Annotated in this window: 60 protein-coding genes and 2 pseudogenes (2 of these 62 cut by a window edge); 42 read left to right on the top strand and 20 right to left on the bottom strand. The window is 64.2% G+C overall.

Translation table 11 applies throughout. From position 1 onward, the window contains the following. The 4 genes in view from mhpA to B4400_RS13545 are tightly spaced (at most 32 nt apart) and all read right to left on the bottom strand, a layout consistent with a single transcriptional unit that may run on beyond the window. Nucleotides 1-463, bottom strand: the start of a protein-coding gene (gene mhpA, locus B4400_RS13560) for a bifunctional 3-(3-hydroxy-phenyl)propionate/3-hydroxycinnamic acid hydroxylase MhpA (RefSeq protein WP_078310890.1). Its footprint begins 1,118 nt before the window's first position; only the first 463 of its 1,581 coding nucleotides appear in the window; its start codon is at nt 461-463; its stop codon lies off the left edge, out of view. Nucleotides 464-495: 32 nt separating this feature from the next. Next, nucleotides 496-2,382: an acyl-CoA synthetase gene (locus B4400_RS13555; RefSeq protein WP_078310833.1), complete on the bottom strand. Its 1,887-nt coding sequence runs from the start codon at nt 2,380-2,382 to the stop codon at nt 496-498. Next, on the bottom strand, nt 2,379-3,317 hold the full coding sequence (locus B4400_RS13550) for a fumarylacetoacetate hydrolase family protein (RefSeq protein WP_078310832.1): 939 nt from the start codon (nt 3,315-3,317) through the stop codon (nt 2,379-2,381). The genes B4400_RS13555 and B4400_RS13550 overlap by 4 nt, the downstream gene beginning before the upstream one ends. Further along, a complete protein-coding gene (locus tag B4400_RS13545) occupies nt 3,314-4,465 on the bottom strand; it encodes a VOC family protein (protein WP_139361410.1) in 1,152 nt (383 codons plus the stop codon). The genes B4400_RS13550 and B4400_RS13545 overlap by 4 nt, the downstream gene beginning before the upstream one ends. A 321-nt stretch (nt 4,466-4,786) precedes the next feature. Between B4400_RS13545 and B4400_RS13540 the strand changes: the two genes are divergently transcribed. Continuing rightward, a complete protein-coding gene (locus tag B4400_RS13540; protein WP_078310830.1) occupies nt 4,787-5,404 on the top strand; it encodes a TetR/AcrR family transcriptional regulator in 618 nt (205 codons plus the stop codon). A 628-nt stretch (nt 5,405-6,032) separates the two neighbouring features. On the opposite strand, the gene B4400_RS13535 is transcribed toward B4400_RS13540, so the two are convergent. Next, the gene (locus B4400_RS13535) at nt 6,033-6,515 is read right to left on the bottom strand and encodes a MarR family winged helix-turn-helix transcriptional regulator (RefSeq protein ID WP_078310829.1); all 483 of its coding nucleotides are present in this window, start codon (nt 6,513-6,515) and stop codon (nt 6,033-6,035) included. A gap of 249 nt (nt 6,516-6,764) precedes the next feature. On the opposite strand from B4400_RS13535, the gene B4400_RS13530 reads away from it, so the two are divergent. From B4400_RS13530 to B4400_RS13520, 3 genes are all read left to right on the top strand, one after another. Next, the gene (locus tag B4400_RS13530) at nt 6,765-7,700 is read left to right on the top strand and encodes an SDR family oxidoreductase (RefSeq protein ID WP_078310828.1); all 936 of its coding nucleotides are present in this window, start codon (nt 6,765-6,767) and stop codon (nt 7,698-7,700) included. 46 nt (nt 7,701-7,746) lie between these two features. Beyond that, nucleotides 7,747-8,172: a nuclear transport factor 2 family protein gene (locus tag B4400_RS13525; RefSeq protein ID WP_078310827.1), complete on the top strand. Its 426-nt coding sequence runs from the start codon at nt 7,747-7,749 to the stop codon at nt 8,170-8,172. Nucleotides 8,173-8,411: 239 nt separating this feature from the next. Further along, entirely contained in the window at nt 8,412-9,038 is a 627-nt protein-coding gene (locus tag B4400_RS13520; protein WP_078310826.1) for an NADPH-dependent F420 reductase, read from the top strand. 302 nt (nt 9,039-9,340) lie between these two features. On the opposite strand, the gene B4400_RS13515 is transcribed toward B4400_RS13520, so the two are convergent. Then, complete coding sequence (locus B4400_RS13515; protein ID WP_078310825.1) at nt 9,341-9,685, bottom strand: histone-like nucleoid-structuring protein Lsr2; 345 nt, start codon at nt 9,683-9,685, stop codon at nt 9,341-9,343. Between the two features lie 264 nt (nt 9,686-9,949). On the opposite strand from B4400_RS13515, the pseudogene B4400_RS13510 reads away from it, so the two are divergent. Continuing rightward, nucleotides 9,950-10,351: pseudogene (locus B4400_RS13510) on the top strand (MspA family porin); the annotation flags it as partial. Nucleotides 10,352-10,669: 318 nt separating this feature from the next. On the opposite strand, the gene B4400_RS13505 reads toward B4400_RS13510, so the two are convergent. After that, nucleotides 10,670-11,347 carry a TetR/AcrR family transcriptional regulator gene (locus B4400_RS13505; protein ID WP_170914999.1) on the bottom strand — a complete coding sequence of 226 codons (678 nt, stop codon included), beginning with the start codon at nt 11,345-11,347 and terminating at the stop codon, nt 10,670-10,672. Nucleotides 11,348-11,798: 451 nt separating this feature from the next. Between B4400_RS13505 and B4400_RS13500 the strand changes: the two genes are divergently transcribed. The 3 genes from B4400_RS13500 to B4400_RS24670 all read left to right on the top strand — a co-directional run bounded on the left by B4400_RS13500 (nt 11,799) and on the right by B4400_RS24670 (nt 13,755). Beyond that, entirely contained in the window at nt 11,799-12,653 is an 855-nt protein-coding gene (locus tag B4400_RS13500) for an oxygenase MpaB family protein (protein WP_078310823.1), read from the top strand. Nucleotides 12,654-12,831: 178 nt separating this feature from the next. Beyond that, the gene (locus B4400_RS13495) at nt 12,832-13,542 is read left to right on the top strand and encodes a hypothetical protein (protein WP_078310822.1); all 711 of its coding nucleotides are present in this window, start codon (nt 12,832-12,834) and stop codon (nt 13,540-13,542) included. A 48-nt stretch (nt 13,543-13,590) separates the two neighbouring features. After that, nucleotides 13,591-13,755: a hypothetical protein gene (locus tag B4400_RS24670; protein ID WP_170914998.1), complete on the top strand. Its 165-nt coding sequence runs from the start codon at nt 13,591-13,593 to the stop codon at nt 13,753-13,755. A 77-nt stretch (nt 13,756-13,832) separates the two neighbouring features. Here B4400_RS24670 and B4400_RS13490 read toward each other — a convergent pair whose 3' ends face one another. After that, the gene (locus B4400_RS13490; protein WP_078310821.1) at nt 13,833-14,462 is read right to left on the bottom strand and encodes a TetR/AcrR family transcriptional regulator; all 630 of its coding nucleotides are present in this window, start codon (nt 14,460-14,462) and stop codon (nt 13,833-13,835) included. A gap of 254 nt (nt 14,463-14,716) precedes the next feature. Here B4400_RS13490 and B4400_RS13485 point away from each other — a divergent pair, with 254 nt between their 5' ends. The 6 genes from B4400_RS13485 (at nt 14,717) to B4400_RS13460 (ending at nt 20,688) form a co-directional block, all read left to right on the top strand. Next, complete coding sequence (locus tag B4400_RS13485) at nt 14,717-15,532, top strand: class II aldolase/adducin family protein (protein ID WP_078310820.1); 816 nt, start codon at nt 14,717-14,719, stop codon at nt 15,530-15,532. Nucleotides 15,533-15,566: 34 nt separating this feature from the next. Next, nucleotides 15,567-16,610, top strand: a complete 1,044-nt coding sequence (locus B4400_RS13480; RefSeq protein ID WP_078310819.1) for a dipeptidase — start codon at nt 15,567-15,569, stop codon at nt 16,608-16,610. Between the two features lie 33 nt (nt 16,611-16,643). After that, nucleotides 16,644-17,036, top strand: a complete 393-nt coding sequence (locus tag B4400_RS13475; protein ID WP_078310818.1) for a RidA family protein — start codon at nt 16,644-16,646, stop codon at nt 17,034-17,036. Between the two features lie 52 nt (nt 17,037-17,088). Next, nucleotides 17,089-18,108: a 2-dehydropantoate 2-reductase gene (locus B4400_RS13470; protein ID WP_078310817.1), complete on the top strand. Its 1,020-nt coding sequence runs from the start codon at nt 17,089-17,091 to the stop codon at nt 18,106-18,108. 121 nt (nt 18,109-18,229) lie between these two features. Then, the gene (locus tag B4400_RS13465) at nt 18,230-19,321 is read left to right on the top strand and encodes a phenylacetate--CoA ligase family protein (RefSeq protein ID WP_078310816.1); all 1,092 of its coding nucleotides are present in this window, start codon (nt 18,230-18,232) and stop codon (nt 19,319-19,321) included. 2 nt (nt 19,322-19,323) lie between these two features. Continuing rightward, complete coding sequence (locus B4400_RS13460) at nt 19,324-20,688, top strand: aldehyde dehydrogenase family protein (protein WP_078310815.1); 1,365 nt, start codon at nt 19,324-19,326, stop codon at nt 20,686-20,688. A 2-nt stretch (nt 20,689-20,690) separates the two neighbouring features. Here the strand turns inward: B4400_RS13460 and B4400_RS13455 are convergent, their stop codons facing one another. The 3 genes from B4400_RS13455 to B4400_RS13445 form a co-directional block, all read right to left on the bottom strand. Beyond that, the gene (locus tag B4400_RS13455) at nt 20,691-21,122 is read right to left on the bottom strand and encodes a PPOX class F420-dependent oxidoreductase (protein ID WP_078310814.1); all 432 of its coding nucleotides are present in this window, start codon (nt 21,120-21,122) and stop codon (nt 20,691-20,693) included. A 133-nt stretch (nt 21,123-21,255) separates the two neighbouring features. After that, nucleotides 21,256-21,567, bottom strand: coding sequence for a hypothetical protein (locus B4400_RS13450; protein ID WP_078310812.1), 312 nt, complete (start codon nt 21,565-21,567; stop codon nt 21,256-21,258). Between the two features lie 232 nt (nt 21,568-21,799). Then, complete coding sequence (locus B4400_RS13445) at nt 21,800-22,297, bottom strand: DUF1990 domain-containing protein (RefSeq protein ID WP_078310889.1); 498 nt, start codon at nt 22,295-22,297, stop codon at nt 21,800-21,802. A 19-nt stretch (nt 22,298-22,316) separates the two neighbouring features. Here B4400_RS13445 and B4400_RS13440 point away from each other — a divergent pair, with 19 nt between their 5' ends. Together B4400_RS13440 and B4400_RS13435 are read left to right on the top strand one after the other, a co-directional pair. After that, nucleotides 22,317-22,946: a PaaI family thioesterase gene (locus B4400_RS13440; RefSeq protein WP_078310810.1), complete on the top strand. Its 630-nt coding sequence runs from the start codon at nt 22,317-22,319 to the stop codon at nt 22,944-22,946. Next, complete coding sequence (locus tag B4400_RS13435) at nt 22,943-23,356, top strand: TIGR02611 family protein (protein WP_078310808.1); 414 nt, start codon at nt 22,943-22,945, stop codon at nt 23,354-23,356. Before B4400_RS13440 ends, B4400_RS13435 begins: the two co-directional genes overlap by 4 nt. Here the strand turns inward: B4400_RS13435 and B4400_RS13430 are convergent. Next, nucleotides 23,339-24,073: a DJ-1/PfpI family protein gene (locus B4400_RS13430; protein ID WP_078310888.1), complete on the bottom strand. Its 735-nt coding sequence runs from the start codon at nt 24,071-24,073 to the stop codon at nt 23,339-23,341. The two genes, B4400_RS13435 and B4400_RS13430, sit on opposite strands and share 18 nt — an antisense overlap. Nucleotides 24,074-24,165: 92 nt before the next feature. Here B4400_RS13430 and B4400_RS13425 point away from each other — a divergent pair, with 92 nt between their 5' ends. From B4400_RS13425 to pdxT, 10 genes are all read left to right on the top strand, one after another. Then, the gene (locus tag B4400_RS13425; protein ID WP_139360231.1) at nt 24,166-25,176 is read left to right on the top strand and encodes a GlxA family transcriptional regulator; all 1,011 of its coding nucleotides are present in this window, start codon (nt 24,166-24,168) and stop codon (nt 25,174-25,176) included. A 92-nt stretch (nt 25,177-25,268) separates the two neighbouring features. Then, nucleotides 25,269-27,323 (top strand): threonine--tRNA ligase, encoded by a 2,055-nt coding sequence (gene thrS / locus B4400_RS13420; protein ID WP_078310806.1) that lies wholly within the window; start codon nt 25,269-25,271, stop codon nt 27,321-27,323. Then, a complete protein-coding gene (locus B4400_RS13415; RefSeq protein ID WP_078310803.1) occupies nt 27,316-27,864 on the top strand; it encodes an ATP adenylyltransferase in 549 nt (182 codons plus the stop codon). Before thrS ends, B4400_RS13415 begins: the two co-directional genes overlap by 8 nt. Further along, nucleotides 27,861-28,523: a phosphatidylinositol phosphate synthase gene (gene pgsA / locus B4400_RS13410; RefSeq protein ID WP_078310800.1), complete on the top strand. Its 663-nt coding sequence runs from the start codon at nt 27,861-27,863 to the stop codon at nt 28,521-28,523. Before B4400_RS13415 ends, pgsA begins: the two co-directional genes overlap by 4 nt. Then, nucleotides 28,520-29,533, top strand: a complete 1,014-nt coding sequence (locus B4400_RS13405) for a phosphatidylinositol mannoside acyltransferase (protein WP_078310798.1) — start codon at nt 28,520-28,522, stop codon at nt 29,531-29,533. The genes pgsA and B4400_RS13405 overlap by 4 nt, the downstream gene beginning before the upstream one ends. Continuing rightward, nucleotides 29,533-30,660 (top strand): glycosyltransferase family 4 protein, encoded by a 1,128-nt coding sequence (locus B4400_RS13400; RefSeq protein ID WP_078310796.1) that lies wholly within the window; start codon nt 29,533-29,535, stop codon nt 30,658-30,660. The genes B4400_RS13405 and B4400_RS13400 overlap by 1 nt, the downstream gene beginning before the upstream one ends. Further along, a complete protein-coding gene (locus B4400_RS13395) occupies nt 30,657-31,679 on the top strand; it encodes an NUDIX hydrolase (RefSeq protein ID WP_078310794.1) in 1,023 nt (340 codons plus the stop codon). Before B4400_RS13400 ends, B4400_RS13395 begins: the two co-directional genes overlap by 4 nt. Nucleotides 31,680-31,765: 86 nt before the next feature. Next, nucleotides 31,766-32,680, top strand: coding sequence for a pyridoxal 5'-phosphate synthase lyase subunit PdxS (pdxS, locus tag B4400_RS13390; protein WP_078310791.1), 915 nt, complete (start codon nt 31,766-31,768; stop codon nt 32,678-32,680). A 9-nt stretch (nt 32,681-32,689) separates the two neighbouring features. Beyond that, on the top strand, nt 32,690-33,544 hold the full coding sequence (locus B4400_RS13385) for an acyl-CoA thioesterase (RefSeq protein ID WP_078310788.1): 855 nt from the start codon (nt 32,690-32,692) through the stop codon (nt 33,542-33,544). Next, nucleotides 33,541-34,122, top strand: a complete 582-nt coding sequence (gene pdxT / locus B4400_RS13380; RefSeq protein WP_078310785.1) for a pyridoxal 5'-phosphate synthase glutaminase subunit PdxT — start codon at nt 33,541-33,543, stop codon at nt 34,120-34,122. The genes B4400_RS13385 and pdxT overlap by 4 nt, the downstream gene beginning before the upstream one ends. Before the next feature lie 131 nt (nt 34,123-34,253). On the opposite strand, the gene B4400_RS13375 is transcribed toward pdxT, so the two are convergent. Then, nucleotides 34,254-34,781, bottom strand: coding sequence for a hypothetical protein (locus B4400_RS13375; protein ID WP_078310781.1), 528 nt, complete (start codon nt 34,779-34,781; stop codon nt 34,254-34,256). Between the two features lie 79 nt (nt 34,782-34,860). Between B4400_RS13375 and B4400_RS13370 the strand changes: the two genes are divergently transcribed. Continuing rightward, a complete protein-coding gene (locus tag B4400_RS13370) occupies nt 34,861-35,616 on the top strand; it encodes a YebC/PmpR family DNA-binding transcriptional regulator (protein ID WP_078310775.1) in 756 nt (251 codons plus the stop codon). On the opposite strand, the gene B4400_RS13365 is transcribed toward B4400_RS13370, so the two are convergent. Beyond that, on the bottom strand, nt 35,562-36,173 hold the full coding sequence (locus B4400_RS13365; RefSeq protein ID WP_139360232.1) for a phosphatase PAP2 family protein: 612 nt from the start codon (nt 36,171-36,173) through the stop codon (nt 35,562-35,564). The two genes, B4400_RS13370 and B4400_RS13365, sit on opposite strands and share 55 nt — an antisense overlap. A gap of 172 nt (nt 36,174-36,345) precedes the next feature. Between B4400_RS13365 and B4400_RS13360 the strand changes: the two are divergent. Next, nucleotides 36,346-36,807, top strand: a pseudogene (locus B4400_RS13360) (methyltransferase family protein); the annotation flags it as partial. A gap of 89 nt (nt 36,808-36,896) precedes the next feature. On the opposite strand, the gene B4400_RS13355 reads toward B4400_RS13360, so the two are convergent. Further along, nucleotides 36,897-37,469, bottom strand: coding sequence for a TetR/AcrR family transcriptional regulator (locus B4400_RS13355; RefSeq protein WP_078310768.1), 573 nt, complete (start codon nt 37,467-37,469; stop codon nt 36,897-36,899). A gap of 121 nt (nt 37,470-37,590) precedes the next feature. On the opposite strand from B4400_RS13355, the gene ruvC reads away from it, so the two are divergent. The 9 genes from ruvC (at nt 37,591) to B4400_RS13310 (ending at nt 47,962) form a co-directional block, all read left to right on the top strand. Next, entirely contained in the window at nt 37,591-38,148 is a 558-nt protein-coding gene (ruvC, locus tag B4400_RS13350) for a crossover junction endodeoxyribonuclease RuvC (RefSeq protein WP_078310766.1), read from the top strand. Further along, nucleotides 38,145-38,744, top strand: a complete 600-nt coding sequence (gene ruvA, locus B4400_RS13345; protein WP_078310764.1) for a Holliday junction branch migration protein RuvA — start codon at nt 38,145-38,147, stop codon at nt 38,742-38,744. Before ruvC ends, ruvA begins: the two co-directional genes overlap by 4 nt. Before the next feature lie 53 nt (nt 38,745-38,797). After that, nucleotides 38,798-39,811: a Holliday junction branch migration DNA helicase RuvB gene (gene ruvB, locus B4400_RS13340; protein ID WP_078310886.1), complete on the top strand. Its 1,014-nt coding sequence runs from the start codon at nt 38,798-38,800 to the stop codon at nt 39,809-39,811. Between the two features lie 149 nt (nt 39,812-39,960). Then, a complete protein-coding gene (gene yajC, locus B4400_RS13335) occupies nt 39,961-40,299 on the top strand; it encodes a preprotein translocase subunit YajC (protein WP_078310761.1) in 339 nt (112 codons plus the stop codon). 68 nt (nt 40,300-40,367) lie between these two features. Then, on the top strand, nt 40,368-42,125 hold the full coding sequence (gene secD / locus B4400_RS13330; protein ID WP_078310759.1) for a protein translocase subunit SecD: 1,758 nt from the start codon (nt 40,368-40,370) through the stop codon (nt 42,123-42,125). A 17-nt stretch (nt 42,126-42,142) separates the two neighbouring features. Then, nucleotides 42,143-43,360 carry a protein translocase subunit SecF gene (gene secF, locus B4400_RS13325; RefSeq protein WP_078310885.1) on the top strand — a complete coding sequence of 406 codons (1,218 nt, stop codon included), beginning with the start codon at nt 42,143-42,145 and terminating at the stop codon, nt 43,358-43,360. Further along, nucleotides 43,360-45,036 (top strand): ABC transporter substrate-binding protein, encoded by a 1,677-nt coding sequence (locus B4400_RS13320; protein WP_078310757.1) that lies wholly within the window; start codon nt 43,360-43,362, stop codon nt 45,034-45,036. Before secF ends, B4400_RS13320 begins: the two co-directional genes overlap by 1 nt. Beyond that, nucleotides 45,033-45,566 carry an adenine phosphoribosyltransferase gene (locus B4400_RS13315; RefSeq protein ID WP_078310884.1) on the top strand — a complete coding sequence of 178 codons (534 nt, stop codon included), beginning with the start codon at nt 45,033-45,035 and terminating at the stop codon, nt 45,564-45,566. The genes B4400_RS13320 and B4400_RS13315 overlap by 4 nt, the downstream gene beginning before the upstream one ends. Before the next feature lie 29 nt (nt 45,567-45,595). Then, nucleotides 45,596-47,962, top strand: a complete 2,367-nt coding sequence (locus B4400_RS13310) for a RelA/SpoT family protein (protein ID WP_078310755.1) — start codon at nt 45,596-45,598, stop codon at nt 47,960-47,962. Between the two features lie 25 nt (nt 47,963-47,987). Here B4400_RS13310 and blaMAB read toward each other — a convergent pair whose 3' ends face one another. Both blaMAB and B4400_RS13300 read right to left on the bottom strand, forming a co-directional pair. Further along, nucleotides 47,988-48,857, bottom strand: coding sequence for an MAB family class A beta-lactamase (gene blaMAB, locus B4400_RS13305; protein WP_078310753.1), 870 nt, complete (start codon nt 48,855-48,857; stop codon nt 47,988-47,990). Nucleotide 48,858: 1 nt separating this feature from the next. Further along, complete coding sequence (locus tag B4400_RS13300; protein ID WP_078310751.1) at nt 48,859-49,779, bottom strand: peptidylprolyl isomerase; 921 nt, start codon at nt 49,777-49,779, stop codon at nt 48,859-48,861. A 102-nt stretch (nt 49,780-49,881) separates the two neighbouring features. Here B4400_RS13300 and B4400_RS13295 point away from each other — a divergent pair, with 102 nt between their 5' ends. Genes B4400_RS13295 through B4400_RS13285 form a run of 3 tightly spaced genes read left to right on the top strand, consistent with a single transcriptional unit; the run spans nt 49,882 to nt 52,243 of the window. Then, a complete protein-coding gene (locus B4400_RS13295; protein ID WP_078310749.1) occupies nt 49,882-50,553 on the top strand; it encodes an MBL fold metallo-hydrolase in 672 nt (223 codons plus the stop codon). After that, nucleotides 50,550-51,824, top strand: a complete 1,275-nt coding sequence (gene hisS, locus B4400_RS13290) for a histidine--tRNA ligase (protein ID WP_078310747.1) — start codon at nt 50,550-50,552, stop codon at nt 51,822-51,824. The genes B4400_RS13295 and hisS overlap by 4 nt, the downstream gene beginning before the upstream one ends. A 5-nt stretch (nt 51,825-51,829) precedes the next feature. After that, the gene (locus tag B4400_RS13285) at nt 51,830-52,243 is read left to right on the top strand and encodes an Rv2576c family protein (RefSeq protein ID WP_078310744.1); all 414 of its coding nucleotides are present in this window, start codon (nt 51,830-51,832) and stop codon (nt 52,241-52,243) included. A 4-nt stretch (nt 52,244-52,247) separates the two neighbouring features. Here the strand turns inward: B4400_RS13285 and B4400_RS13280 are convergent, their stop codons facing one another. Continuing rightward, complete coding sequence (locus tag B4400_RS13280) at nt 52,248-52,598, bottom strand: gamma-glutamylcyclotransferase family protein (RefSeq protein ID WP_078310742.1); 351 nt, start codon at nt 52,596-52,598, stop codon at nt 52,248-52,250. 43 nt (nt 52,599-52,641) lie between these two features. Next, the gene (locus tag B4400_RS13275; RefSeq protein WP_078310736.1) at nt 52,642-53,073 is read right to left on the bottom strand and encodes a VOC family protein; all 432 of its coding nucleotides are present in this window, start codon (nt 53,071-53,073) and stop codon (nt 52,642-52,644) included. A gap of 78 nt (nt 53,074-53,151) precedes the next feature. Between B4400_RS13275 and B4400_RS13270 the strand changes: the two genes are divergently transcribed. Continuing rightward, on the top strand, nt 53,152-54,159 hold the full coding sequence (locus B4400_RS13270) for an Rv2578c family radical SAM protein (RefSeq protein WP_078310734.1): 1,008 nt from the start codon (nt 53,152-53,154) through the stop codon (nt 54,157-54,159). A 24-nt stretch (nt 54,160-54,183) separates the two neighbouring features. Here the strand turns inward: B4400_RS13270 and ypfJ are convergent, their stop codons facing one another. Then, nucleotides 54,184-55,071, bottom strand: a complete 888-nt coding sequence (ypfJ, locus tag B4400_RS13265; RefSeq protein ID WP_078310731.1) for a KPN_02809 family neutral zinc metallopeptidase — start codon at nt 55,069-55,071, stop codon at nt 54,184-54,186. 111 nt (nt 55,072-55,182) lie between these two features. Between ypfJ and B4400_RS13260 the strand changes: the two genes are divergently transcribed. Next, nucleotides 55,183-55,649, top strand: the start of a protein-coding gene (locus B4400_RS13260; protein ID WP_286142093.1) for a carboxylesterase/lipase family protein. The gene runs 1,084 nt beyond the window's last position; 467 of the gene's 1,551 nt are visible here — the first part of the coding sequence; its start codon is at nt 55,183-55,185; its stop codon lies beyond the right edge, outside the window.

Raw genomic sequence — 55,649 nt, 5'->3', positions numbered from 1 at the left:
TATCGCGGTCGGTGAACCTCACCCACACCTGGCTGTTGCCAAGCTGTCTGACCGCAGTGACTTCGACACCGCTTCGCACTGTGACTTGCCGATACCGCGCCAGGTTGGCACGCAGCAGCTCTTCCAATTCGGGCTGATCGAACATATTGGCCTGCGGGTATCCATGGATACCGATCCGAACGCGGTCTATCTGGCTCAGCACCCGTCGATGGTGATCGAGCAGCCGCATACCCGCGCCGGGACAGGAGATGGCGGCGAACTGTTCGCCGACACCTAACTGCACCAAGATGCGGTAGATCTCGTCGTCGAGATGTACGGCCCGTGGCTGCGGATACACCGTGGGCCACCGATCAAGCAGCAGGCACGGTACGCCGTGCTGAGCTAACAGCGTGGCAGCAGTCAGGCCGGTCGGCCCAGCCCCCACGATGACAACCGGAAACGGCTGCTGTGCTGAGGTATTCACGACAGGTGCCGGATCTGATCGGAGCATGGCGTTCAGTGCTCCTCGATCAGACGCCATGTGATGGTGTACCGGTCCAGAATCGCCTCGACCATCGCGTGGCTGCTCCCCGCAGCGAGGTTGACGGTGACGACCGTTGCTCCGTCTTCGGTGTCGGCGGTCACGGCGTGTATGCCGTCGATGCCGGTCACGGCGTCGGTGACGGCGCGGCGGGCGGCATCGGCCCGTAGCGGCAGTTTGTACGGTTTGCCGATGGCGGTAATCGGGATGGTGTCGATCACGATGACCGCTTTGGGTGCGGCGGCCGCCTCGGCGACGTGGTCAGCGGCCCACTGCCGTAAGGACTCTGCGGTAGCGGTGGCGTGCTGTCGTACGGTCACGTAGGCGACCGGTACTTCGCCAGCATGTATATCGGGGCGGCCCACCGCAGCGGCGCCGATAACGTCGGGATGAGCGAGCAGGGCATCTTCGATCATTGCCGGGTCGATATTGTGCCCGCCGCGGATGATGAGGTCTTTGGCACGGCCGGACAGATGGACAAAATCGTCGTCATCGATCCAGGCCAGGTCGCCGGTGTCGAGCCAGCCGTCGACCAGTTTGCCGTCGCCGTCAAGTACGAAACCATCGGCGTTACGGCCCATGACGTACCCGGGGAACACGGTGGGCCCGTGGATGGCCAAGGTGCCAACGGAGCCGCGCGGCAGGTCATGCCACGCACCGTCATCGTCGATATGGACGGCTTTGATCTGTTGGTAAGGCAGTCTTTGGCCCGCCGCACCGGGCCGCGGATGATCGGGAAAGCTGCGGGCGCTTGCGCAGGTCGCTTCGGTCAGGCCGTATCCCTCAACGAGGGGAATCCCGGTGTGTGTCTGAAAGTCGTTGCGGACCGCGGCGGGCAATGCTGCGGCGCCCACCACGGCGAGCTTCATGTCGGAGATGTCCGCATCGACCGGGATGTGCGCGAGGACGGCGTACACCGTGGGGACGGCGCTCATCGCGGTTATCCGATAGCGCTCAACGATTTTCCAGAAGTTGCTGTACAGCGCCATGTCTCGGTAGCCCCGTGGTCCTGCCCACAGGACGTGTTGCCCACGCAGCAGCGGAGCCAGGGTGGTTACCACGAGTGCGTTGACATGGAATAGCGGCAACGCGGCGAACAGCCCGGCGGTCTCGTCAAGCACGGTGTTGGCCGCGATCATCCAGGCGTTGATGACTTCGTTGGCGTGGGTGTGGGCGGCCAGCTTGGGGGCGCCGGTGGTTCCGCCGGTGTGAAATAGTGCCGCCAGATCGTCGGGTTGTGGTGCAGCGCCATGGAATTGGTCGCTGTCGTAGTCGGCGGCCCGACCCATGAGGTAGTCCACTTTTGCGCCTGGCAGGAAATGCGCACGTGTGGCCGCGGGGGTGCCTGTCGCGGTGGTAAGGAGGACGGTGTCGATGAGACCATCCGCGACGAGGCCTTCGGCGATGGTCCACGCGGTGGCATCGAGATCAGGGTCGGCGGTGATCAGGACGCGGGCGCCGGAGCGGCGGATGAGTTCACCAATGTGGTCGGGTGAGAGTGCACCGTTGATCGGGGCTGCGATCCCAGCCAGCTGTGCCGCCAGTGTCGCGGTGATCAGGTCGGCGCAGTTCGGTGCGATCAGAGCGACGGTATCGGTGCGCTGAACACCGATGTCGCGCAAGAGGTTTGCCACTTGGTGGACATCATGTAGCAGGTGCCCAAAGGTGCGGCGGGCAGGCTGCTGCCAACGTTCACCATCAGGCAGTACGCTGACCGCCATCCGGTCGGGCCAGATCTGCCCGGCACGGGCGAGCAGCGCGTAGGTAGAAGCGGGCAGGCCGCGATGGGACAAAGGTATCGATTCGATGATGCGAAGATCATCCGGGCGGGCATAGTTGGGCCACAACTGGTTCGGGCTCATGCGTAGCGCACCGTGTTAGTCTGCGTGCCCAGCTTGATGCTGCCATCGTCGAGAGCCGCGGTTGCTTCGATGACGTCTCCGTCATGCAGGTACCTCGGGTTGCCGGCTTGACGTTTGAAGAAGGCCTTCCATTTCACCGCGGGCGGCAACAGGGACGCGATGATCTGGATCGGCTTGGGCGGTGCGCTCAGTGCGGTACCCACCGGCGTCCCGGTCAGTAGGAGATCGCCGGCGCTGAGGTCCTGGAAGCGGGTCAGTGCTTGCAGAGCCTGCCGTGGCGTGTAGATCATGTCATCACCAACAAGCATGTTCTGGCGCAGTTGGCCATTGACGCGCAGCTGCAGGCGAAGATCGCCGAAGCGCTTGAGTTCAGAGGCGGTCAACAAGACCAAGGCCGGGCCGACCGGGGTGAAGGTCGGGTACGACTTAGCTTCGTAGAACTGGGTTTGGGACAGCTGAATGTCGCGGGCGGACACATCGTTGGTGACCACCAGCCCGCCCACGTAGCGGGCGAGGTCATCCTCGTCAATGCGGGTGCCTACCGGGATGTCGGTCCCGATGACCAGACCGATTTCGACTTCGTAGTCCAGCAGCTTGACGTGGCCGGGTTTGACGATGTTGGCGAAGGGGCCGGTGATCGATGCCGAGGATTTGCGGAAGAAGGTCAACGGGATCGTGTCCGGGTCCATGCCGGAGTCTTTGACGTGCGAGGCGAAGTTGGTCATCTGGGCCACGACCCGGCACGGCGCGGTAACCGGTGAGATCAGTGCGAGGGTGTCGACCGGCACCGTCTCGGTGTCGTTCGTCGCGGCCTCGATGGCGGCACGGTCGGTCAGCAGGCCGCCGGTGGTGGTGGCGTCGGTGACTATCTTTGCTGCCCCGTTTGGGGTGTGCACCCACCAGGCGTCAGCGGTGCGCAGAACGGAAATGGTCATGACTTGGCCGCTTTCAGTAAGCCGATGAGGCGGTGGACGTCGAATTCGTTATTGCTACGCACAGCGGTCAGCAGTTCGAGTACGTCGCGCCGCATGTGGCGGGCACTGGTGCCGAGGAAATCGGCCGTGGCGGGCGGCCCCCACTGCGCCAGGCCCGAGGCGCCGAACTGGGCCCATCCGGGTTCGAGGGTGTTGTCGAACATGTCGCCGTCGGTGAAATGTTCGACCATGAACCCGTCGGGGTCACGCCAGTAGTCGAAGATCTGGCTGCCCTGGACGTGCCGCCCGATACCCCAGGAACGTTGGTAGCCGCGCTCTTTGAGGTATTCGCCGCCGGCGGCGAGGGCGTCGAGATCGCTGACCTGGTAGGCCGAGTGCACATAGCGGTTGGCTGGCCCCAGCGCCAACGCGAGGGTGTGATGGTCGCTCGGGATCGAGCCGCGGTCACAGCGTATAAAGCTCATGATCGGGCCTCGGTCGCGCTGGCCGGGGAAGTGCAGGAAGTCGCTGACGATCATGCCGAGGGTGTCGAGGTACCAATTCAGTGCCGCACGGTATTTCGTGCTTTGCAGAACGACGTGACCCAGACGTTGGACCGTGGAGGGTACTCGCGGCGGCCGCTGCGTCACATTGATCCGCTCAAGGCGGTCGCCAACGTTGAGGAGGTGGGGTACCTGCCTCGGCAGCGGGCGCACCGGCCGTGTCGTGGCCACGACACGGACCGGGATGCCGCTGGGATCGGTCAATTGCACGCCCAGGCCGCCCATCGATTCCGGTAGCGGCGTCACCCGGGAGCCGGTCGCGTTGGCCAGGCGCACCAGGTCGGCGTCGTCGCCGGCGGCGAATGCCATTCCGCGGAAGCGGGTTTGCGTGCCGCGCCGGATGAGTACGCAGGGAGCGTTGCGATCGCTGCCACGCAAGTGCAATTCGGTGTCAGTGCGCATCGCGGTGGCCAAGCCGAACGCGTGAGCAAAAGCTTCAGCACGGGCCAGATCAGGTTTGTCGAATTCCAGCCAAGCGACGTCGGTGACCTTGATCAGTGGGTTACGCGATCGGCCCGGATGCTCACCGCTGCGGGCGCCCTCAGAGCTGTGCAGGTCGGCGTGTGCACCGGCGGTGCTGCTGCTCACGGGGACCCGGTCAGACATCGGGTCGCCGGCTACTGCCGATTCTGAGCTCATTGCCGAGCCTTTCCATCCGCCACCGTGGGCCACGCCTCAACAACAACGTAACTGATTGAACAGTATTGTTCAATTCAGGTCAAGACTGTCCTTACGTCTAGCGCAGTTGACGCCGCCAGGCGTCGCGCCAACCAGTCCTCATCTATGGCACTGGCCAGCAGAAATAACGAAGCGTATTCAGCCCGTGGAACACATCTGTTCACCCGGTCAGGGATCTGTGCAATCTGCGCTGGTAGAGTTCGTCATTGAACGGCGGTGTAAACCCGCACGGCGGTGAGGAGCGGCTCAATGACGACGACCGACGACCGCATCTACACGGCTGCCATGCGGCTCTTCGTCGAGAAGGGCACCACGCAGATCACCATCAGCGAGCTCGCGCAAGAGGCTAACCTGGCACGCGGCACCCTGTACCGGAACCTGGGCTCGATCGACGGCCTGTTTGACCGTGTAGTCGGCGCCATCAGTACGGATCTGCATCAGCGAGTGGCGGCGACGTTCGCCGGGATCGACGATTCGGCGACACGACTGGCCATCGGGGTACGCATGTGGGTGCGGTACGCGCACGAGAACCCCCTGATGGGCCGGTTCGCCGTCAAGTTCGGCCTCAGCCAGCAAACCTTACGCACGTGGATGACCGGCCAGCCGCAGCGTGACATCGATTCCGGCATCGCTTCAGGCCGCTATTCACTGGGCGATCTCACCGTTGACAGCGTGGCATCACTGGTCCAGGGGGCCACGATCAGCTCAATGTGGATGGTGCTGGAAGGCCACCAGACGTGGCGCGAAGCCGGGTCAGCGGCGGCCGAACTTGTGTTACGCGCCTTAGGGATTACCCCGGATGAAGCCCGCGACATCGCGGCAATGCCCTTACCCGCGATGCCATCTCACGTCTTGACGACGACTTAACAGACTTCCGAGTCGGCTTTGACTGCATCGAGATCTGCTGCCGTCGTGACCGTCGAATACACCTACTCGCGAACTGTAGATAACGTGTGCCAGTTTGTTCGACGTACCCGTTCGGAAGCACACGCGGACTTCCGATTTCAGGTCCGAGGCGTTGGTTTCGGGGATACCCTGCTCCGGTGAAGCTGGGGATTGGCGGGGGTGCTTCCGGCTTCCGGGGTGGTATTTCGACTCGGGGTGTCGGGGTAGGGGTGGCGCCGCGGACGGTCACGTGGTGGGGGAGGCGGCGGCGTTGCTGTCTGGGTGATCGCCATTGGTTTGGTCTTGTTCGTGGCGTTGTGGCCCTACCTGCTCGGTACCTTTATCGCGGGTACTAGGTGCGAATGCGCTCTCACTGGTCGCCAGCCGATCCGGTGAGGTTGCCACTGGACTTGAACTTCTGTCTTGGGGTCAACGTTGGCTGAGACTCGGGACTAGTCGGCCGGGGCGGGGCCGTGCCGAATCCGGCGACAAGGGGCATGGCAGCAATGTCACTGCAGGACAGCACATATCACGAGAAGCGTCAAGTTCGACGAACGCACTCTGAGCGTCGGATGTCAGCGACCTTGGGTGTCATTGGTGGAGGGCTCGGCTATGAGCGCTCGTCTTCGGTGGAAGAGTCGTGGTCCTTGGCGAGGTGGTGCAGTATTCGCTCGTGGAGGGCGGCAAGCATGTCGAGTTCAGCGGGGGTCATCAGCTCGATGAAGTTCCGGCGGACGTCCTCCACGTGCCCAGGCGCCGCCTTCTCGACGGCGGCGCGGCCGGCCGATAACAAGCAGACCATGGTGCTGCGAGCGTCGTCGGGATTGGGTTCACGGGTGATCAGACCGTCGGTATGCATGCGCCGAACCTGGTGGGAGACACGGCTTTTCTCCCAGCCTAGTGCGTTTCCCAAGTCGCGAGCGGGCATGCGACCTTCGTCGAGAGCCGAGAGTAACGCCAGGACCTGGTAGTCGGCACCGGACAGGCCTGATTCCTGCAAGCGTCGGGATAGGTGGACCTCGAGTCCGTGATGCGCGTCGACGAAAGCGCGCCAGGCGCGGGCTTCACGAGCATTCAGCCAGTTCGGTTCCATCAGTCTCCACCCTCGTCATTTTGTTGACAAGTCTACCAATTTCATTATGGTTGAGGTGTCAACCTGATTGCCGGGGAGTCTGGACGAGATGCGTCACGAGCAGCATCGGCATCACGACCAGCACCCCGGCCGGTCGGGCATTCGCCGCCGACAACGCAGTCGCGCACCGCCACTCTCGCGTCACATCAGGCCAGTCTTCCTACGGCACAAGAAGAACACCCACTCCATCAATCTCAGAAGGGCAGTCACATGCGCGTTTTAGTCACTGGCGGAACCGGCCACGCCGGCTCGCACATCATCCCCGAGCTGATTGCCGCCGGGCACGAGGTCACCGGCCTGGCCCGGTCGGAGGCATCCGCGGCGGCCCTGTCCGCGCTCGGCGCGACGGTGCGTCGCGGCGACCTCGAGGACCTTGACGGGCTCAAGGAGGCGGCCGCGGACGCCGAGGGCGTCATCCACGTTGCGCACAGGCAAGACCTGCTTCCATACGGCGGGATAGACGCCGTGGCTGCCGCGGAGCTACCGATCATGCTTGCCTACGGCGAGGCCCTGGAAGGGACCGGAAAGCCGCTGGTCGCAGCGGGCAGCATCGGCTCGCCTGGAAACCTGGGCCGACCGGCCGCCGAGGAAGACCCGGCCCTTCCCGCCAGGGCGGGGGACAAGGGCACGCTGCGTGTTCGTAACGTCGTGGAACGCGCCGTAGTCGGCCTTGCCGAGCGGGGAGTGCGGTCTTCGATCGTGCGGCTTCCGCTCATCGCGCACAGCACGACCGATAGTGTCGGCTTTCTCCCGGGGCTCATCGCGCTCGCGAAGGAGAAGGGTGTCGCCGGCTACCCCGGAGACGGCATGAATGCGTGGAACGCCGTACACATCCGCGATGCAGCTTCGTTGTTCCGCTTGGCGTTGGAGAAGGGTCCGGCCGGTAGATATTGGCACGCGGTTCAGGATGGGGGCATCCCGTTCCGCGAGATCGCCGAGGCCATCGGCAGCCGTCTGGGCCTGCCCGCCGTGAGCGTTCCTGTGGATGTCCTAATGCTGCCGGGATACTTCGGCATGTTCACGAATCTGGTCACGCTGGACCTTCCGGCCTCCAGTCTGATCACGCGTCAGACCTTGGGCTGGGCACCTACTCAGCCCGCACTGATGGCTGATCTGGACAACGGTCACTACTTCGCCGCCAGCTGACGGCCTCGGCGCGCCAACCGAATTCCCCACCCTAGGAGGAGTAACCATGACCACGTTCGCCTTGCACCGTGCCACCTTGGAATCCTTCGTCGACTGCATCCACGGCGGTGTAGACGAGAACACCCTCACCCTTCTGCTCGCCGAGAACGTGGTGCTGTATGGCCCGTTTGGCGATGAGCCAGTCAGCGGACGCGAGGCCGTCGTGGAGGCCATCAAGACCGTCAACAAACGGTCGTCCGACGACACCTACATGGAGGTCCTCAGCGGTGAGACCCCCCACGCCGCGCACTTCCGGCTGCAGGTCGGAGACGCCACGGTCAACGGCATCTTCTTCGTCCTGCTCGACGCAGACGGCAAGATCGCCGAGGTGAGCATCTTCTACCGAACTCTGCCGGCCGGCGTTGCGCTGCAACGCAATCTCGCCGCCGCAATCGGCATGCTGCCCTGGGAATTACGCACGTACGAGGAGTGATGCCTCACCCCGGAGCGCCCGGCCAGGATTCCGGTAGTCGGCCCAGGACGGGTCCTGGACGTACGTGCGCGCCAAAGGCGATGCCGGGCGTGCGAGCAGGCTCACCGGGACTTTGTGTCCGGAGGGCTCGCCCGGTTCGCTTCCGTCCACCGCGACCTTCCCGGATTGGTTGACATGGCCACCAATTCGCATATGGTGGAGTAGTCAACCTTTTGTCCAGTAGGAAAGACAGGCACCTCATGAGCAGCATCAGCATCATCGGCACCGGCAACATGGCCCACGCCATCGGCGCGCTGGCGGTAGCGGGAGGCAGCACCGTCGAGGTCATCGGCCGGGACCGGTCCAAGGCGGCTGACCTAGCCGCGACTCTCGGCTGCAGCACCACGACGGGAGAGTTCGGCGCCGCCCCGGCCGGGGACATTGTGATCGTGGCCCTGAGGTATGCCGATGTCGTGCCGGTCGTCACCCAATATGGAAACGCGTTGGCAGACAAGGTCATCGTTGACATCAGCAACCCCTTCAATGCCAAGGCCGACGGGCTCGCTATCCCCGCTGACACCTCGATCGCCCAGGAAATAGCCAAGGCGGCTCCGGCCGGCGCCCGTGTGGTGAAGGCCTTCAACACCGTCTTCGGTCACGCCCTGGAGAAGGGTCGGACGTTGGATGTGTTCATGGCAGGCGACGATGCGCAGGCCAAGGCGCGCGTGTCGGAGTTCATCGCCAGTCTCGGGCTGCGCCCGTTGGACGTCGGCGGCTTAACTATGGCGCACTGGCTGGAGGGAACGGGGCTGGTTCTTATGGGCCTCGCCCGTTATGGACTGGACAACTTTGACGTAGCCCTCGGCGCCACCGAATTCTCGGGCTGAGCCGCCTTGCACGCCAGTCCGAGCGGTCAAAGAACGAGGTGCCGCTGCGCACCCGCGATTGCTGATGGATCACTCGATTGCGCTGCTCGAATGCGTGGGTTAGCAGAAATATGAGTTCGGGGCTAGTGCTAACACGTACACGACCACCGCGAGAGTCATGGCAGGCACAGCGGAAACCGGATGCATGTGTTACTCACGAGCAACTCAACGGGCTTCGTGCACTTGTGGCGATCGATGCATGCGGACTGAGTATCTCCCGCATCATTAGAGATAAGCCGTTCGGCTCCCGGCCAGATTCGGCCTCAGTTCGCTGCGTTGAATGCGTCAATAACCTCAGAGGGAATGCGGCCACGCAATGACACCGAATGTCCATTCTTGCTGGCCCACTTGCGGATGGCTGCACTCTGCGCGCGGTCGATGCTTGGTCGCTTCCGGCCTGAACCCAGGCTGGGACGGCCGCGGCGACGACCGTTGACACGACGAGCATGCTCAACCCAAATAGACAGCTGGTTGCGGAGCTTCTCGGCATTCTTTGACGAAAGATCTATTTCGTAAGTGATTCCGTCGATACCGAATTCAACGGATTCGTCGGCAGCTACCTCGCCATCGACATCATCAACGAGCGTTACAGTGACCTTTTTGGCCATTCCGGACGTCCTTCTGAAGGAGAGTTACTTACCAGTAACAGCATGCCAGATGCGACGGAATAGCAACGGCATATCCGCGCAGGCGGGTACGGATATGTGGTTATGCACCGTGATTGGCGCCACGTCGGTCTGGGGTGGTTAGGGCGGCGGATCTTTCTGTTTGGCGTCCTGGGACACGTGGATTCGGCCCCGCGAGGGTCGGCGGGTTGGTAGGTTGCGCTCTGAGCCGCCTGACGTCGAGAGCTTTATACATTCAACCCGGATTCTGAAGCATTCGAGGGCACTCTGGAACTTGGCTATCAGGTTGGGTACCCGTGGTCACTTGGTGTGGGCTTGAACTTCAACTACACGACCCCGAACACCTCAATCCTCTATAGCATTCCGAGTGTTTTCCCCAATGGAGGTCCGGAGGCCTCCTACGTTCAGACCACCAACCTGCTGCCTAGCGCGGGAATCAACGTCGATCTGGGCAACGGCCCCGGCATCGAAGAAGTTGCCACCTTCTCCGTCGCGGTCACCGGAGCGAAAGGTGCTGTGGCGGTGAGTAATGCGCACGGCACGGTCACCGGCGCGGCGGGCGGTGTGTTGCTGCGCCCTTACGCTCGGCTGATCAGCGCTGCCGGTGACAGCGTGACGACCTACGGCGAAACCTGGGACATGAAGTAGTTTGGGCGCAACAGATCTGATTGCTTTCGGACGTGCGTATCACACTGGGCCGCAAGAAATTTGAAAGTCTCCCAGTGAATTTGAAAGCCCGGAAGCGGGTTCGACCGAGCCGGACAGCAGGCACTTAGGGTTGAAATGGATGCGATTGAAGATCCTTGTGCACCCAGCGGCCAGTCATTAGCGTCAGTGGTTGCTTATGAGGTGAGCCGTAATGCTTTTCAGGTTTTATCGCGTAGCCGACGGACATCGCGCTCAACGCAGCCTACGCGGTTGGCGGCCACCGCGGCCGGTATCGACAGATCCAGTAGCACCGCCAACTCATCGGACGAGAACGCCGCCGAATTTGCTGGTTTCTGTCGGCTCGTGTGGTGATGGCGGCAGGACGGTTGACAGGATTGCCAGGAATAGCCCGGTGCAGTCGTTGAGCAGTTCGTCGCGGGTGGCACTGGTGGGGTTGGTGATCCAGTTAGTGAGGATTTCGGCGAACCCGCCAACGACGAATCGGGTGGCGGTCAGTAGCTGCTGTCGGTTGGTGCTGGGGTGAAGGTAGTCGCTGCCGAGGTCCGCGATCATGGTGGCGATGCGTTCGGCAACGTGGCTTCGGCGCTGAGCCAACGGTGGGCTGGCGAGGGCGAGGCTCAGCGCGACGCGGCCTTTCCGGGGATCGTCGGCGGCGAGGTCGATGGCGCATTTGAGGTTGGCGCGGACTTGCGTGGCGATGTCGGGCGGTGTGTGCGCCAGCGTGTCACGGCCGAGATCGATCAGTTCATCCATGATGCGGTCGTAAACGGCCACCGTGAATGCGTCGATATCGGAGAAGTTCTCGTAGAAGTATCGCGAGGGTAGGTCGGCGGATTCGCAGACCTTACGGACGGTGGTGGCCGCCAGCCCGTGGTTGCCGAGCAACTCAAGGCCGGCGTCGAGTAGCCGGGTGCGTCGTTCGGCGCGACGTTGGTCACCGGTTTTGCCGCCGTACACCCGGGCTTCGGTTGTCACCCGAATATCTTGACACACTTGTGCGCAGATAGTATATCTGTCTACAGTCGTGATCAGATGAAGGAGGCTCGAATGACCGACCTCATCAATGGAGGGTTCTGCCGAAGTTGGAACCAGCCGCCACCGAAGCAAACGCCATTAAGCTGTCACATCTGCTCTGCCGAACAGTGATGTCCGCGTTGCTATTTGAACAAGCCGCCCACGCGGAAGCGTCAGCCAGGCCGACTCTCATCGCAGTTCGACATGCCCGCCGCCACCATGTCGTTGACACGTCCTGGACCGACGGACGCATCGATTTCGAGGTGATGGCCACCATGCGGACTATGCGTTGACTGCCACGAATTTCGCATTGTAATCCGCCGGGACCGCTCGTGGCCTGCGACATCGCAACAGCCACAAACGAATCGAAACACCGACCATATTCGGCACAGCGCTCAAGGAGAGATGAAATATGACCGTTGCACAACAGGAAATTCAGCCCGGGTTCAATCCGGCGGCTGACTTCAATCCTGAGGACTACACCACGGGGATCGCCGCCTTCGTCAATGGAACGGCCAATGTGATCATGCAGTTAAGCCAGGCGCCTATCGGTTACGGGGTGATCGAAAGCCCCGTGCACAGCGGGAGCGTCATGTTGCACCCGATCAAACGGTTGCGGACGACGCTGAGTTACATAGCGGTTGCCATACTGGGCACCGACGAGGAACGGCGCGCATACCGCGACGCGGTCAACGTCTCACACCGACAGGTGAGGTCCGGGCCCCACAGCCCGGTGAAGTACAACGCATTCGACAAAAATCTGCAGCTGTGGGTCGCGGCGTGTCTCTACAAGGGCGTCGCCGACACCACCGCACTGCTATCTGGGCCGATTCGCGATGCGGACGCCGACGCTCTTTATCGACACTGCGCGCGACTGGGTACAACACTGCAGCTTCCGCCGGCCATGTGGCCGGCAGATCGTGCCGCCTTCGCGAGGTATTGGGACGAGAATCTCGCTCTCGCCTCAATCGATGACACAGTGCGCGCCTACTTCAACGCATTGATCGACCTAAAGATGCTGCCCCTGCCGTTGCGCTGGGTATTCGCGGGCAGCCACCGCTTCTTCGTCGCCGGGTTCCTGCCGCCGCAGCTGCGCGAGCAGATGCGAATGTCATGGACCGATTCTCAACAACGCCGATTTGAGAAGGTTATGCGCACCGCCGGCACGATACTCGGACGGTCACCCGCGATGATCCGGATGTTCCCGTTCAACTACTACCTATGGGACCTTCGCCGCAGGATCGCTCAAGGTAAACAACTTGTCTGATCACCAAGCCCATCTACCGCCGTCAGGCAAACGCAGGGCCGAGATAGGCTCTCCACAAAGGACTTTCATTCGGTAGGTCCACTGCTAATTCAGCGCGTTCATTAGCGGTAGCACCCTCATTGAAAGAGGTAGTACCTTGGGAAACATTGCACCATCCAGGAAAGCGTCGGAACCGCACATGCAATATCGCATACAGCTGTGGTGCGGAGCCGCGTTGAATATCTGCGGAGCACTCTACGCAGTCGGCCTCATTGTTGTTGCGCGGCTTCTGTTCCCGGTGCCCAACCCCAACGCTTCAGCAATCGAGATTGCCACCTTCTTCGCGCGGAACAGTGATCGCATCCGACTCGGTGCCCTCATCATGGTGATCGGCATAGGATTCTTCGCTCCGTGGGGCGCAATGCTCGTGGCCAGGACCAGGCTCCTGGAGGGCAGGCTCCCCATCTTCACGTACATGAGCGCAACAACCTTCGGGGCAACGCTACTGGCGACCTTCCTTGTTCCGGCCTGCTTTGCGATTGCCGCGTTCAGAACCTGGACCAGCCCTGAAATTCCGCAGATGCTGAACGACGCAGCCTGGTACCTCCTGCTTTACATCTGGCCGCTGTTCACTGTCTGGATATTCTCCTTCGGCATACCCATTCTCACCACTCCTCAACACCGGCAACTACATCCACGTTGGATCGGATACTTCAGCCTCCTTTGCGGAGCACTGTTCGGTACCTCATTCCTGGTCAATCACGTCAAAACCGGGCCATTCGCCTACAACGGATTCTTCGGTGTGTACGTCCCGGCAGCAGCACTCGGTCTCTGGGGAACGGTGATCAGCATTGAACTAATCCGCGTAGCACGGGCCGAACTGCATACAACGACGCCCGGTAGCCGATAAGAGCGGCAGTCTGCCGCACAACAGCACGATGCTTGCCGAAATCGAATCATGGCCCCGCTGACCATCAAGAGTGCCGCAGCGACACAGCATCCGGCAGCCGCCTCTGGGCTCCCGTCGTTGAGGAACATCCCGTTGGGCGCATCCTCGAGTGCGGAGTCGGTGCGGCAGATAGGGGCGCTCGAAGAGGTCTTCTCGCCGGGTGATGCCGACTGACCTCCATCTACTGCGGCCGGCCCACGGTAACAGTGGGTTTTCTTGTATCGGGGGTGTCGCAGGTGCGGCGGTCGTCGCTATGCGCCGTCCGCTGTCGCGCGTATCGGGCGCGAAAATGCGCGCAGCATGGCGGGGAAGGCCAGTCGTTCCAGCATGCGTGTCTCGGGCAGCTCGGGTTCAACATAGAACTGCGCGGCCACTCCTTCGCGCAGGGCGGTTGCGAGCCGTGCGATCAACTCGGTGTCGATGATCAGCTCGCGGTCGGCAATCGACATCAGTTCGTTGATGATGCCGGCCGCCTCGCGCCGTAGCCGAGCGTCATGCTCGGCCAGCGCCACCGCGGCGCCCGGATCCCGGATCGCGTAGAGCGTGAACTCCATGCTGATCAGGTACCAGCGGCGTTGTGCGGGGCCTTTGTCGTCGATAGCGCGGATGAATGTGCTGAGGGGATCGGGGCTCGTGCGGCATTCGTCCAGCGCCGCCCGCAGCTGAGCGATCAGTTGCTCACCGCTGGCGTCGAACAGGGTGAAGAAGAGCTCATCCTTGCCCGCGAAATTCGAGTAGAACGCGCCGCGCGTGAATCCTGCTGTCTCACAGATGTTCTCGATGCTGGCGCCATGGAATCCGCGGTCGGCGAACACATCGAGCGCCGCCTCCATCAGGCGCGCACGGGTCTGTTCGCGCCGGCGAGTCGAGCCAGTCGCCATGGGACGCCTTTCCGGTGGTGCGGACTGTAGGTCCATTTTCAATACAACTATGCATCATAAAGGTTGTCCGCGCGGAATGGTGAGCGAATCACCGAGACGTCGATGGGAAGGTTGACGATGGTCAGCCACCTGATTGATGTGGAAACAGGCGCTATTCACTGTGACACCCTCGTGTGCGGTTTCCCTTGACGGGTTTTCGGTGGCAGGGGTAGCTTGTGGTCAATAGATACAGAACTGTATTGAAAGGTGAGTACATGACCTCCGGAGACGTCGTGGTGGGCGAAGAGCTGTCCGCGTACCTGGTCGGTTCTGCCGATGTAGACCCGATGAGCCCGACACCCGCGGCGACGGTCGAGGAGGAGCGTGACCGCCGGCTGCGCGAGTTGGCGGCAGCGTTCCGGGTCTTCGGGGCGTTTGGCTTTTCCGAAGGGGTGGCCGGGCACATCACCGTTCGCGATCCGGAGTTCCCCGAGACGTTTTGGGTGAATCCCTTCGGCATGAATTTCCGGCACATCACAGTGTCCGATCTGATCCAGGTCGATCACGACGGCAATGTGATTACCGGCAGTCGCCCCGTGAACAGGGCGGCCTTCTGCATTCACTCCGAGGTCCACAAGGCCAGGCCCGATGTGATCGCCGCCGCGCACGCACACTCGATACATGGCAAGGCGTTCTCCTCGCTCGGGCAGCCGTTGTTACCCATCACGCAGGATGCGTGTGCCTTCTACCAGGACCACGCTGTGTACACCGACTATCGCGGTGTGGTTACGGACCTGGAAGAGGGCAAGGCGATCGGTGCTGCGCTTGGGCCGGCCAAGGCGGTGATCCTGCAGAATCACGGGCTGCTCACCGTGGGCCACTCGGTGGCGGAGGCCGCCTGGTGGTTCATCACGATGGAGCGTTCCTGCCAAGCTCAGCTCCTCGCCATGGCCGCCGGGGAACCCCGGACGATCGACCATGACACGGCCGTCTCGGTCTATAGCCAGATCGGCACCCCGGCTGCCGGATGGTTCCAGTTCCAGCCGCTGTGGGACGACGTGATCAGGACGGCCCCGGAGGCTCTTCGTTGAGGTCGGCGCTACCCGTATTCGAGGGTCGCCGCGGATGAGTACCACTGCCGAGCAGTCCAAGAGGCTGAGTGACACCGCGCTGACGGTCGATATGCACACCCACGGGCTCAGTATCGTGCCGCGATGGCTGCGCGCCTTGGGCGCCAAGACAATAGGTATGCCGTCCGAGCCGTTGTCGACATTGTCGACCGGCAAGGTAAATCTCGCGGTCGTCACCGCAGTCGGAGATGCGTTGCTGGGCACCGCATGGCGGTTCCGTTCTCCGTGGCACGGTGTCCAGAGCCAGCTGGCTCTGGCGCGTGCGGAGGCCTCGGCTGCGGGTATTGCCGTGGTCGACACGGTTGAGCAGATCGAAGGCGGCGACGCCGCAGCCGTCATGCTCGGCATCGAAGGCGCCGATGTTGTGGGTACGCAACCGGATCGGCTGATCGACCTTCATCGCGGGGGAGTGCGGGTGCTGGGTTTGGTCCATTACGCCGACAATGGCCTCGGAACGATCAGCACTTCGCTGTCCGGGGGCCGGGGCAGCAGGGCTGTGCGTGCCGGGCGCTACTCCTCGGGTCTGACCGCCCTCGGTAAAGAGGTTGTCACAGAGGCGAACCGGCTGGGCATGCTGATCGATCTTGCGCATGCCGACGCATCGACCACCGTGGCCGTATGCGATCAGACGTCGGCTCCGGTGGTCAGCTCGCACACCGGCGCGGCAGCGGTCCATGAGTTTGCGCGCTACATCAGCGACGCGGAGGCGCGCGCGATAGCCGCCACCGGCGGGCTGATCGGATTGTGGCCGATGAGGTTTCGCGGCGTGGGCATGCGCGACCTGGATGAGTTCGCCCGACACGCCTCGCATCTTGCGGGGCTGGTCGGTCCCGACCACCTATGCATCGGAACGGATATGAACGGCATACCCAGGTATGTCCCGGGGTTCGACGGTCCTACCGGATTCCCATCGTTGATCGACGCACTGTTGCGCACCGGCTTCGATGCTTCCGAGGCCACCGGGATTCTCGGAGGCAACGCCCTGCGCGTTCTGAAGCAGACCCTCCCGGCTCCACCGGGGAGCGCACGTACCACGTAACCAGCCAATTCAATGGGTAGTAAAGGAGTTCGGATGGCAAAGGTCCAGATAGAAACCGCTGTGGCACCGCATCCCGTCGGTGCCTACTCGCAGGCCGTGCGCATTGGTGACACTCTGCAGGTGTCGGGCCAAGCGGGGATCAACGCCCAGACCCATTCTTTGGCGGGCGATACCGTCTATGAGCAGACCATCCAGGCGCTGCGCAACGTCGAGGCGATCCTGCACGCTGGGGGCGCTGACCTCGGCGATGTGCTGATGCTCCGGGTATTCCTTCATGCCCCAGAAGGATTCGCCGAACTCAATAAGGCGTTCGAGGACACCATCAGCAGGCCCTACCCGGCGCGCACGACTCTTTTCGGCGGGCTGCCGCCCGGGTTGTTGGTGGAGATAGACGCGCTCGCGAAACTTTCCGGGACAGGGGAATAGTCATGCGCAGACCGCGCCTCTCTGCCGCGCAGAGCATTCAGGTTGGAGTTCAATGAAAATCGCCGTGGCCGGCGCCGGAAGCGTCGGCTGCTATGTGGGCGGCAGACTGCAGACCGCGGGCCATGACCTCGTGTACGTCGGTCGGGGGACCCTTGGTCAGTCGATCGCGGAGCACGGCCTCGCTCTGTCGGATTATCAGGGATGGTCGGCGACGATCCCTGGACACGATTGCGTGTTTTCCGAGGACATCGATGCGGTGCGCGCCGCCGACGTCGTGCTCGTGACCGTGAAGTCGGCCGCGACCCCGAAGATGGCGGAATCGCTGGCCGACAGGCTCCGCCCCGGAGCAGTGGTGGTCAGTCTGCAGAATGGGATCAGCAATCCGGCTCAGATATCGCGGTACGTCAAGCAGCACCGTGTGATCACCGGAATGGTCGGCTTCAACGTCGCACAGGTCGGGCCGGCGCACTTTCATCAGGGCACACAGGGAAAACTCTCGATCTCCGTCGGAGCAGAGTCCCTGGCGGACGCACTCACGGACAGCGGATTACCCGCTGCCGTGCGTGACGACATGCCAGCGGTCCAGTGGGGAAAGCTCGTGGTGAACCTCAACAATGCGGTGAACGCGCTCTCGGGCCTACCGTTGAAAGCCGAACTGGGAGAGCGGGAGTACCGCCTGGTGCTGGCCGCGGCCCAGCGGGAGGCCCTCAGCCTTCTGCGCCGTAACAACCAGCCGGTGGTCGGCCCTCTCGCGGCGCCCCTCGCACTCATGCCCTGGGTGCTCCGGATGCCCAACTCGGTGTTCGCCCTGCTGGCGCGACAGATGGTCGAGATCGACCCTCAGGCGCGTTCATCCATGCTCGACGACATCACCCGTGGCAGGCCGACCGAAATCGACTACATCAATGGCGAAGTCGTCAAGCTTGCCCAGAAACTCGGCACGAAGGCGCCCGTCAACGCCGCGCTCGTCAGCCTCGTCCGCGAGGCCAGCTCATCCGGTGACAAGAAGTGGTCGGGTTCGGAGCTGCGCCGAGAGGTCGAGCTTCGCAGCGCAGGAAGCCACGCCACGTGACGGCCGATCGAGTGACCTCCACGCGAACGCGTCGTGACCGCTCGATTAATTCCACTGCAACACATATGAACTAGCGAGTCGAGCAGTTCTATCTCTCAGTCTGTAGGGCTTGGATTGCGGGATGGTCGAGGTCGATTTCTCACTGTTGGACGTTCCGCGAACCGGGGCGGTGACAGATCCCGAGGCCTACCTGCGTGCCGCGATCAACTGGCATTTCGGGGAGGACACCGGGTCGGCGTTCTGGTTGCGTACCGCCCAGGCCCTGGACTTTCATCCGTTGACCGACGTGAATGTTTTCGACGACCTTCGGCTGTTCCCGAACCTGGTCAACGAGCTGCGCAACGCGCCCGTCGAGGACCTGATTCCGCGCGGCTATGGAACCCCGGCGCCGGTGCCCAGGATCTTCGAATCGGGCGGCACCACCGGCGCGCCCAAACGCACGGCGCAGCTGCCCGACTGGGTTGAACAGGTCACCCGCTGGCAGATCGAGGACTTCACCGCCGGCGGATTCGTGCCAGGTCAGGGCCTGCTGTTCCTCATGCCCAGCGGTCCGCACGGCGTCGGCCACTTCTCCCGCGCAGTCAGTGAGCGGCTCGGATCGGTGTTCTATCCGGTGGACCTGGATCCGCGGTGGGTCAAGAAGCTCGCTGCACGCAATGCCACCGCCGAGGTGTCGGGTTATGTCCAGCATGTTCTGGAGCAGGCACGGTTCGTTCTGCAGACCCAGCACGTGGCCAATCTGCACACCAGCCCGCCGCTGCTAGGCGCTATCGCCCGCGATGAGGCCATGGTGGACCTGGTGAACCAGAAGATCCGCTACATACTGATCAGCGGTGCCCACGTTGATCTGGACACCCTCGATCTACTTCGTGAAATCTTCCCGGCGGCCGCGATCACGATGGCGTTCGGCAGCACAATGATCCTGTCCCAGGCCAAGACTCGAGTCGACGGCGATGCCTTCGTCTTCGACCCCCGGACGCCCTACGTCGTCTTCTGGGTGATCGATCCCGCAACAGGCGAGTGCGTGCCCTACGGAGAGCGCGGTCAGGTGGTGATGAACCACATCAGCAAGGGCATGTTCATTCCGAACAACCTCGAACGCGACAGCGCGATCCGCATGCGCGGACCCGAGGGCCAGGTGGGCGATTCCGTCAGCGAGGTAGTTCCCGTGGCCACCTTCGGGGGCGAGCCGGTGATCGAGGGCGTCTACTGATCGTGATTGCACTTGATGCACTCGGCCCCGGCGGCGAGTACCGCACCCGCACCCACGAGGCGATCACCGATGTGACCGGGGCGCCGGTCGCCGAGTTGAGCATCGTGCCCCCGCTGTATGTGATCCGCAGCATTCGTGCGCAGCGCAATGTCAGGCCGCTTCCCGCCGATCTGCGTGAGGCCGCTCTGGCCAAGGCTGCCAACATCTTTGGCACCGCGGAGATCGGCGGTATGGGATTTGAGCAGTATGTCGACATGGTCAGTCGGGTATCGGGGCTGCCGATCGCGCTTGCGCGATTCAGTGCCCGTGGTGTCGCCGAAGCGGTGGATCGGGCGGTCGACGCGGTGGCACCGGCCCGGCCGGAGGGTGCGGCTCTGGACTGGCGCGACGAACGCACCAGACGGGGGAGCGCGGTGTGGGCGCGCCGCGGGGAGGTGCTTGCCGTGCACGCATCGGGGAACAGCCCCGGTGTTCACGGTGGGTGGGCGCAGGCCCTGGCCCTGGGATATCGGGTGGCGATCCGCCCGTCGCGGCGAGAACCCTTTACCGGACACCGACTCGTCAATGCAATGCGCCAGGCGGGATTTCGGCCCGAAGATGCGCTGTACCTGCCGACCGACCATGCGGGTGCCGCCGAGATCATCACCGCGGCCGACCTCGCCGTCGTCTACGGCGGACAAGACGTGGTCGACGCGTACGCCCATGACCCGACGGTGATGGTGAACGGACCGGGCCGCACCAAGATCCTGATCACCGCAGAACAGGACTGGCGTGATTACCTCGACGTCATCGTCGAGTCGATCAGCGGGCAGGGCGGCATGGCCTGCACCAACGCGACGGCCGTTCTCTACGAGGGCGATCCGCGACTGTTGGCAGAGGCGATCGCTGGCAGGCTCGCGACGATCGCGCCGCTGCCGATCGCCGACGAACGTGCCGCTCTGCCGGTCCAGCCTCTAGCCGCCGCCGGGCGCCTTGCCGAGCATCTGGCGGCGAAATCTCGGGGCGCCACACCGCTGCTGGGCGCCGCGCAGGTGGTGGCGGACCTCGGCGACGGCTCGGCCGCGCTGAGACCGGCCGTGCATCTGCTCGAACTACCCGACATCGACACGCTCAATACCGAGTTTGCCTTCCCGTGCGTGTGGATAGCACCCTGGTCGCGTGCCGACGGGCTTGCCCCGCTGCGGGATTCGCTGGTCATCAACACGATCACCGATGACGAGGGGCTGATCGATGATCTCCTCAACGAGCCGACGGTGGCGAACGTGTACAGCGGCGCACACCTCACCTCATATTCGGCACCCGATATCCCGCATGACGGTTTTCTCGCTGACTTTCTGATGCGCACCAAGGGCGTCATCAGAGGCTGAGCTCAGGGTTGTTGCGCCCAGGGGCCTTGACCACCGACCGACTCGATGCGGACGCGGGTCAAGTATCCATCCGGGGAGCCGGGCGGTGGGAAGTACTCATCGGAGCCGAGCAGGGCGACGGCCAGCCCCTTGAGTACCTCGAGTCCGCCTCCCTCGACCACTCGCGCGGAACCAGTGACGGACAGGTATTGGCGCTGCTGGCCGGGTTGGCTAGGGGCGAGGATGGTCAGGGCGACATGCGGATCGCGCCGGATGTTGCGCAGCTTCTTGTAGTTGCCCGACAGATGAGCGGACACCAGCTCGTCGCCCTCTGACGTGGACTGCAGGGCAACCCAGACGACGGACACCTGTGGGGTGCCGTCGGGGTTGATGGTGACGAGCGTGGCGTCAACGCCCGCTCCGATCAGAGCGCGGCCGGCATCGTTGAGTTCCATGTGTGATGTCTACCCCGTTGCGGCTGATTTCATTCCCGCAATGGAAGGACGCTCTGGCCCGGAAGCGCGATAGTCCCTGAGACGGGAGTGCCCGGCTGACAACGTTGTCAACCGGGCACGGCGCCGAAATATGTTATTGCAGAACGGTTGTGGTGTTCGTACCGAACGGAACCTGCGGGTTGGTGCCCAACGGGGTGCGCGGGTTGGCGCCCTCGTGGGTGGGCTCATGGAAGCCGCGGTCGTACAGATTGGTGCCGGGCTGGGTGCACGCTCCACCGACGCGCGGAGCGCCGCCGGCACACGCGGTGCGGCAGCTGTGGTTGTACGGCGTCTCGCCTGCGGAACACACCGGGAGATCAGCGGCCGCTACCGGGGCGAGGTACATCGCGGCGGAGGCGCCCAGGGTCCCGGCGAACAACGCGATGCGGATGGGCAGTGACACCATGAGGTTCAGGGCTCCTGACAAAGCATGAATCGAAGTTGAACCACAGGTTACCTATCATAACGATTCTAACGGACAGAATATTTGCTATGAGTTACCTGCATGCTTTGGTTTCGCGCGAAATACCAGCTGACACGCATGCTGCGCGACACGCCAGTGTAGCTATTAACAACCTCCAGCTAACCCGTAGGCTACCGGGGGAGGGTTATCTGGGCGATAGATACCTGCGCCGCGCTCAGAGCGCGCGCAGGTATCGCCGAGTTACCACTCGCTGTAGCTGCTCGACCACCAGGTTGCCCATCCGGACCCACCAGTACGACGGCTTCGAGAAGGCTGTGATCTCCACGGATACAACGTCATTGGATGGATCAAGGCGCACGATGAAGACCTCTTCGCCGGTTTCGGGGTGGCCCCGAAGCGTGCCGTATGCGAAACCGCGCCGATTCGGCTCGTCGACCACGTACACGATGCGGCACAACGCCCAGAACGGCCACAGGCGTGTTGCCACGTTGACACCCTCAGCGGCCTGGGGTGCGGAGGTCTGCACCGGCAGCCCGATCCCGCGTTGGATACCGAACCGCATCAGGCTTGCGGCGGCCTCCTCGAACCGCGCTCTGCCGCTCCCGAGCTGCTGTGATTCGCGCACGTGGTGGTATCCGGCGGGCAGCTCACCGGCCGTCGCGCCGATTTCGGAGTAGGTGAAAGGGAGCTGGCTCAGCTGGGCAATATCCACCCCAATAACGTAGGTGAGCATGACCACCGAGGAAGCAGTAACAGCGCATGAGGGAGGCGGGTTCAACCCGCCGGATCCCACCCTCAAGGGCGGCCCAGACTACGGCCGTTTCATCGACGCGCTGCGAACCCTGCAGGACCGCGCCCGTGCCGCCCTGCCACCCGATGAGATGGTCACCGCGCTGGCCAGCCAGCTGGACACCATGAACGAGCTGCTGGCCCCCTACGAGGTGTCGGAATGGGACTCGCCCTCGGGTCGGCGCACCGATCTCCCGCTGCGCGGGAACATCCTGCTGGTTCCGATGACAATCGACAGCTTTGATAACGGAGTGCTCAGGGGCACAGCAACTTTCGGTCGTTATCACCTGGGCCGAAACGGTGCCGTGCACGGCGGATGCCTCGGGCTGCTCTTCGACACCATTATCGGTACCGGCACGATGCTGCTGACTGATCTGCGTAAGTTGCGCACCGCGTACCTGAACATCAACTACCGCAAGGTCACGCCGATTGAGAAGGAGCTGCAGTACGACTGCACGCTGGACCGCGTGGAGGGGCGCAAGGTGTTCCTGACGAGCAGATTGCTCGACGGCGATGATGTGCTCGCTGAAGCCGACGCGCTTTTCGTCAAGCTCAATCCCGGCCAGCCGTGAACAAGGCCACCCGCAGGTGGGCCCGGTGGCGTGACACTGTGCGGGATCGGCCGGCGCTCGACATCGTCTACCGCGTGGTGGTCGCCGTCATCGGTCTGCTGGTGCTTGGTGTGGGCATCATCGCCATCCCGTATCCGGGACCCGGCTGGGCGATCGTGTTCCTCGGTCTGGCCATTCTCGCTACCGAATTCTCATGGGCTGCCAAACTTCTGCACGCAGTGAGGGTCCGGTATGACAGATTCATGGCCTGGTTCTCCACCCAGCCACAGTGGGTGCGGGGGATAGGGGTGCTGTTCACCGCGGCCTTGGTGTTGGTCACGCTGTGGGTACTCGGTGCGGTCGGTTGGGTCGCCGCGCTCGTCGGGATCGAAGCGCCCTGGCTGAAGAGCCCGCTAGGGATTGGCAGCTGACCTCTTCCGCATTCGGTCGATAACGTTCGCCCACATTACTTTTGAGCCCGCGACGAGCTCGGTGCCGGCGTCGCGTGCCGAGATCATGCCCTTCATCATCCGCATCGCGTCTGCCTTGTTGCGGGTGGAGGCCTTGTTCATGTGGCCCGTATTGAACGGCGGCTGCGGGTCGTACTCGATGCAGAGTTGGGTGGCCTCGGCGCGCGGCCGTCCGGCGATTTCGCCGACGAGCCATAGCCCAAGGTCGAGTCCTGCCGATACGCCTGCGGCGGTGACCACCTTGCCGTCGCGGACGATGCGTTTGTCGCGCTGAGCATTCGCGCCGAAGGTGGACAGCACCCGCTGTCCGGCCCAGCGGCAGGTGGCGTTCTTGCCTTGCAGGATTCCGGCGGCACCCAGAATGAGCGACCCGCTGCATACCGACGCGGTCCACGTCGTGGTCTGATGCGCTTGCTGGAGCCACGTGAGTACGCCCTCGTCGGCGGCGGTGCTCATCGTGGCCGGTATCGAACCTCCGACCAGGACGATGTCGGGTGCCGCGGTTTCTCCGAAGGAATGTGTCGCGCCGAGCGCCAGCACGCCACTGTCGGTCACTGCCGGGCCCGGCTCGTGCCAGACGAATCGAAGCCCGGCATCGGGTAGTCCCCGGAGCATTTCGTGCGGACCTATCGCGTCGAGCGCCGTCATGCCGGGGTACGCCAGGATCGCTATCTGCATGACTGCCATGGTTGTCGTGCGATCGCAGAAGCAGAAGTGGCCAGATAGCCAGTATCCGACGAGATATTGCCAGTCGGAGTTAGGCTGGCCGCATGCACTCCGTGTCATCGGGTCGTTCGGACAAGCCTCACTCCGTACCTTCGAGTCGTTCGGACAAGCCTCACTCCGTCGTCGTTCTTGCGCTTCCCGACACCATCGGCTTCGACCTGGCCACCGCCGTGGAGGTGTTCCGTCGCGTGCACCTCGCCGATGGCACCCGGCCCTACCGGGTGCGCGTGTGCGGGACCGCGCCAGTCGTCTCCGCCGGACCGTTTGGCATCGCGACAGATCTTGGGCTGGAGGCCTTTTCGGAGGCTGACACGATCGTGGTCCCGGCGCGCAATGACGTGACGGCACCCACGCCGGACGGTGTCATCGAGGCGCTGCAGGCCGCCTACCGGTGTGGAGTGCGCATCGCTTCCATCTGCGCAGGGGCGTTCACGCTTGCCGAGGCGGGAATTCTGGACGGCAAGCGGGCCACCACCCATTGGCTGGCGGCCGACCTGTTCCGGGAGATGTTCCCGGCGGTGCGCCTGGATGCCGATGTGCTGTACGTGGATGAGGGGCAGGTGCTCACCTCCGCCGGCGCCTCCGCAGGGCTCGATCTGTGCCTGCACATGGTCACGCGCGATCACGGCGCGGCGGTCGCTTCGGAGGCTGCGCGGGTGGCCGTGGCGCCGTTGCACCGCGACGGTGGCCAAGCGCAGTACGTCATCCGTAACCGTCAGCGCACCGAGGCCGGTCTCGGGGAGATCTTGGCCTGGATCGAGCACAACGCTCATCGCGAGCTGTCCCTGGAGGGCCTCGCGGCCCAGGCATCCACCAGTGTGCGCAGCCTCAACCGGCGGTTTCGTGCCGAAACGGGGCAGACGCCGATGCAATGGCTCACCGGTGTGCGGGTCCGTCATGCTCAACAGCTGCTGGAATGTTCCGCCGACTCGGTGGAGTGGATCGGGCGCGAGGTGGGGTTCGGTTCACCTGCGAATTTCCGGGAGCAGTTCCGCCGACTCACCGGGGTCTCCCCGTTGGCTTACCGGAATACGTTCCGGGCTCGATCGGCCTGAGTACGCGCAGCGCCCATCAGGCTGGGAAGTCGCTGGTGCGGACCGATAGCATGAGTTCGCAAACCCCCCGTCTCTGAATTGGAGAACTGCTGATGACTGCGCCCAACCCGTCTTCCCTTGTGGCCCCAATCCGGGTGCCGGCCGGGACGACGGCGGGGACCGCGGTACGCGAGGCAGGTCTGCCGGGCAAGGGCGACGACGCCATCGTCGTCGTGCGCGTGGACGGTGCGCTGAAGGACCTGTCCTGGACCCCGGAGGCCGATACGGACGTGGAGCCGGTCGCGGCCAATACCGAGGACGGTCGCAGCGTTATCCGGCACTCGGCCGCGCATGTGCTGGCACAGGCCGTGCAAGACCTGTTCCCGGAGGCCAAACTCGGTATCGGCCCGCCGATCACCGATGGCTTCTACTACGACTTCGGGATCGATCACGCCTTCACCCCCGAGGATCTGGCTGCCCTCGAGAAGAAGATGAAGCAGATCATCAAGGAGGGGCAACGCTTTTCGCGCCGGGTTTACGCTTCGGTGGAAGAGGCTCAGGCCGAGCTGGCCAATGAGCCGTTCAAGCTGGAGCTCGTCTCCGATAAGTCGGGCGCCGACGACCCTGAGGTCATGGAGGTCGGCGGCGACGAGCTGTCCGCGTACGACAACCTGAATCCCCGTACCGGGGAACGGGAATGGTTCGACCTGTGTCGCGGCCCGCACATTCCCACCACCAAGCACATCCCGGCGTTCCGGCTGACCCGCAGTTCGGCGGCCTACTGGCGCGGCAATCAGGCCAATGCCAGCATGCAGCGCGTCTACGGCACCGCCTGGGAATCCCAGGAAGCCCTCGACAAGCATCTCGAACTGCTGGAAGAGGCGCTGCGACGCGACCACCGCAAGCTCGGTGTGGAGCTCGACCTCTTCAGCTTCCCCGACGAAATCGGTTCTGGCCTTCCGGTTTTCCACCCCAAGGGTGGCATCATCCGCAAGGAGCTGGAGGACTACTCGCGCGCCAAGCACACGGCCGCCGGGTACGAATTCGTCAACACCCCGCACATCACCAAGGAGAACCTGTACCAGACCTCCGGACACCTGGACTGGTACTCCGACGGCATGTTCCCCCCGATGCACATCGACGCCGAGCTCAACGACGACGGCACCGTGCGCAAGCCGGGGCAGAACTACTACCTCAAGCCCATGAACTGCCCCATGCACCATCTGATCTACCGGGCTCGGGGCCGTTCATACCGTGAATTGCCGTTGCGGCTCTTCGAATTCGGATCGGTGTACCGGTACGAGAAATCCGGCGTGGTGCACGGCCTGACCCGTGTGCGCGGCATGACGCAGGACGACGCACATATCTACACCACCCGGGAGCAGATGCACGAAGAGCTGACCTCCCTGCTGCGGTTTGTGCTGGACCTGCTGTCCGACTACGGGCTCGACGACTTCTACCTGGAGCTGTCCACCAAGGACGAGACGAAGTTCGTTGGCTCCGACGAGGTCTGGGAAGAGTCCACCAAGACCTTGGAGCAGGTGGCGCGCGATTCCGGCCTGCAGCTCGTCCCCGACCCGGGTGGCGCGGCCTTCTACGGCCCCAAGATCTCGGTGCAGGCCAAGGACGCGCTGGGCAGGTCCTGGCAGATGTCGACCATCCAGCTCGACTTCAACATGCCCGAGCGGTTCGAGCTCGAGTACACCGCGGCTGACGGAACGCGTCAGCGCCCGGTACTCATTCACCGTGCGTTGTTCGGGTCCATCGAGCGCTTCTTCGGTGTGCTCACCGAGCACTACGCGGGCGCCTTCCCGGTCTGGCTGTCCCCAGTGCAGGCCGTCGGCATCCCGATCGCCGATGCCCACGCGCCGTACCTGAGCGACATTGTCGCGCAGCTCAGATCGCAGGGTATTCGGGCAGAGGTCGATACCAGCGATGACCGGATGAACAAGAAGATCGTCAACCACACCAATCAGCGGGTGCCGTTCCTGCTGCTGGCCGGTGACCGCGATGTGGAGGCGGGCGCTGTCAGCTTCCGATTCCGTGACCGCACGCAGGTCAACGGAGTGCCGCGCGATGAGGCCGTCGCCGCCATCGTCGACTGGGTGAACAGGCGCGAGAACGTTTCTCCCACTGCCGAACTCATGAAGTTGGGGACCCGTGACTGACGAGGACTCGACCATCATCGACCGGGGCGTGGGCGACCCTGACCATCTGCAGCGGCTGTGGACGCCGCACCGGATGACCTATCTGGTCGAGGCGGTGAAATCGAGTGGGGCGGAGTCCGCTCCGTTCACTGACATTCCCGAAATGGCCGATGAAGACGGGCTGGTGGTTGCGCGCGGGGACCATGTGTACGCCGTGCTCAATCTGTACCCGTACAACCCGGGCCATCTGATGGTGGTGCCCTACCGGCAGGTTGCCGAGCTCGAAGACCTCACCGAGGACGAGAGCCGGGAGCTGATGGCATTCACCCAGAAGGCGATTCGGGTGATCAAGAAGGTATCCCGTCCACATGGTTTCAACGTGGGGCTGAACCTGGGCACCGCAGCGGGCGGATCGCTGGCCGAGCATCTGCATCAGCATGTGGTGCCGCGCTGGGGTGGCGACGCCAATTTCATCACCATCATCGGCGACTCCAAGGTGCTGCCGCAGCTGTTGCGGGACACCCGCGAACTACTCGCCAGTGCCTGGGAGCAGTTGCCATGAGCGCCATCCTGTCCCGGGAGACGTTCGCGAAGATCATCAATCCGTTGGCCAACGCGGTGCTGCGTGCGGGATTCACCCCCGACACCGTCACCATCTTCGGGACGGCGGCGACGGTTGTCGCGGCGCTCACCTTGTTCCCGACGGGCCACCTGTTCTGGGGCGGCATCGCAGTCTGGCTGTTCACGATGTTCGACATGCTCGACGGGGCGATGGCACGGGCCCGCGGCGGTGGCACCCGGTTCGGTGCGGTGCTCGACGCGACATGTGATCGGGTGGCCGATGGTGCGATATTCGCCGGATTGCTCTGGTGGGCCGCATTCGGCTGGGGATCAACATCTTTGGTTGTTGCCACGCTGATCTGCATGATCACCTCACAGGTGATCTCGTATGTGAAGGCGCGGGCCGAGGCCTCCGGATTGCGGGCCGACGGCGGGCTGATCGAACGCCCCGAACGGCTCATCATCGTGCTCGCCGGAGCGATATTCGGCGGTGGTTTTGGAGTGCAGTGGCCGTTACATACCGCGATGTGGGTACTGGCGATCGCGAGCCTGGTGACAGTGGCCCAACGGATGCATGCGGTGCGCACATCTCCGGGTGCTTCTGATCTGTTGCCCAATTCCGATGCCGGACAGGACACCGCGGAGAAGAATCAGTCATGAGTGTGTGGGGCGAACGCGCTGCCGATTGGGGCTATGCCGCAGGCTGGAACCTGACTCAGGTGACACCGGATCTCCTCGCTCGAGCCATATTCGATGTCGGTGCCATGGTGGGTGCGCGCAACGGTGGGCCCGAGCAACTGCGCAAGAACCTCGCCCGGGTGCTCGGCGTGCATCCTCGCGAGGTGCCCGACCGGCTGATGATCGACTCGATGCGTTCCTACGCGCGCTACTGGCGCGAAGCGTTCCGCCTGCCTTCGCAGAACATGGAACGGCTTGCCGGCCGCCTGGACAGCTGCGCGTTCGGGCGCCGGAACATCGACGCATCCCAGGAGAACGGCAAGGGCACAGTGATCGCCCTGCCGCACAGTGGCAACTGGGACATGGCCGGTGTCTGGCTGGCCCAGACCTACGGCACTTTCACCACCGTCGCGGAGCGTCTGAAACCTGAATCGCTATACCGCCGATTCCTGGACTACCGGGAAACCCTTGGCTTCGAGGTGCTTGCTTCGAGTGGCGACTCCACCGGGCCCTACGAGACCCTGGCGGCGCGGCTGCGGGAAAACCGTGTCGTCTGCCTGATGGCCGATCGCGATCTGAGCCGCAACGGTGTTCCCGTCAACTTCTTCGGCGCGGAGGCCCGGATGCCCGCTGGGCCGGCCCGCCTGGCGATCGAGACCGGAGCGCGCCTGCTGCCGGCGCACTGCTGGTTCGAGCCACATGGTCAATGGGGAGTACGGATCCAGGAGCCCATCGACACCTCGGCAGGCGATGTCGCAGTGGCCACGCAGGCACTCGCCGACGAATTCGCCGCCAACATCGCCGAGCGCCCGGCGGACTGGCACATGCTGCAACCCCTGTGGCTCGACGATCTGTCCGAAGAACGCCGCACCCGGCTGCGGACGTCGCCATCTCAGACCCCTTCCGCGGCGGAGCCGGCGCCTGGTCGCGAGACGGAAATTGATGATCGGGCAGCCCCCAGGGAGACGGACTCCGTTGGTGGGCAGGCGTAATGCGCATCGGGATGGTCTGTCCGTACTCCTTTGATGTACCGGGCGGCGTCCAGTCCCATGTGGTGCAGTTGGCCGAGGTCATGAGGGATCGCGGCCACCATGTCAGTCTGCTCGCACCGTCCTCATCAGACCTGGAGCTGCCAGAGTTCGTGGTCTCCGGCGGCAAGGCAGTTCCGATTCCGTACAACGGCTCGGTGGCGCGGCTGCGATTTGGCCCGGCCACCTACGCCAAGACCAGACGCTGGCTGGTCGACGGCGACTTCGATGTGTTGCATCTGCATGAGCCGAACGCGCCGAGCCTGTCCATGTTGGCGCTCATGGTGGCGGAGGGTCCGATCGTCGCCACCTTTCACACTTCCACCACGAAGTCGTTGACTCTGAGCGTCTTTCAGGCGGTGCTGCGCCCTTGGCACGAGAAGATCGTCGGCCGGATCGCCGTCTCCGAGCTGGCCCGGCGCTGGCAGATGGAGGCGCTCGGCTCTGATGCGGTCGAGATTCCCAACGGCGTCGACGTCCGATCCTTTTCCGGCGCACCCATGCTGGAGGGCTATCCGAGAGCGGGCAAGACGGTGCTGTTCCTGGGCCGTTACGACGAGCCGCGTAAGGGTATGGACGTGTTGATGGGGGCTTTACCGAAGATCGCGGCCAGCTTCGCCGATGTGGAGATCTTGATCGTCGGCCGTGGAGATGAAGCCGAATTGCGCGCGCAGGCAGGACCGTTGGCGAAACATCTGCGGTTCCTCGGTCAGGTGGACGATGCCACCAAGGCCTCGGCGATGCACAGCGCCGACGTCTACTGCGCCCCCAACATCGGCGGCGAGAGTTTCGGCATCGTGTTGGTGGAGGCCATGGCGGCCGGGACTGCGGTGGTCGCCAGCTCGCTGGACGCCTTCCGCCGGGTGCTTCTGGACGGCTCGGCGGGCCGGTTGACGCCCACGGGTGATTCGGATGCCCTGGCGGCGACCATTATCGATGTGCTCGGCGACGATGAGGGCCGCGCGAAGCTGGTGGCGGCGGGTACCGACGCGGTCCAGCGATACGACTGGTCGGTGGTTGCGCAGCAGATCATGCTCGTCTACGAGACCGTGACCGCCTCCGGCGCGCGAGTAAAGGTCGACAGTTGGTGACCTTCTCGGCGCTGACCGTCATCGTCATCGCCCTCATCGGCGCGCTGGTCGCGCTGGGCCTGCTGTGGGCCTATCTCGTGGCCAATCGGTTGGACCGGCTGCATGTGCGTAGCGATTTGTCTTGGCAGTCCCTCGACGCCGCACTGGCGCGCCGCGCCGTCGTGGCGCGGGCGGTGGGCGACGCGCTCAAGGACGAACAACTCATCAAACTCGCGGCGAAGGCCGAGCGAGCTGATCGCGACCGGCGTGAGTACGCGGAGAACCAGCTGGCCTCGGCGCTATCCACCGTCGACGCGGAGCGGTTGCGCCCCGCGCTGGTGGCCGAGCTCGCTGATGCGGAGACGCGAGTGCTGATCGCGCGGCGCTTCCACAACGACGCCGTGCGCGACACCCTGGCTCTCCGGGTACGCCGTCCGGTGCGTTGGCTGCGTCTGGGCGGAACCGCGCCGATGCCAACGTATTTCGAAATCATCGACCGTCAGGGTGCGGGCACCGAGGATCCGGCACTGGCCAACTTCCGTACTTCGGCGCGGATCATCCTGCTGGACGAGGATGGCCGGGTGCTGCTGCTGCGCGGTTTCGATCCCGCCGCGCCGAGCCCCGCGGTGCACTGGTGGTTCACCGTTGGCGGCCAGACCTTGCCGGGGGAGAAGCTGTCCGACGGCGCGGTGCGCGAGCTGGTTGAGGAGACCGGCTTATCGGTTCCCTCTGGGCGCCTCGTGGGCCCGCTGTGGCGTCGGGTCGCCGTCTTCGACTTCAACGGCACCACCATTCGCTCCGAGGAATTGTTCTTCGTGCACCGCACCAAGAGGTTCGAACCGGCGACGGATGGTCGCACCAACCTGGAGCAGCGCTACATCACCGGCCACCGCTGGTGCGATGCCGAAGAGATCGCCGCGCTGACGGCCTCGGGGGAGCAGGTTTTCCCGAATCAGCTAGGAGAGCTGCTCGGGGAGGCCGCTAGCGCGGCCGATGCGGTGGCCACCGGCGGGCGCCGCGAGCCGATCCTGATCGGGTGAGCCCAGTCACCGCACCTCCCGCGACAAAATCGCTGGTGCGGCGGCATTAGACTGGTCTGAGAACCCGAACATCCAGGAGCCCCCAGTTGACTAGCACGACCAATGGAACGTCCCCCGAGACCGGAACCGGTACCGCTCGCGTCAAGCGCGGTATGGCCGAGATGCTCAAGGGTGGCGTCATCATGGACGTTGTCACCCCCGATCAGGCGAAGATCGCTGAAGACGCCGGAGCCGTTGCCGTCATGGCACTGGAGCGCGTCCCCGCCGACATCCGCGCCCAAGGTGGCGTGTCTCGCATGAGTGATCCGGACATGATCGACGGCATCATCAGCGCCGTCAGCGTGCCCGTCATGGCCAAGGCCCGCATCGGGCACTTTGTCGAGGCGCAGATCCTGCAGAGCCTGGGCGTGGACTACATCGACGAGTCGGAGGTGCTGACCCCCGCCGACTACACCAACCACATCGACAAGTGGAAGTTCACCGTGCCGTTCGTGTGCGGTGCCACCAACCTGGGCGAGGCGTTGCGCCGCATTACCGAGGGTGCGGCGATGATCCGCTCCAAGGGTGAGGCCGGCACCGGTGACGTGTCCAACGCGACCACGCACATGCGCAAGATCGGTGGCGAGATCCGTCGGCTCACCTCGCTGTCCGAGGACGAGTTGTACGTTGCTGCAAAGGAACTGCAGGCGCCCTATGAGCTGGTAGTCGAGGTGGCTCGCGCCGGCAAGCTTCCGGTCACGCTGTTCACCGCCGGCGGTATCGCCACTCCGGCGGACGCCGCGATGATGATGCAGCTGGGTGCCGAGGGTGTGTTCGTCGGCTCCGGAATCTTCAAGTCCGGCAACCCGGAGCAGCGGGCCGCTGCGATCGTGAAGGCCACCACCTTCTACGACGACCCGGACGTGCTCGCCAAGGTGTCGCGCGGTCTGGGTGAGGCAATGGTCGGCATCAACGTGGAGGACATCGCGCAGCCGCATCGGCTCGCCGAGCGCGGCTGGTAAAACCATCTGATGGCCGATATCGAAGAGATCCTGACGCTTGAGCAGCTCGAAAAGGACATCTTCCGAGGCAACGTGACTCCCAGCAGCCTGCGCCGTACCTTCGGCGGTCAGGTCGCTGGGCAGTCGTTGGTCTCGGCGGTTCGCACCGTGGAGCCACACTACCTTGTCCATTCCCTGCACGGGTACTTCCTGCGACCGGGAAATCCCAACGAGCCCACCGTGTTTCTCGTCGACCGGGTGCGTGACGGCCGTTCGTTCGTGACCCGTCGCGTTACCGCGATTCAGGGTGGGCAGGCAATCTTCAGCATGTCGGCGTCATTTCAGACTCTGGACACCGGCATCGAGCATCAGGATCTGATGCCACCGGTGCCCGCACCCGAGGACCTGCCGGATGTGCAGGACGAGGAGGGGTCGTTCAGTCACGATCTGTTCCGGCAGTTCGCCGAATGGGACATCCGGATCGTTCCCGACGAGCTGATGGACCGGAATCCTCGGCTGGCCGCGCAGCAGCGGGTGTGGTTCCGCTGCCGCAAGCACCTTCCCGACGACCCGGTCCTGCACATCTGTGCGCTCGCCTACATGAGCGACCTGACGCTGTTGAGTTCGTCCAAGGTGCCGCACCGGGACGCCGTGCTGCAGACCGCATCCCTGGATCATGCGCTGTGGTTCCTGCGGCCATTCCGCGCCGATGAATGGCTGCTGTACGACGAGACATCGCCGTCGGCGGGATACGGACGGGCGCTGACTCAGGGCCGGATCTTCGATCGCGAGGGCCGGATGGTCGCGGCGGTGGTGCAAGAGGGGCTTACCCGGTACGAGCGCAACCCGGACGAGGCGTCGATCGCCAAGGGGAACATGGCGTGAGCCCGCTGGTTGGCGTGCTGGCATTGCAGGGCGATGTCAGGGAACATGTTGCCGCCCTGAAAGATTCGGGTGCCGACGCGCTCGGCGTGCGTCGTGCCGAGGAGCTCTCGAAGGTGGACGGGCTGGTCATCCCCGGCGGGGAGTCCACCACGATGAGCAACTTGCTGCGCGTGTTCGAGCTGCTGGATCCGCTCTCCGAGCGTCTGCGGGACGGGCTGCCGGTCTATGGCTCGTGCGCAGGCATGATCCTGCTCGCCAGCGAGATACTCGACACCCGTCCGGATGCGGTGGCGCTCGGCGCCATCGATATGACGGTGCGGCGCAATGCTTTCGGGCGCCAGGTGGATTCGTTCGAGGGCGACTTGGATTTCACCGGGCTTGACGGCGGACTGCACGCGGTGTTCATCAGGGCACCGTGGGTGGAGCGGGTGGGCGCCGACGTCGAGGTGCTGGCCATTGCGCAGGGGCATCCGGTCGCGGTGCGGCAGGGGAGTGCGTTGGCGACGTCGTTTCACCCCGAAGTCACCGGGGACCGGCGGGTGCACCAGCTCTTTGTCGACATGGTGCGTGCTTCCTGATCGCGATGATGTGTGCCCGGCTACGAGCGACAAGCTAGTCCGGACTCGCCGCGGCGGGGTGATTTGTCGCTCAGAGGTGGGCACTAGCGGGTGATGCGTCCGGCAGGCCGGCGACATCTACGCGCTATGAATCACCAGCGCATCATGGGCATCGGCCGCAGCGGGTGCTTGAGCGTCCACTTTCCGGCCGTTCGCACCAAGAATCCGTGAAAACCGCCGTACGGCAAGGCCTCTACGACCTCGCGCACATCGGCGCGTTCCAGGCCGGTCCAGGCGTAGAACCCGTGGAAGGCGTCAATCCGGTCACCCAATCGAAAAGTCTCGACCCAGAGATCGTCCGCTGATCTGAGCTTGTGGTGATCGGCCACCATCGTTGTGGTGCGACTGGCATCGTCTATTCCGAACTCCGGTGCCAGCTGTTCGGCGAGGGCCACCGACGGATCGAGGTAGTCCCAAGTGCCGGCCGTCCAGATGCCGATATCGTGCGTGGCCCACGCCAACGCGATTTCGGGTGGCGCCGTCGTCATGCCGAGAAGACGCAGCTGGTAGTTCATGCCCCGATACAGATGATTGCGGTAATCGGTGAGGCTGTCACCGATGGTCGACGCGTACCGGTCCAGGACGGTGTCGACAATCGGGTCGGCTACCAGGACAGTCATGTGATTCACCCTAGGTGCGCGAGTACACTCGGGCAGCGCAGAAGTGCGACAGAACCTAGAGAAAGTAGTACAGGGGTACATGAGCGGCCATTCCAAGTGGGCCACCACCAAGCATCAGAAGGCCGTCAAAGACGCGCGCCGTGGCAAAGAGTTCGCCAAGCTGATCAAGAACATCGAGGTCGCCGCGCGTACCGGCGGCGGAGATCCGGCTGGCAACCCGACGCTCTATGACGCCATCCAGAAGGCCAAGAAGACGTCGGTGCCCAACGACAACATCGAGCGGGCCCGCAAGCGCGGCGCCGGCGAAGAGGCTGGCGGCGCCGACTGGCAGACCATCATGTACGAGGGCTATGGCCCCAATGGTGTTGCCGTGCTTGTCGAATGCTTGACCGATAACCGCAACCGCGCCGCCGGCGAGGTTCGGGTCGCGATGACCCGCAACGGTGGCAGCATGGCCGACCCGGGTTCGGTGTCCTACCTGTTCTCCCGCAAGGGCATGATCACCCTGGAAAAGGGCAGTCTGTCCGAGGACGACGTGCTCACGGCCGTCCTGGAGGCGGGCGCCGAAGAGGTCAACGACCTAGGCGAGACCTTCGAGGTCGTCTCCGAGCCCACCGACTTGGTCGCGGTCCGTCAGGCGCTGCAAGAGGCCGGGATCGACTACGACTCGGCCGAGGCCAGCTTCCAGCCATCGATGAGCGTGCCCGTCGACGTCGACACTGCCCGCAAGGTGTTCAAGCTGGTCGACGCACTGGAAGACAGCGACGACGTGCAGAACGTCTACACCAACGTGGACCTATCGGACGAGGTGCTGGCCGAGCTCGACGAGGGCTGACCGGCGGCCCATACGGCCAACGTCACCACTGCGGTGGTGACCAGTACGGCACCGATGGTGTCGGTGAGGTAGTGATACCCACAGGCGACTTGGCCTAGCAGCCCGAGCGTGCTGACAATCCCGGCCACGATGTACGCCCATAGGGCTCCACCGGCGACCAGCACCAGCATCCCCATCACGGCGACCACGAAGGTGGTGTGGCCGCTGGGGTAGGCGAGATAGCCGCCCTTCTCGCGGCCGACGAGCATCTTGGTGCCCTGAGTGGTCCAATTCGCCACGAACGGGCAGGCCAGCGCCACCGCAGCGACCCGCCAACGCCGCCGATACAGCTCGAACGCGACGCACACCACGAGCACCGGAACGAGAAACACCCAGTCGGTGAAGAACAGCAGCCAGCGTGGCTGCACTCCGAATACGAGCTGCGTCCCGTGGAAAAACCAGACGTCAAAGGGCGTTGAGCCCTTACCGACGGAGAACCCGAGCACCAGCATCGCGAGGACGCCAAGGGGCGGCCACCACTGAATCGTCTTTTCGCTGGGCAGTTTTCCGACAGACACGCCGACGACAGTAATAGGCCGAGGACTTCGACTTCGAATCGCGCTGGATGGCGGGAATCAAACGCCAGGAAGCGGCGTTACTGTGATGTCAACGACTGTTGGTCAACAAGTGTTGACAGCAATGTCAACTGGGCGTACATCTAGGACATCCACGAATGATGGGAGGCCGGTCATGGCCACACAAACAGTCGCCCCGGCGCCTGAATCGACAAGCCTGTGGCGCACCGCGCGCGCGGTTCTCGCGCTGCCATTCACCGTGACGGTGCTGATTCCGCTGGTGATTCTCTACGGAACGGGCATCCAGGTGCCGTCATGGATGTCGGATGAGATGTCGATGACGGCGACGGTGATCGGGACCTTGCTGGTCGCTGCCGGCCTGTTCCTGGTGACCCGCACTGTCATGCTCTTCCACCAGATGGGCAAGGGTTCGCTGGCGCCCTTCGACCCGCCGGTTCACCTTGTCGTGCGCGGCCCGTACCGCTACGTACGTAACCCGATGATCACCGGAGTCATCGCCATCCTGCTGGGTGAGGCGTTCGCGGTGAACTCTGTCGGCTTGCTGATCTATGCAGCCGTTTTCGTGACCATCAACGCCGTGTACTTTCCGCTGGTGGAGGAGCGCGGCCTATTGAAGAGGTTCGGCCGCGACTACGCCGAGTACTCGCAGCACGTACCGCGCTGGGTACCCCGGCTGCGCCCGTGGACGCAGCCCGAGCGCGCGAGCTAGGGCGCTTCGCAGTCGCAGTCACAATCCAGGTAGGCCTGGATTGTCGGTGCGATCAAGTCGATGATCTGTTCGTGCGTCATCTCGGGCACGTTCCCGAGGCGGATCACGTATCGGCACATCGCCAGGCCGATCATCTGAGTGCCGATCAGCGCCGCGCGTTCCATGGCGCGATCCGCCGTTAACGCCTCGATCGCAGGCACCATCTGACTGCTGAAGATCTCGGCCATCCGTGCGCGCGCCGTCTCATGCGACACTGCCGCGCGCAGTAGGGCGACCATGGTGTCGTCGGCCTCCCATTTGGCGAGGAAGTGCTCGACGAGGGCTGCCCCCAGCTCGGGACGCGGAATCTCGGCAAGATTCTCGGGCAGGTGAATATCGAAGTCGGCGGCGGCCGCGAAGAGCTTGCCCTTGTTGCCGTAGTACCGCATGACCAGGGACGGGTCGATACCCGCCGTCGCCGCGATGGCCCGTATGGTTGCCTTCTCGTACCCGACGCTGGCGAAGTGCTCCTGAGCAGCCTCAAGGATGGCCGCACGGGTGGCGTCCGATCGCCGAGGTTCGGTGGACATGGCCTGAGCTTAGGCCAACGGATGTTGACATTTGCAGAGCCCTCGCGTGTTGCTATCTGGAATGGGCAAGCCTCCTGGATATGCTGATCGAACAACTGTTCTACGGCGAGAGGGCTGGCGCGTGCGAGTAATGGGAGTCGACCCGGGTCTTACCCGGTGCGGTCTGTCCATGGTCGAGGCCTCCTCGGGTCGCAAGGTGGTGGCGCTGGACGTCGACGTAGTCCGTACTCCGGCCAATCAGCCCTTGCCGCAACGACTTCTGGCGATCAGTCAGGTTGTCGAACACTGGATGGACACGCACCGTCCCGACGTGATCGCCATCGAGCGCGTCTTCGCTCAGCAGAACGTTTCCACCGTGATGGGCACCGCCCAAGCGGGCGGAGTGATCGCACTTTGTGCTGCCAAGCGGGGGATTGAGGTGTATTTCCACACCCCGTCGGAGGTCAAGGCCGCCGTCACCGGCAACGGGCGCGCAGATAAATCCCAAGTGACCGCAATGGTCACGCGCATCCTGCAGCTGCAGACGGCGCCGAAGCCCGCTGATGCGGCCGACGCGTTGGCCCTGGCAATCTGTCACTGCTGGCGTGCGCCCATGCTGGCGAGAATGGCGAAGGCGGAAGCCGCGGCGGAAGAGCAGCGGAAGGCCTTCGCGGCCCGATTGAAGGCGGTATCCCGGTGATTGCTTCGGTCAATGGCGAGGCCATCGACATCGCACTCGATCATGTGGTGATCGAGGCCGCCGGCGTCGGATACCGCGTCAATGCCACCCCGGCCACACTGTCGACGCTGCGGCGCGGCACCCAGGTACGGCTGATCACGGCGATGATCGTCCGCGAAGATTCGATGACGTTGTACGGCTTCACCGACACCGATGCCCGCGATCTGTTCCTGACGCTGCTGGGTGTCTCCGGTGTGGGGCCCAAGATCGCGATGGCCACACTCGCGGTCTACGACGCGCCGACCTTGCGCCAGGCGCTGGCCGATGGCGATGTCAATGCACTGACCAGGGTTCCCGGGATCGGCAAGCGTGGTGCCGAGCGCTTGGTGCTGGAACTGCGCGAGAAGGTGGCCGCGACCCCGAGTGGAACCACCGAGCTGGGGCGCGGCACAGCATCGCTGGTGCGTACACAGGTCGTCGACGCGCTTATCGGCCTCGGGTTCGCCGCGAAGCAAGCCGAACAGGCCACCGATACCGTTCTGGCTCAAGATAATTCCGACGGAGATACCTCGACCGTGCTGCGGTCGGCGCTGACGCTACTGGGCAAGACGCGATGACCAGCTTCGACGAGTTTGACGGCGAAGAGGACGATTTCGATGCCGGCCCCGAGATGTCCGGCGCGCTCACGGTCGGCGAGAACGACATCGATGCCGGGCTCAGACCCAAGTCGCTGCGGGAGTTCATCGGTCAGCCACGGGTGCGTGAGCAGCTGGAGCTCGTGCTGTCCGGCGCCAAGAATCGCGGCGGCACCCCGGATCACATTCTGTTGTCCGGTCCACCCGGACTCGGCAAAACCTCCCTGGCGATGATCATCGCGGGCGAGTTGGGCTCCTCGCTGCGGGTGACCTCGGGTCCGGCATTGGAGCGCGCGGGCGATCTGGCGGCGATGCTGAGCAACCTCGTCGAACACGATGTGTTGTTCATCGATGAGATTCACCGCATCGCGCGGCCCGCTGAGGAAATGCTGTATCTGGCGATGGAGGACTTCCGCGTCGACATCGTCGTCGGCAAGGGGCCCGGCGCGACCTCGATACCCCTGGAAGTGGCGCCGTTCACGCTGGTCGGTGCGACCACCCGATCCGGGTCGCTGACCGGGCCATTGCGTGACCGGTTCGGGTTCACCGCCCACATGGACTTCTACGAGCCCGATGAACTCGAACTTGTGCTGGCTCGATCGGCGGGAATCCTCGGCATCGAGCTCGGAGCCGACGCAGGTGTGGAGATCGCCCGGCGCTCACGCGGCACCCCACGTATCGCCAATCGGTTGCTGCGCCGGGTCCGTGACTACGCGGAAGTGCGGGCAGACGGTGTCATCACCGTGGATGTAGCCAAGTCCGCCCTGGCCGTCTACGACGTCGACGAGCTGGGGCTGGACCGCCTGGACCGGGCGGTGCTCACGGCGCTGACACGCAGTTTCGGCGGCGGCCCGGTGGGCGTGTCGACATTGGCGGTAGCGGTCGGGGAGGAATCGACCACAGTGGAAGAGGTGTGTGAGCCGTTCCTGGTGCGTGCCGGGATGCTGGCCCGGACGCCGCGCGGACGTGTGGCGACAGCATTGGCGTGGACACATCTGGGTCTTACCCCGCCGCCGCAGGTGCTGGGACACGCCGGGCTGTTCGATTGACGGGACGCTTGAGTCCAGGACGCGCAGGTCCGGGGTTCGCGTCGATTCCACAGAGTCGGATGGCACACTGGTGACTTGTCGCGTGCTCGTTTCACGCAGACCGTGCTTGAACTCGTGAAGACCCAACGGAAAGAATCCCGAAAGCCGCCATGGAATCGATCATCGTCTTTTTGCCGCTCATCCTCGTTATGGGCGCGTTCCTTTTCTTCGCGAACCGGCGGCAGCGCAAGGCTCTGGACGCCACCATCGAGCTGCACGAGTCCCTGGCAATCGGCGACCGGGTGCACACCACCTCCGGTCTGCAGGGCACTATCGCCGCAGTCACCGACGACACCGTCGATCTGGAGATCGCTCCGGGTGTTGTGACGCGCTGGATGAAGCTCGCGGTCCGCGACAAGATCGTTGATGAGGCCGAGGACACCGATGACACCGCTGAGGAGGCGTCGCGCGACGTCGAGAGCACCGGGGTCGAGCTGACCAAGGAGTAGCGGCTTTCACCTTTGCTCAACCCTGAACGCCTCCCGACCCGCCCTCGACAAGCAAGGAGACCGGACACGTGGCCTCGCCATCGGCCCCTGTGCATCCCGCGCGTTATCTAGCTGCCTTCCTGGTGCTGCTGATCGGCGCCTACCTGCTGGTCTTCCTGACCGGCGACAAGCACGCTAAGCCCAAGCTCGGTATCGACCTGCAGGGTGGAACCCGCGTCACCCTGACGGCACGCACCCCTGACGGTTCCAAGCCGACCAGGGAAGCGTTGACTCAGGCACAGCAGATCATTAATGCGCGCGTCAACGGCCTCGGTGTCTCCGGATCCGAGGTCATCATCGACGGCGACAACCTCGTCATCACGGTGCCCGGTAACGACGGCAGCGAGGCCCGCAACCTCGGTCAGACCGCCAAGCTCTACATCCGGCCTGTCGTCCAGATGGTGCCGGCGCAGCCCAAGGAGAATCCCCAGGCCGGAGCGCCCCAGGGCGGCCCGCCCGGCGCTGGGCAAGAGGCGACGCCCCCGGAGCCCGGTGCGGGAAAGCCGGCACCCGCCGCGCCTTCGCCGAAACCGCAGCCGCGGCCCTATCCGGCGCAAACCACCACGCCGCCGCCACCGCCACCCGCTCCGGCGACGCAGCCCGCGACGCCGAATGCCCCACCGCCCGCTGCTCCGGCCACCGATCTGCCGCCGAAACCGGGCAGCGGTGAGGAACGCAAGCAGCTGATCGACTTCGAGAAGCAGATCAGGCAGAGCGACGATCCGCGGATTCAGATGCTGGCGCTTCAGGTTCAGTCATCGCGTTGCTATGACCTTGACGACCCGCTCGCGGGCAATGACGATCCGAACCTTCCGTTGGTCACCTGTGGCGATGACAGTCAGGGCGGAAAGGCCGCCTATCTGCTGGACAAGGCGATCATCAGCGGCGAGGAGATCAAGGACGCCAGCTCGGGACTTGACCAGCAGCGCGGCATCTACGTGGTGAGCATGGAGTTCAAGCCCACCGGAGCCAAGGTCTGGGCGGAGTACACCTCTGCGCATTGGCAGCAGGGCACCCAGACCGCGTTCACGTTGGACTCCAAGGTGATCAGTGCGCCAGCCATCCGCGAGCCCATCCCGGGCGGCAAGACCGAAATCAGCGGGCAGTTCACCTCCGACTCGGCCAAGCAGCTTGCCGCGGCCCTCAAGTACGGTTCGCTGCCGCTGTCCTTCGAGTCCTCCGACGCCGAAACAGTTTCGGCCACACTCGGATTGACCTCGCTCAAGGCCGGCCTGATCGCGGGCGCCATTGGATTGGCGATCGTGTTGCTGTACTCGCTGATCTACTACCGTGTGCTCGGCATCCTGACCGCGCTGTCCTTGGTGGCCTCGGGCGCCATGGTGTTCGCCATCCTGGTCCTGCTGGGTAGATACATCTCATACACCTTGGATCTGGCCGGTATCGCCGGTCTGATCATCGGCATCGGCACCACCGCGGACTCCTTCGTGGTGTTCTTCGAGCGCATCAAAGATGAGATACGAGAAGGTCGTTCGTATCGTTCGGCGGTGCCCCGAGGTTGGGCTCGCGCCCGCAAGACGATCCTGTCGGGTAACGCGGTGACCTTGCTGGCCGCCGTGGTGCTGTACGCACTCGCCATCGGGCAGGTGAAGGGCTTCGCGTTCACTCTCGGACTCACCACCATCCTCGACGTGGTGGTGGTGTTCCTGGTGACGTGGCCGCTTGTCTACCTGTCCTCCAAGTCCGCGACCCTCTCCAAGCCCGCGTACAACGGGCTCGGAGCGGTCCAGCAGATTGCCCGCGAACGTAAGGCGGCGGCACACGCATGAGCACCAGCAACGACACCGTGAGCAACGGCAACGGCACCGAGAGCGCCGCCAAGGAACCCACGTCCACTGCAGTTGAAACCGGCAGTGCGGCACCAGAACACGGATTCTTCTACCGTCTGTACACCGGAACCGGTGCGGTCGACGTCGTCGGCAAGCGCACGCTGTGGTTCGGGATCAGCGGCGCGTTCATGGTTGTCGCGATCTTGTCCATCGCGATCAAGGGATTCGTCTTCGGTATCGATTTCGAGGGCGGCACCAAGGTGTCGTTCCCGAAGGGCGAGGCCACGGTTCAGCAGACCGAGGACGTCTTCAGTCAGACACTAGGCCGCGATGCCGAGTCGATCGTCGTCACCGGAACCGGTGACTCGGCCTCCATTCAGATTCGCACCGAGACGCTCGACAACGACGAATCGGCAAAGCTCCACAAGGCGCTCTTCGACAGGTTCGCGCCCAAGGGATCTGACGGCAAGCCGTCCATCAACGCCATCAGCGATTCGGCGGTGTCGGAGACCTGGGGCGGGCAGATCACCAACAAGGCGCTGTGGGCGCTGGGCGTGTTCCTGGTGCTGTCCGGTATCTACATCGCCGTGCGCTACGAGCGCTACATGGCGCTGGCGGCCTTGGCCGCACTGGTCTTCGACCTGCTGGTTACCGCGGGCGTGTACTCACTGGTGGGCTTCGAGGTCACCCCGGCCACGGTGATCGGCCTGCTCACCATCCTAGGATTCTCCTTGTACGACACCGTGATCGTGTTCGACAAGGTCGAGGAAAACACGCACGGGTTCCAGCACACGTCGCGGCGGACCTTCGCCGAGCATGCCAACCTGGCCGTGAACCAGACCTTCATGCGCTCGATCAACACCAGCCTCATCTCGGTGATCCCGGTGCTCTCGCTCATCGTGGTGGCCATCTGGCTGCTGGGTGTGGGCACGCTGAAGGACCTTGCGCTGGTCCAGCTTGTCGGCATCCTGGTGGGCACGTACTCGTCGATCTTCTTCGCGACCCCGCTGCTGGTGGCACTGCGTGAGCGCACGGAGCTGGTGGCGAGCCATACCAAGAAGGTGCTGAGTCGCCGCAAGCCCGACGCCACGCCCCTGGCAGAGACCGGTTCGGGAACCAAGGCCGTCAAGGCGGCGACATCGGGGGCATCCGATGCCGCCATGACCGGGGTACGCCCCGCCAAACCCAAGCCCGGTGCCCGCCCTCAAGGTAAGCGAAACGTTCGGCGGCGCTGATGGTTTCACGAGGCCCAGCACGGACCGGAGCAGGACGGATCGCGCGAATCGGCGCCATCGCGACCACGATGGTGCTCGCGGCGGGGTTGTTGACCTCATGTTGGACCTCGGCGGCAAAAACGCTCGACTATGCCGTCGATGGCCGCTTGACGACGTACAACGTCAACAGTGTCGCGGGGAACGCGTCAGCCGGGGCGCAGGCATTCAATCGCGTACTCACCGGGTTTGGCTTCCACGGTCCTGACGGCCAGGTCATCGCTGACCACGACTTCGGCACCGTCGAGGTCGTCGGCCGTATCCCATTGGTGCTCGACTACACCATCAATGAGAAGGCCGTCTATTCCGACGGCAAGCCAGTGACCTGTGAAGACATGGTGCTGTCCTGGTTCGCGCAATCCGGCAGGCTGCCCGATTTTGACGCGGCCAGCACGGCGGGATACGCCGATATCTCCACCATCGATTGCAAGTCGGGGCAGAAGACCGCGCGTGTCACCTTCGCCCCGGATCGCGCCTTCACCGACTGGACCCAGCTATTCGCCGCCACAACGATGTTGCCGTGGCATGTGATCGCCGACAAGGTCGGTGGGGGTATTGACCTGATCGGTGCCATCGCCGCCAATGACGTTCCGGCGCTGCAGAAGATCGCCGATTTTTGGAACAACCAGTGGAACTTCGGTTCGGATCTGGATCTCTCGAAGTTCCCGTCATCAGGGCCATACAAGTTCGACGGGTACAACGAGGACGGATCGGTCGTGCTTGTCGCCAATGACAAGTGGTGGGGTAGTCCGCCGGTGACCAAGCGGGTCACGGTGTGGCCCAGCGGGATCGATGTGCAAAAACGGCTATCCGACGGCGATCTGGAGGTTGTCGACGTCGCAGCCGGATCGGCCGGGACTCTTACCGCCCCTGACGGATTCGTGCGCACCGAGGAACCCGGTTCGGGTGTGGAGCAACTGATCTTCGGTGCCGGCGGGTCTGTTGGGGCGCCCGATGTGCGCCGTGCGGTCGCGTTGTGCACACCACGTGACGCCATCGCGGGAATCGCCGGAGTGCCGGTGATGAACGCCCGGCTGGATACCAGCATCGGAGACTCGTTCGCCTCGGTGGAGGCTGCGGCTGAGGCAGGACGATTCATGCGTTCGGACCCGGTCGCGGCCCGTGCCGCGGTGGCCAACCGTCCGTTGACCGTCCGGGTGGGATATCAGGCGCCCAACCCGCGCCGTGCGGCAATCGTGTCGGCGATGGCGCAGGCCTGTGCGGCCGCCGGGATCACCGTGCAGGACGTCAGTTCGCCCGAGGTTGGACCACACTCGTTGCGGGACAATCAAGTTGACGCGCTACTTAGCTCGATCGGCGGAGCTCCTGGCAGCGGTTCGACGGGTTCATGGCTCATGGATGCGTACGCCCTGCGGTCGCGCGAGGGCAAGAACCCCGCGAACTATGCCAACGGTCAGATAGACGGGATCATCGCCGCGCTGGCGGTGACCACCAACGCCAGGGACCAGAGCCGGCTGCTCGGCGATGCGTCGGCCATCCTGTGGAACGACCTGCCGACCCTGCCGCTGTACCGGCAGCCACGCGTGCTGATCGCACCGAAGTCGATGTACGCCGCTACACCGAGCGTCACCCGGTGGGGCGCGGGCTGGAACATGGATCGTTGGGTGTTGCCGGCGTGACATCTTCGGACGCTGTCACAGCGCTCATCGACAGGCTGACTCGTAAGGTCCCCGACTTTCCCGAGCCCGGGGTGCAGTTCAAGGACTTGACGCCGCTGTTCGCGGACGCCGAGGGCCTCTCACGGGTCACCGATGCGTTGGGGGAGGCGTCGGCAGGGGCCACGCTGATCGCGGGGATCGATGCGCGCGGCTTCCTATTGGGGGCCGCCGTGGCGATCCGGCTCGGCGTAGGTGTGCTGGCCGTGCGGAAGGCAGGAAAGCTGCCGCCACCAGTGCATGCTCAGACCTATCAACTCGAGTACGGCACCGCGGCGCTGGAGATTCCCGCCGAAGGAGTGGATCTGACCGGTCATCGCGTGGCGATCATCGACGATGTGCTGGCCACCGGGGGAACACTGGCGGCGACCATCAAACTGTTGCGTGCCGCGGGTGCGGACGTGATCAGCGCGGGTGTAGTTCTGGAACTGTCCGATCTGGCCGGTCGTGCGGCCGTGGCGCCGCTGCCATTAACTGCGCTGCGTGTGATCTGAGGGATAATCTAGGCGGCAGGAGGTGAACCGTGGCTGACGAGCAGGTACCGAGCGAGAATCAGGTCGCGGTCGAATCCCTGCCTGTCGTGAGCGATCCGACGGCACCGAGCTCGGACTCTCTGCGGATCAGCGGCACCATGAGTGCGTCGCGCCGGGTACGGGCCCGGCTGGCCCGCAGGATGACCGCCCAGCGCGGCGCCGTCAGCCCCGTGCTCGAGCCGCTGATGGCTGTCCATCGCGAGTTCTACCCCAAGGCCGACCGGGTGGTGCTGCAGCGCGCATACGAGGTAGCCGAGAGTCGGCATGCCGAGCAGTTTCGCAAGTCGGGTGATCCGTACATCACTCATCCGATCGCCGTGGCGAACATTCTGGCCGAGCTCGGCATGGACACCACCACTCTAGTGGCCGCGATTCTGCACGACACCGTCGAGGACACCGGGTACAGCCTGGAACAGCTGACCACCGAATTCGGTACCGAGGTGGCCCACCTTGTTGATGGCGTGACAAAGCTCGACAAGGTGGTGTTGGGTAACGCCGCCGAGGGCGAAACCATCCGCAAGATGATCATCGCCATGGCGCGCGACCCTCGCGTGCTGGTGATCAAGGTCGCGGACCGGTTGCACAACATGCGCACCATGCGATTCCTGCCACCGGAGAAGCAGGCGCGTAAGGCCCGCGAGACGCTCGAAGTGATTGCGCCACTGGCACACCGCCTGGGTATGGCAACGGTCAAGTGGGAGCTCGAAGACCTGTCCTTCGCGATCCTGCACCCCAAGAAGTACGAGGAGATCGTGCGTCTGGTCGCCGACCGGGCGCCGTCACGCGATACCTACCTGGCCAAGGTGCGTGCGGAAATTGTTGCCACCCTGAACGGTTCGCGTATCGGTGCCACTGTCGAGGGTCGCCCCAAGCACTACTGGTCGATCTATCAGAAGATGATCGTCAAGGGCCGCGACTTCGACGACATCCACGATCTGGTGGGCGTCCGGATCCTGTGTGATGAGATTCGTGACTGTTACGCCGCCGTGGGCGTGGTGCACTCGCTCTGGCAGCCGATGGCCGGCCGGTTCAAGGACTACATCGCCCAACCGCGGTTCGGTGTCTATCAGTCCTTGCACACCACCGTGGTCGGCCCCGAGGGCAAGCCGCTGGAGGTCCAGATTCGCACCCGCGACATGCACCGCACCGCCGAGTACGGCATTGCCGCGCACTGGCGGTACAAGGAAGCCAAGGGCCGCAACGGTGTTCCGCCCAACCATGCCGCCGCCGAAATCGACGACATGGCGTGGATGCGCCAGCTGCTCGACTGGCAGCGTGAGGCCGCCGACCCCGGAGAGTTCCTGGAGTCGCTGCGCTATGACCTGGCGGTGCAGGAGATCTTCGTCTTCACACCCAAGGGTGATGTCATCACGTTGCCCGCCGGGTCTACCCCGGTCGACTTCGCGTACGCCGTGCACACCGAGGTAGGTCATCGGTGCATCGGTGCGCGCGTCAACGGCCGGTTGGTGGCCCTGGAGCGCAAGCTCGAAAACGGCGAAGTGGTAGAGGTTTTCACGTCAAAGGCCGCCACCGCGGGCCCGTCGCGCGACTGGCAGACCTTTGTCGTGTCGCCGCGCGCGAAGGCGAAGATTCGGCAGTGGTTCGCCAAGGAGCGTCGCGAGGAGGCGCTCGAGGCGGGTAAGGACGCCATCGCGCGCGAGGTGCGCCGTGGTGGACTTCCGTTGCAGCGCCTGGTCAATGGCGAGGGTATGGCCTCGCTGGCTCGTGAGCTGCGCTACCAGGACACCTCGCAGCTCTACACCGCGGTGGGCGAGGGGCATGTGTCGGCGCGGCATGTGGTGCAGCGCCTGGTCGCTCAGCTCGGTGGTGTGGACAGTGCCGAGGAGGAATTGGCCGAACGGTCCACTCCGTCGACCATGCCCATTCGCCAGCGGCGTTCCGATGATGTCGGCGTGGCCGTGCCGGGCGCACCGGGTGTGTTGACCAAGCTCGCGAAATGCTGCACCCCGGTGCCCGGGGATCAGATCCTTGGATTCGTCACGCGCGGCGGGGGAGTCAGCGTGCACCGCACCGACTGCACCAACGCCGAATCTCTGCAGCAGCAATCGGAACGGATCATCGAAGTGAACTGGGCGCCATCGGCGTCCTCGGTCTTCCTGGTCGCCATCCAGGTGGAGGCGCTGGACCGGCACCGGTTGCTCTCCGATGTGACCCGCGCCCTGGCCGACGAGCGGGTGAACATTCTGTCGGCCTCGGTGACCACCTCGAATGATCGAGTGGCCATCAGCCGCTTCACCTTTGAGATGGGCGACCCGAAGCATCTGGGACACGTTCTTAACGTGGTGCGCAACGTCGAGGGCGTCTACGACGTCTACCGGGTTACGTCGGCGGCCTAACCCGGTCTACCGGCGTGTTAGACGACTAGACGCCGAATGCCTTCAGCGCGATCCGGGTGGCCGCGGCGATGGTTGGCTTGCCCTGAGTGGACTTCGGATCGTCGGGGACCGTCAGCACGGCGACGACAATCGGCGCACGCCCGGTCGGCCAGATCACCGCGATGTCATTGGTCTCGCCCTTGAACCCGCTGCCGGTCTTGTCCCCGACCGTCCATCCGGTCGGGACTCCCGCCCGAATCGACTGGTCGCCTGTGGTGTTGCGCTTCAACCAGTCGGTGAGCAGATCGCGGCCCTGCGCGTCGAGCCCCTCGTCGAGCGCCAGCCTGCGCAGATTGGTCACCAGTTGCTGCGGGGTCGAGGTGTCCAGATCGCCGTCCGGGATGTTCAGCTGATCTTCGGTGCGATCCATGCGAGAGACGTTGTCGCCCAGGCTTCGAACGAACTTCTCCGTCTGCTTCGGGCCGCCGAGCTGCGCGATCAACAGGTTGGCGCCGGTGTTGTCGCTGTAGCGCAGGGTCGCATCGCACAGTTCCGCGACGGTCATGCCCTCGGCCACATGCTGGGACGTGACGGGTGCCCACTCCATGAGGTCGGACTGCGCATACTGAATCCGCTTGTCCAGCAGCCCCGGTTCGCTCAGGCGGCGGTGCAGGATGGCCGACACGATGAAGGTCTTCACCGTCGAGCACATCAGGAAGCGCTCATTTGCCCGGTGCCCCAGCGTGGCACCCGATCCGGTGTCCAGGGCGTACACACCGATGCGTCCCCCGAAATCCTTTTCCAGGGAGGCGAGTTCGGTTGGCGAGGTTGGGCTGTCGCCGCCGCGTGAACAACCCACAGCGGCCACGCCGACCGTGGTCAGCCCGCCGAGCAACAGAACGCGACGTGAAATCATGTCAGTCGAGCTGCAGGTCGATGATCTTGACTTCTTGTGCGGGTGTGCCATCACCCGCGCCACGTGCTCCCGCCTTGATGCCGTTCTTGGCGATCTTGGCGAGGGTGTCCATACCGGTCTTGTCGATGGTGCCGAACACGGTGTACTGCGGCGGCAGCTGCGAATCCTTGTAGACCATGAAGAACTGGCTGCCGTTGGTACCGGGGCCCGCGTTGGCCATCGCCAACGTGCCGGCGGGATAGATGACGGCCCGTTGTGCCGCGGGATCGTCGGCCTTGTAGGCGGTGGTCGGGTACTCGTTGTCGAATTCGTATCCCGGACCGCCCGAACCGGTGCCCTTCGGGTCACCGCACTGCAACACCGACAAGCTGCCACTTGTGATCCGGTGGCAGATGGTGTCGTCGAAGTACCCACCCTGGGCCAGGCTGGCGAAGCTGTTCACCGTGCACGGCGCCTTGGCGTTGTCCAGCACCAGGCCGATGTTGCCCTGGCTGGTCTTCACGCTGGCGGTGAGCGTCGCCGGCTCGGTCGGGATCTTCCCGGAGCGCGGCATCTGCTTGTCGATGGCCTTGGCGGGCGCGCCCGCGGGCCGGTACTGGCAATTGGCACCCACTTCCGCGGACGGCACGAACTTCGGCAGGGCCGGGCCGGTGACGGGCGGCTCGTCGGGCGTGGGCAACGAGGACGTCGGCGGCGCGTCGACCGTGGAGACCGGGGTGGTGGAGGTGTCCAGTGCCGCATCCGTCTTGTCGCTCTTACTGATGGCCAGCCATGCGGTGATGGCCACAGCGACGACGACGGCCACGACCGCGGCGCCGCTGATCGCCCAGATCCGCTGCTTACGGGCGCGCTCAGCACGGTTCTCCAGCTGTCGCTCCAGCTTGCGCTTGGCCGTCTGACGTCGCTGCTCGTTGGTCGGCACCGGGTTCTCCTCCTAGGGCGTCCATTGAAGAATCTAGGTCGCCAGAGAGTGTGCCAGCCACACCTGAGAGATGGGGAAGGACCCGCCGCCTAAGCTGGTCGGGTGCTGATCACCGGTTTTCCCGCGGGCATGTTCGCCACGAACTGCTACATCGTGGCGCCCCACGAGGGCGGCCCCGCCGTCATCGTCGACCCCGGACAGGAGGCGACCTCCGGAGTTAAGGAGATCCTCGCCGAACGCGACCTCACCCCGGAGGCGGTGCTACTGACCCACGGGCATCTGGACCACACCTGGACGGCACAGCCGCTCGCCGATGAGTACGGGATCCCCGTGTACATCCACCCCGACGACCGCGTGATGCTCGCCGATCCGCTCGCGGGGATCGGGCCCGGTCTGGCCCAGTTCATCCAGGGCATGGAATTCATCGAGCCCAAGGAGCTCGTAGAGATCGGCGACGGCGACAAGCTGGAGCTCGCCGGGATCACGCTCACCGTCGACCACACACCGGGGCACACCCGTGGTTCTGTTGTGTTCGGCATCGAGGTCGACAGCGACAATGGGCCCATCGATGTGGTGTTCAGCGGCGACACGCTCTTCCAGATGTCGATCGGGCGCACCGATCTGCCCGGCGGCAACCACCAACAGCTGCTCGATTCGATTGCCGCCAAGCTGCTTACCCGAGACGATTCGACGGTGGTGCTGCCGGGTCACGGCAATGCCACCAGCATCGGCGATGAGCGACGTGCCAACCCGTTCCTCGAGGGAATCCAGTGAGCGAGAAGACTTTTAGTGCACCTAAGGGCATCCCGGACTATGTGCCGCCGGACTCCGCGCAGTTCCTGGCTGTTCGTGACGGGCTGCTGGAGCAGGCGCGGCTGGCCGGGTACGGCTACATCGAGCTGCCCGTGTTCGAGGACACCGGACTGTTCGCCCGCGGGGTGGGCGAGTCCACCGATGTGGTGAGCAAGGAGATGTACACCTTCGCCGACCGCGGCGATCGGTCGGTGACCTTGCGTCCGGAGGGCACCGCCTCGGTGATGCGTGCGGTCATCGAGCATGGCCTGGACCGTGGCCAACTGCCGATGAAACTGCGTTACGCCGGTCCCTTTTTCCGGTATGAGCGACCGCAGGCCGGCCGCTACCGTCAGCTGCAGCAGGTCGGCGTGGAAGCCATCGGCGTGGACGATCCGGCCCTGGACGCCGAGGTGATCGCTATCGCCGACGCGGGCTATCGCTCCCTGGGCCTGACCGGCTTCCGGTTGGAGATCAGCTCGCTGGGCGACGCCTCCTGCCGCCCGCAGTACCGAGAGTTGTTGCAGGAATTCCTCTTCGGCTTGGACCTGGACGAGGCGACGCGAGAGCGGGCCCGTATCAACCCGATTCGGGTGCTCGACGACAAGCGCCCCGAGGTGCGCGAGATGACGGCCGATGCGCCACTGATGCTCGACCATCTCTCCGAGGAGTCCAAGGCGCACTTCGATCAGGTGCTGCACCATCTGGACGCACTGGGCGTGCAGTACGTGGTGAACCCCAGGCTGGTGCGTGGCCTTGACTACTACACCAAGACCACCTTCGAGTTTGTGCATGACGGTCTTGGCGCGCAATCCGGGATTGGTGGCGGTGGGCGCTATGACGGACTGATGGCGCAGCTCGGTGGACAATCGTTGTCGGGTATCGGGTTTGGGCTCGGCGTGGACAGAACCCTGCTGGCGCTGCAGGCCGAAGGTGTCACGGTAGGAGACAGTGGGCGCTGCGAAGTCTTCTGTGTGCCCCTGGGGCAGGACGCGAAATCGGTGCTCGTGACGGTGGCGGCGCAGCTGCGGAGCGCGGGAATTCGTACCGATATCGCCTACGGCGACCGTGGACTCAAGGGTGCGATGCGTGGCGCGGACCGCTCGGGAGCCTCGATTGCGCTGGTCGCCGGGGATCGGGAAATCGGCGAGGGAAACATCGAGCTCAAGACGCTGGCCGACGGCGTTCAGCAGCCCGTGCCGATCGTTTCGATTGTCGATGAAGTAACGGCGCGGCTAGCATCGCGGATATGACACGTATGGGACGTATCGCCGCAGCTCTGCTCGCCACGGCCAGTGCCGCAACCTTGACGATGGTGCTGACGCCTGTCGCGGAGGCGGCCCCGCACCAGGTGAAGTACGTGATCAGATCCGACCGTGAATTCCTCTCGCAGACGCTCGTGCTGCAGAACGAGCCGCCGAGCGCCTCGGCCTACGACTCGGAGTCGAGCAAGTACCTGGTGCGTAACTCGACCCGCATCACCCCCGACGCTCCGTTCGTCGTCGAGACAACGCTCAACGACCCGACGCAGTGGGCGTACGTGAGTGCGAGCGCGGCGGCCAAGGCCGTCACCGGTGCCCCCGTCTTCCACTGTGAGGTATACGTGGATGGTGCCCTCGCCACCCAGGCCGATGGCGAGACCGCCGTCACCTGTTCTCTGCGCAAGTGGTAGCCCGCTAGCCGGCGAACACGTACACCCAGGCGGTTTCGCCCGAGCGCAGTGGCACCGAAATGCGTTGATAATCATCCACTTCGTACTCGTCGGCGGCGGCCAGCTGCTCGGGTGTGATCGAGAAGACCATGCCGGGGACCTCTGCTGAGGCATCGGTTGACGGGCGAAGGATGGGGTGACGGTCGCTGCCACTGGTCGCGATGACATGCGGGTCGGTGATGGTCACATAGTCCAGATCGAAGCCCACAATGGCGTCGGTATGACCGTCAAGTTCCTGCCCGAAGGTGGCGCGCTGCACGTCGGCCTGCTGCAAGGTGCCGTAGGAGAACAGTAACTCGGTCGCGGTATTCGTCACGCGGTAAGTCAATCAGGCCGGCCACGGCCGGCGCACGCCTGCGTCAGTCCCCCAGGTGGACCGTGCCATCGGAAGCGATCCGCCAACCGGGGTTGTGGGCGATTTCCCAAATCAACCCGTTGGGGTCCTGGACGTGGGCGTGGAAGACCCCACCGAACTGTCCGGGTTGTGGCGGTTTGAGAACAGTGCCCCCCGACAGGGCCATGGTGCCGGACAGCGTCGCCACGTCCTCTGCGGAATCGACGTTGTGGGCCAGGGTGATCCCGGAAACCCGTGAATGATCACCGGGGGCGGAGAGATCCTCGGTGAACTTATCGGCGAGGAAGAAGCCCAGGAGCTGTCCCGGTGCGCTCTGGTAGAAGACGATCTCGCCCTCGACATCCAGCAGTGGTGTCCAGCCCAGTGCTCCATAGAAGCGCCGAGTGGCATCCAGATCCGTTGCGGCGACAGTGACAAAGTGCAGCTGCTGCTTCATGGGGCCGAGCCTAGATTCGCGCTCCGACACGTGTCGACGGGGATTGACACGTGATCGAACATATGTTCGCATAGGGTTATGCGGTGGGACGGGCAGACGCTGGATGCCGACGACGGCGCGCTTCCGGGTTTGGAGCGGATCGGTCTGGTGCGCAGTGTGCGCACGCCCGAATTCGCGGGCATCACTTTTCACGAAGTGCTGTGCAAGTCGGCGCTCAACAAGGTTCCGGCGGTATCCATGTTGCCATTCCGGTTTACCGTCAACGCATTTCGCGGCTGCGCACATGCCTGCCGCTATTGTTTCGCGCGCCCCACCCATGAATATCTGGAGTTCGACAGCGGTACCGATTTCGACAACCAGATCGTGGTGAAAACCAATCTGGTCCCGGTGCTCAGGAAAGAACTGGGTCGCAAGTCGTGGAACCGGGAGACGGTCGCACTCGGCACCAACACCGATCCCTATCAACGGGCCGAGGGGCGCTATCAGCTGATGCCGGGAGTCATTGCGGCGCTGGCCGATTCCGGCACTCCGATATCGATCCTCACCAAAGGAACCCTGCTGCGCAGGGATTTACCGCTGCTCGCCGAGGCGGCACAGCAGGTGTCGGTGAGCGTGGGCATCTCGCTGGCCATCGGAGATGAGGCGTTACAGCGCGAGGTTGAAGCGGGGGTCCCTTCGCCGCAGGCGAGACTGTCGTTGATCACCGCGGCGCGCGAGGCCGGTTTTGAACCGCATGTGATGGTGGCGCCGGTGCTTCCGTTCCTGACCGACACGGTGGAGCATCTCGATGACCTGTTGGGCCGGATCGCGCAGGCAGGTGCGGCAGGCGTGACGGTTTTCCCGTTGCATTTGCGCGGGACGACACGTGGCTGGTTCATGTCCTGGGTATCCCAGTCGCATCCCGAGCTCGTCGGTCGATACCGGGAGCTGTATCGCAGGGGCGCCTATGTGCCCGCCGAGTATCGGGCATGGCTGAGAGAGCGCGTAGGGCCTCTGGTGGGCAAGTACGGGCTGGCCTCGCATCGTGAGGAGACCCCTTCGAGGCCAACAAAACTGGCGCCCGCCGCGGAGATGACGCTGTTCTAGTGGGGCCGCCCGCGCTGCCTGGACCTAGTTCAGGCTATCGGCGTTGAAGGTGTCGCAGGTGCGGAAGTCGCCGGTGTTGTATCCCTGGGTGAACCACCGCTGGCGCTGCTCGGACGAGCCATGCGACCACGCCTCGGGGTTGACGCGTCCGGTGGCTCGCTTCTGGATCCGGTCATCGCCCACCGAGGATGCGGCCGACAATGCGTCCCGAATGTCCTGTTCTGTCAACGGTTTCAGGAACGGGACGCCGGTTCCTTCCTGGACAGTGGTCGACGCGTGCTTCGCCCAGACGCCCGCGTAGCAGTCGGCCTGCAATTCGGTGCACACGCCGCCGCCCGCCTGGCCCTCGGCGCAGCGGTGATTCTTGCCGAGCACGCCGAACAGGTTCTGTACGTGATGGCCGAACTCATGGGCCACCACGTACTCCTGTGCCAAGGGGCCGCCGCTGGATCCGAACTGGTCGACCAGCACCTGGAAGAAGCTGGTATCGAAGTACGCGGTCCGGTCGGCGGGGCAGTAGAAGGGGCCAACCTCCGTGGAGGCGGCACCGCATCCGGTGTTCACCTGACCGCTGAACAGTTTGACGCCCGGCCGCGGGTACTTCGGCCCGAGGATCTGCGTCCAGACGGCGTCCACCGAGTTCCCGGTGGCGATGATGCGGCAGTCCAATGACTTGTTCGCGTCGGCACCGGTTTTGCAGTGACTGAAGTCCTGCGTCTGTTCCTGCGCGGGGCCCGCCTGCTGCTGGCCCTGTTGCTGCAGGACCTGGCTCGGGTCGCCGCCGAGCAGCATGACCACCACCGCGATCAGCAACCCGCCGACGCCACCGCCGATGGCCATCTTGGGGCCGCGGCCCATGCCACCGCCCGAGGTGGTGCTGGTGTCGATCTGCATGCCTTCGTTGAAGGTCATTGGTCAGTCACTCCCATGTCGTGTCTCTGCCGCTCAGCTATCGGCCGCTGTCGGCTGCCGATACCTTTGCATACTCCACGGACGGGCGTATCGCTACATGGCGAAGAGTTCATGTCCGGCCCGGGACTTTCCGGCGGGGCCTTCGCCTCCGGAGCGCTGATCCGCATTACGATTCGATGCGTGGCCGTTGACGTCGCCCTGCCGACCGTCGTCCGCACGCCGTTGGGGGACTTGCGTGGAACCACCGAAGGCGGTGTTTCTGTCTGGCGCGGAGTGCCCTATGCGCGACAGCCAGTCGACCAGCTTCGATTCCTGGCTCCCGTCCCGCTGGAACCCTGGGACGGGGTGCGTGACGCCATCGAACATGCGCCGTTGCCGCCGCAAGGCAAATCGTTTGTGGGCGCCGGCCGCGATGACCCCAAGATTCGCGGCGAAGACTGTCTGACCGTCACGGTCTGGTCGCCGGACATCCACGCCAACCTGCCTGTCATGGTCTGGATCCCGGGCGGGGCTTTTGTCTTCGGCGCCGGGCAGCTGGAGTTGTACAGCGGCGCGCGCCTTGCCGCCAACGGCAATGT

It is taken from the genome of Mycobacterium sp. D16Q13, assembly GCF_002013375.1.
In the GTDB taxonomy this organism is placed as follows: domain Bacteria; phylum Actinomycetota; class Actinomycetes; order Mycobacteriales; family Mycobacteriaceae; genus Mycobacterium.
Note: the sequence above shows the minus strand (reverse complement) of the source record. Positions and strands in the feature narration are given on the sequence as shown.

Coding starts and splice junctions, on each gene's coding strand:
- B4400_RS13555 (WP_078310833.1), bottom strand. CDS start 2,382: ATGAGCCCGAACCAGTTGTGGCCCAACTATGCCCGCCCGGATGATCTT.
- B4400_RS13550 (WP_078310832.1), bottom strand. CDS start 3,317: ATGACCATTTCCGTTCTGCGCACCGCTGACGCCTGGTGGGTGCACACC.
- B4400_RS13545 (WP_139361410.1), bottom strand. CDS start 4,465: ATGTCTGACCGGGTCCCCGTGAGCAGCAGCACCGCCGGTGCACACGCC.
- B4400_RS13540 (WP_078310830.1), top strand. CDS start 4,787: ATGACGACGACCGACGACCGCATCTACACGGCTGCCATGCGGCTCTTC.
- B4400_RS13535 (WP_078310829.1), bottom strand. CDS start 6,515: ATGGAACCGAACTGGCTGAATGCTCGTGAAGCCCGCGCCTGGCGCGCT.
- B4400_RS13530 (WP_078310828.1), top strand. CDS start 6,765: ATGCGCGTTTTAGTCACTGGCGGAACCGGCCACGCCGGCTCGCACATC.
- B4400_RS13525 (WP_078310827.1), top strand. CDS start 7,747: ATGACCACGTTCGCCTTGCACCGTGCCACCTTGGAATCCTTCGTCGAC.
- B4400_RS13520 (WP_078310826.1), top strand. CDS start 8,412: ATGAGCAGCATCAGCATCATCGGCACCGGCAACATGGCCCACGCCATC.
- B4400_RS13515 (WP_078310825.1), bottom strand. CDS start 9,685: ATGGCCAAAAAGGTCACTGTAACGCTCGTTGATGATGTCGATGGCGAG.
- B4400_RS13500 (WP_078310823.1), top strand. CDS start 11,799: ATGACCGTTGCACAACAGGAAATTCAGCCCGGGTTCAATCCGGCGGCT.
- B4400_RS13495 (WP_078310822.1), top strand. CDS start 12,832: ATGCAATATCGCATACAGCTGTGGTGCGGAGCCGCGTTGAATATCTGC.
- B4400_RS24670 (WP_170914998.1), top strand. CDS start 13,591: ATGGCCCCGCTGACCATCAAGAGTGCCGCAGCGACACAGCATCCGGCA.
- B4400_RS13490 (WP_078310821.1), bottom strand. CDS start 14,462: ATGGCGACTGGCTCGACTCGCCGGCGCGAACAGACCCGTGCGCGCCTG.
- B4400_RS13485 (WP_078310820.1), top strand. CDS start 14,717: ATGACCTCCGGAGACGTCGTGGTGGGCGAAGAGCTGTCCGCGTACCTG.
- B4400_RS13480 (WP_078310819.1), top strand. CDS start 15,567: ATGAGTACCACTGCCGAGCAGTCCAAGAGGCTGAGTGACACCGCGCTG.
- B4400_RS13475 (WP_078310818.1), top strand. CDS start 16,644: ATGGCAAAGGTCCAGATAGAAACCGCTGTGGCACCGCATCCCGTCGGT.
- B4400_RS13470 (WP_078310817.1), top strand. CDS start 17,089: ATGAAAATCGCCGTGGCCGGCGCCGGAAGCGTCGGCTGCTATGTGGGC.
- B4400_RS13465 (WP_078310816.1), top strand. CDS start 18,230: ATGGTCGAGGTCGATTTCTCACTGTTGGACGTTCCGCGAACCGGGGCG.
- B4400_RS13455 (WP_078310814.1), bottom strand. CDS start 21,122: ATGGAACTCAACGATGCCGGCCGCGCTCTGATCGGAGCGGGCGTTGAC.
- B4400_RS13450 (WP_078310812.1), bottom strand. CDS start 21,567: ATGGTGTCACTGCCCATCCGCATCGCGTTGTTCGCCGGGACCCTGGGC.
- B4400_RS13440 (WP_078310810.1), top strand. CDS start 22,317: ATGACCACCGAGGAAGCAGTAACAGCGCATGAGGGAGGCGGGTTCAAC.
- B4400_RS13430 (WP_078310888.1), bottom strand. CDS start 24,073: ATGCAGATAGCGATCCTGGCGTACCCCGGCATGACGGCGCTCGACGCG.
- B4400_RS13425 (WP_139360231.1), top strand. CDS start 24,166: ATGCACTCCGTGTCATCGGGTCGTTCGGACAAGCCTCACTCCGTACCT.
- thrS (WP_078310806.1), top strand. CDS start 25,269: ATGACTGCGCCCAACCCGTCTTCCCTTGTGGCCCCAATCCGGGTGCCG.
- pgsA (WP_078310800.1), top strand. CDS start 27,861: ATGAGCGCCATCCTGTCCCGGGAGACGTTCGCGAAGATCATCAATCCG.
- B4400_RS13405 (WP_078310798.1), top strand. CDS start 28,520: ATGAGTGTGTGGGGCGAACGCGCTGCCGATTGGGGCTATGCCGCAGGC.
- B4400_RS13400 (WP_078310796.1), top strand. CDS start 29,533: ATGCGCATCGGGATGGTCTGTCCGTACTCCTTTGATGTACCGGGCGGC.
- B4400_RS13385 (WP_078310788.1), top strand. CDS start 32,690: ATGGCCGATATCGAAGAGATCCTGACGCTTGAGCAGCTCGAAAAGGAC.
- B4400_RS13375 (WP_078310781.1), bottom strand. CDS start 34,781: ATGACTGTCCTGGTAGCCGACCCGATTGTCGACACCGTCCTGGACCGG.
- B4400_RS13370 (WP_078310775.1), top strand. CDS start 34,861: ATGAGCGGCCATTCCAAGTGGGCCACCACCAAGCATCAGAAGGCCGTC.
- B4400_RS13355 (WP_078310768.1), bottom strand. CDS start 37,469: ATGTCCACCGAACCTCGGCGATCGGACGCCACCCGTGCGGCCATCCTT.
- ruvB (WP_078310886.1), top strand. CDS start 38,798: ATGTCCGGCGCGCTCACGGTCGGCGAGAACGACATCGATGCCGGGCTC.
- yajC (WP_078310761.1), top strand. CDS start 39,961: ATGGAATCGATCATCGTCTTTTTGCCGCTCATCCTCGTTATGGGCGCG.
- B4400_RS13320 (WP_078310757.1), top strand. CDS start 43,360: ATGGTTTCACGAGGCCCAGCACGGACCGGAGCAGGACGGATCGCGCGA.
- blaMAB (WP_078310753.1), bottom strand. CDS start 48,857: ATGATTTCACGTCGCGTTCTGTTGCTCGGCGGGCTGACCACGGTCGGC.
- B4400_RS13285 (WP_078310744.1), top strand. CDS start 51,830: ATGGGACGTATCGCCGCAGCTCTGCTCGCCACGGCCAGTGCCGCAACC.
- B4400_RS13275 (WP_078310736.1), bottom strand. CDS start 53,073: ATGAAGCAGCAGCTGCACTTTGTCACTGTCGCCGCAACGGATCTGGAT.
- B4400_RS13270 (WP_078310734.1), top strand. CDS start 53,152: ATGCGGTGGGACGGGCAGACGCTGGATGCCGACGACGGCGCGCTTCCG.
- ypfJ (WP_078310731.1), bottom strand. CDS start 55,071: ATGACCTTCAACGAAGGCATGCAGATCGACACCAGCACCACCTCGGGC.